This is a genomic window from Microbispora sp. H10830 (assembly GCF_014161375.1).
GTDB lineage: Bacteria > Actinomycetota > Actinomycetes > Streptosporangiales > Streptosporangiaceae > Microbispora > Microbispora catharanthi.
In genome coordinates, this window is record NZ_JABBWX010000012.1 from 281,944 (window position 1) to 338,512 (window position 56,569).

The following is a 56,569-nucleotide window of genomic DNA, read 5'->3' on the forward strand; positions in this document are numbered from 1 at the left end:
ACGGTGCGGATGGTGCCGCCGACCCCGTAGGCGTTCATGATGAGGTAGCGGAGCTTCATGCCTGGACCGGCCTGGAGATCAGCGACAGGTTCTGCATCACCGTGTAGTACGGCTTGACGCTGACGGCGCCCGTCCGGGCCTCGCCCGTCTGCGCCGGGAAGGTCATGACCGTCTTCTTGTCGGGGATGTCGTCCAGGTGGCGCCCCAGCCGAAGCGGCTCCGGATCGCCGGGCAGCCGGAGATGGAGGTCCCAGACCTGACGGCCGTCGATCCGGCGGGATGCCACGGTCGAGACGACCAGTTCGACAGCGAAGGCCGCCTGGAACAGACCGCCGTCCACCGTCGCCGGGCAGCTCAGCACGAGATCGGGGCGGTCCCGGTTGGTGAGGGTGAGGATCGCGGTCGTCCGCGCCGGCGGAGTGGGAGCCGTGCCGACGATGCGGCCGATCACCAGGACTCTTCCGTCTCGCGGCCAGACCTGCTCCACCTCGGCGTGCCTTGATGTCATCGGCCCTGCTTCCTGTGCGTTCCGCTTTCGCGGGGTAGCCTCGACCTACTAGCTTGATAGTAACTACTACCGCGATAGTAATTCGTGGTCAGGGAGGTCGGGTTGACCGACACGGGACATGGCGACAGACGTCCGGCGGGCATGCTGGAAGACGAGGTGCTCGCGGTGTTGTGGTCGAAGACGGCGCCCGTGAGCCCGGCGGAGGTGCAGGCCGAGCTCGGCGGCTCCCTGGCGTACACCACGATCATGACCACGCTCGCGCGCCTGGAGCGCAAGGGCCTGGCCACCCGGCAGCGCTCGGGTCGAGGGTTCGTCTACGCCCCCGCGGTGGACGAGGCGTCGCACACCGCGGAGGCGATGAACGAGCTGCTCGCCCGCAGAAGCGACAGAGCGGCGGTGCTCGCCCAGTTCGTGTCACGGCTCAGCGCGGACGACGAGCAGATCCTGCAGCGGTTGCTCCGGGAGATGGACGACTGACATGCGGATCATCGTCTACCTGCCGTTCGTCGTGTCGGCGCTGCTGGGTTTCGCGATTCCGCGATTCGGGCGCCGGCTGGCGCCGGCCACCGCCACCCGGCTCCTGGCCGCGGCCGGCGCGGCGTGCGCGGCCAGCTCGGTCCTCGCACTCGTCTTCCTGGCCAGCACCTACCTGGGTCAGGTGCCGCTGGTCGCGTCCTTCGGCGACTGGTCCGTGGGGCTGTTCGAGGCGCTCGACCCGGTGCCGCGGCCGGCCGCGCAGCTCGCGCTGCTGGCGCTCGCGGTCGTGGGGGCTCTGGCGGTCAGAACCGCGGCGCGGCAGGCTCTCGCGTTGCGGCGCGCGTCGCGGACCTGCCGCCGCGCGTCCGCCGCGTCCGGCGGCCTGGTGGTCGTCGACGATCCGGTTCCGCACGCGTACGCGGTGCCGGGAGGCTTCGGCGATCCCGGCCGTGTCGTGGTGACGACCGGGATTCTGCGTGCCCTCGGTGCGGAGGAGCGAAGGGTCCTGCTCGCCCACGAGCGCGCTCATCTCCGCCACCGCCATCACCTCTACCGGACGGTGGCCGCGGTGGCAGCCGCGCTGAATCCGCTGCTGGCGTCCCTGCCGAGGGCGGTGGAGTACACCACCGAGCGCTGGGCCGACGAGCGGGCGGCCGAGGAAGTGGGCGATCGGAGGGTCGCGGCCCGCGCCATCGTCAAGGCGGCGCTGGCCGGCGGGGAGCGTCAGCGGCGGGCGGGCCTCGACGCCCTCGCCTTCGGCCACGGCGACGTGCTCCCCCGGGTCAACCACCTGCTGACCGCGCCGCCGCGCCGCCGTCCCTTGACGGCGGCCGTGCTGATCGTGGCCGTGGCCGCCTGCCTCGTCGCGACCAACGAGTCCCGCGCCGACACGGAGTCCCTGTTCGAAGAGGCGGAGACTTCTCCGCCGGTCGTGCACGTGGTCGCCGGCAGGAGCCATGCGGGTGCGGTGGAGGCGCCGGCCCTGCGTGGCGGGCACCTCGGCCGTCATCGCTCGTTTCCCCATCCTGTCCGGACGTGGTGAGGCCGGTTCGCAGACGCACCCGGCACAGCCCTTCCCTGTCTTCCGCGGGCCGCGGAGTTCGGCCGAGTCGTCAATGAAAGTTTCATTGCCGGACGGTCTCCTGATCCGACCGGACTTCCTCACAAAATCCTTCTCCGATGAGTGGGCGCGGCGAAATTCCGGCCGACGCCGGACTACGCGCGGATGACGGATGAGGCACCACCCGGTGAGAAACTTGGGCGGTGGAGACTTCGGTGCCAGGACGAGCCGAAACACGGCTCCAGGCCAAAATACTTACGCGATTGCGTGACGCCGGTCCGCAATCTCGCATTCAGCTGTCGGAACACTTCGAAGTGTCACGTACGACGATCGGGGCGGAACTCGGCCGGCTTACGGCGCTTCAACTCGTCGAGGAAATCGGGCCGGCCGCGTCTCGTGGAGGGCGCCGGTCGACCGTCATCGACCTCGCCCGCCGGGTCCGGTTCGTCGGCGTCGCGATCGGCGCGACCTCGGTGTCCGCCGCGGTCACCGACGGCAGGCTGCGCGTCCTCGCATTCGAACGCACCGAATGCGACGTACGCCAGGGTCCCGAGCCCGTGCTCGAACTCGCCATGGAACAGAGCCGCCGGCTGCTCCTGAAATCGGGAGTGGACCGGCCGATGGGAGCCGGCGTCGGCATGCCCGGCCCGGTGGACTTCTCACGCGGTATCCCGATCTCGCCGCCGATCATGCCGGGGTGGGACGGTTATCCGGTCCGCGATGTCTTCGGCAGGCAGTTCGATTGTCCGGTCGTACTGGACAACGATGTCAATGTAATGGCCCTGGGCGAACAACACGCCGGTGCGGCCGGCACCGCCGAGAACTTCCTGTTCGTCAAGGTCGGCACGGGCATCGGCTGCGGAATCGTGGCCAGAGGTGAGCTCTATCGCGGCATGGACGGGTGCGCGGGAGATATCGGGCACATACCGGTCGCCGATTCCGGCGAGATCTGCGCCTGCGGCAACACGGGATGCCTGGAGGCGTCCTTCGGCGGCGACGCGCTGGCTCGCGACGCGCTCGCCGCGGCCCGGTCCGGGCGCTCGCCCCTGCTCGGGGAACTCCTCGCACGCGACGGCACGCTGACCGCCGCGCAGGTGGGCGAGGCGGTCGCCGCGGGTGACGCGACGTCCGTCCAGATGGTGCGCGACGGCGGACGGCGCGTGGGCGAGGTGCTCGCGGGCCTGGTGTCGTTCTTCAACCCGAGCCTCATCGTGCTGGGCGGTGGGCTGACGCTGCTGGGTCACGTCCTGCTCGCCGAGATCCGCGGCGCGATCTACCGCCGCTCACTGCCCCTCGCCACCAGGAATCTGCCGATCACGATGAGCGACCTCGGCTCGCGGGCCGGCGTCATCGGCGCGGCCAGGCTCGTGAGCGAGGAGGTCTACGGCTTCCCCCGGTGATCGGCGCTCGCGCCCGGACGGTTCGCCGATGACGACATTCGTGCCGCACGGGATTGCATGATCATGCATTCCGGTGTATATATTCTACTCGTGTCCAAGGTGCTCACTTCTCTGCCTGTCGGCGAGCGTGTCGGGATCGCCTTCTCCGGTGGCCTCGACACTTCGGTAGCGGTCGCGTGGATGCGGGAGAAGGGTGCAGTGCCGTGCACCTACACCGCCGAAATCGGCCAGTACGACGAACCTGACATCGCCTCGGTGCCGGGGCGAGCCACCGCGTACGGCGCGGAGATCTCCCGGCTGGTCGACTGCCGGGCGGCCCTGGTCGAGGAGGGGCTCGCGGCCCTCGCCTGCGGGGCGTTCCATATCAGGTCCGGCGGCCGCACATACTTCAACACCACCCCGCTCGGGCGAGCCGTCACCGGCACCCTGCTGGTGCGCGCGATGCTCGAGGACGGCGTGCAGATCTGGGGAGACGGCTCCACCTTCAAGGGCAACGACATCGAGCGGTTCTACCGCTACGGTCTGCTCGCCAACCCCTCCCTGCGGATCTACAAGCCGTGGCTGGACGCCGACTTCGTCAACGAGCTCGGCGGGCGCAAGGAGATGTCCGAGTGGCTGCTCGCCCACGGCCTGCCCTACCGGGACAGCGTGGAGAAGGCCTACTCCACCGACGCGAACATCTGGGGCGCGACGCACGAGGCCAAGTCTCTTGAGCACCTCGACACGGGCATCGAGATCGTCGATCCCATCATGGGCGCGCGTTTCTGGGACCCCGCCGTCGAGATCGCCACCGAGGACGTCACGATCGGCTTCGAGCAAGGACGTCCGGTGACGATCAACGGCAAGGAGTTCCCCTCCGCCGTCGATCTGGTGCTGGAGGCCAACGCCATCGGCGGCCGGCACGGCCTGGGCATGTCCGACCAGATCGAGAACCGGATCATCGAGGCCAAGAGCCGGGGCATCTACGAGGCGCCGGGCATGGCGCTGCTGCACGCGGCCTACGAGCGGCTGGTCAACGCGATCCACAACGAGGACACCCTCGCCAGCTACCACATCGAAGGGCGGCGGCTGGGCCGGCTGCTCTACGAGGGCCGCTGGCTGGACCCGCAGGCGCTGATGCTGCGCGAGTCGCTGCAGCGCTGGGTCGGCATGGCGGTGACCGGGCAGGTGACCCTGCGGTTGCGGCGCGGTGAGGACTACTCCGTGCTGGACACGTCCGGACCGGCTTTCAGCTACCACCCGGACAAGCTCTCCATGGAGCGCACCGAGGACTCCGCCTTCGGCCCGGTGGACCGCATCGGGCAGCTGACGATGCGCAACCTCGACATCGCCGACTCTCGCGCCAAGCTGGAGCAGTACGCCAGGCTCGGCATGGTCGGCAGCCAGCAGCCGGCGCTTATCGGAGCCGCCCAGGCGGCCTCGACCGGGCTGATCGGCGCGATGCCCGAGGGTGGGGCCGAGGCGATCGCCTCTCGCGGCGAGGCCTCCACCGAGGAGGAGCTCCTCGACCAGGCCGCCATGGAGCTCGGCACCGACTGACGACCACGACTGGAGCGCCCGCTGTGCCGGGCGCCCCGGCACAGCGCAGCAGACGCACCTCCCGACCACGGCGGCAGAGCGGCGACTTTCCGAGTGCCGATCGCAGTCGGGAGGGCGCGCGTGGGCCGGGGACTCCGCCTTCCGCGTCATGCTCAGGGCGTGACGGCGTGACGGCCGGGTCCCGTGACGGCAGGAAGCCGGGTCAGGCGACTGCTCGCGCGTCGGCCTGACGCGGGCCGAGCAGGTTCCGCGCCCAGCCTGACCGGCGGCGATCTCGCCAGGTCAGACGTGGGCGCGGGGAGTGAGGAGCTCGGTGATCCGGATGAACCCGTCGGCGCCGTGGCCTTGTGCGATGACGCGGCGGGCCCAGCCCTCGGCCGCGCGCATCACACCGGCGTCGATGCCGTGGGCCTCGGAGGTGTGGACGATGTGGGCCATGGACGAGGCGGCCGAGGTGATCGGGTTGCCCTCGCCCGAGAATCCGCCGCTGTCCACTTCCGCCGCCGCCTCCTCGAAGATGGGCGGCAGGATCGCGCCGATGCCCTTGGCGAACGGCGCCAGCTCCCGCGCGGTCACCCCCTCGGCCCGCGCCACCGCCAGCGCGTGCGCGTAGCCCGCCATCGCGGTCCAGAAGACGTCGAGCAACGCGATGTCGTAGGCCGCCGCCCGGCCGATCTCCTCGCCGAGGTGGGTGTGCGTGCCGCCGAGGGCGTCCAGCACCGGCCGGTGCCGCCGGTAGAGCTCCTCCGGGCCGCTGTGCAGGAACACCGCGGCCGGGGTGCCGATGGTGGTGGTCGGTGTCATGATCGCGCCGTCGAGATAGCCGATGCCGTGCTCGGCCGCCCAGGCCGCGGTGCTCCGGGCACGGTCGGGCGTGTCGGCGGTCAGGTTCACGAGCGTGCGTCCCCGGAGCGCGCCGGCGACCGCGTCGCGCCGCACGACGGCGTCCGCCGCGTCGTAGTTCACCACGCAGATCACGGTCAGCTCGCTCGCGGCGACCGCCGCTTCCGGCGTGGGGGCGCCGTACGCGCCCCGCTCGGCCAACTCTCGATCTCTGCCCGGTGTCCGGTTCCAGACCGTGGTCCGGACGCCGGCGTCCAGGAAGGCACCGGCCAGGGCCTGGCCCATCGGGCCCAGGCCGAGCACCGTGACGGCAGACTGTTGGGTGTGCCGGCTCATGTCTCAACTCCTTCGTGCATGACAGCGATGGCGCTGAACGGGATGGAAAAATGACGCGTAGCCGTGCCAGGGACCTGAACGTCTGCGGGGTCACCGCCGCGATCGCCGTGATCGACGGCAAGTGGAAGACGATCCTGCTCTGGCTCCTGGAAACCGCTCCGCGTCGTCCCGGCGAGCTGGTCCGGCGGCTGCCGGGCCTCACCGAGAAGGTGCTGACTCAGACGCTCCGGGAGATGGAGGCCGACGGGCTGGTGCACCGTGAGGTGCACGACGCCCGTCCGTTGAAGACCGTGTACTCACTGACCGATTTCGGCCGTGAGCTGTCCGAGGCGCTGGCGCCGCTGTCCGACTGGGGACATCGCCGCCTGGAGAAGCTGGCCCAGGAGACGCCGGCCCGGGAGACGCCGGCCCGGGAGACGCCGGCCCGGGAGACGCCGGCCCGGGAGACGCCGGCCCGGGAGACGCCGGTCGGGGATGCGCAGGCCGGGGAGACGCCGGTCGGAGATGCGCAGGCAGGGCCCCTTTCGGTCTCCTGACACACCGCCGTCACCCCCGTTCCCGCCTGGAATCCGGCGGCCTTCCGGCCGCCCGGAACCAAGCTTCACGCCGCTCAGGCCCGGCCGACAAGTACCCACAAAAAGGTGGGTAGGCCGCGGAGCCCGGACGGCGGTTCTTTGCACTGTGCGTACGTTCCCTTTGCTCGGGTAGCGCGGTCCTTGTTCGCGAGATCGACCACCGGAGGGGGAGGCGCGGTGGCATTGCGGATCGAGGACTACGGGCTGCTCGGCGACCTGCACACGGCGGCGTTGGTGGGGCGCGACGGGTCGATCGACTGGTTGTGCCTGCCCCGGTTCGACGCCCCCGCGTGTTTCGCCGCCCTGCTGGGCGACGAGCGGGCGGGGTTCTGGCGCCTCGCCCCCGCGGCCGGTGGGCTCTGCACGCGCCGCCGCTACCGGGGCGACTCCCTCGTCCTGGAGACGGAGTGGGACACCCCCGAGGGATCCGTACGCGTGATCGACGCGATGCCGCCACGCGGTGAGGCGGCCGACGTGGTGCGCGTCGTGGAAGGCGTCAGCGGACGGGTGCCGATGCGGTCGGCGCTGCGGCTGCGGTTCGACTACGGGCACATCGTGCCCTGGGTGCGGCACCAGGACGGACGGCTCGCGGCGGTCGCCGGACCGGACGCCGCCTGGCTGAACACACCGGTGCCGCTCCGCGGCGAGGACATGACCACCTACGCTGAATTCGAGGTGGTTGCCGGGCAGCGGGTGCCGTTCGTGCTGACCTATCGGCCCTCGCACGAGCGCATGCCGCGTCCGGTGGACGCGGAGAAGGCCCTCGCCGACACGGAGGCGGTCTGGACGTCGTGGATGCGCGGCTTCCGATACGAGGGCCGATGGGAGGATGCCGTGCGCCGATCGCTGGTCGTGCTGAAGGCGCTGACCTACGCGCCGACCGGCGGCATCGTGGCCGCGGTCACCACCTCGCTGCCGGAACAGCCGGGCGGGCCGCGCAACTGGGACTACCGGTTCTGCTGGCTGCGCGACGCGACGTTCACGCTGCAGGCGCTGCTGGGCACCGGCTTCGTCGCCGAGGCCAGGGCCTGGCGGGAGTGGCTGCTGCGGGCCGCGGCGGGAGACCCGGCCGACCTGCAGATCATGTACGGCATCGACGGCACCCGCCGCCTGCCGGAATACAGGCTCGACTGGCTGGGCGGCTACGAGGGCTCGGCTCCGGTGCGGGTGGGCAACGCGGCGTCCGGGCAGTTCCAGCTCGACGTGTGGGGCGAGGTCCTCGACGGGCTGCACCTGGCCAGGACCGCCGGCATCCACGCCGACGAGCAGGCGTGGGACCTGCAACGGGCGTTGCTGGACTTCCTGGAAGGCCACTGGGACGACCCGGACAACGGGCTGTGGGAGGTGCGCGGTGACCGCCGCCACTTCGTGCATTCCAAGGTCATGGCGTGGGCGGGCCTGGACCGCGCGGTGCAGGCCGTCGAACGCTTCGGCCTGGACGGGCCGGTGGACCGGTGGCGCGCCACCCGCGACAAGATCCACGCCGAGGTCTGCGACCGCGGCTACGACTCCGAGCGGGGCACGTTCACCCAGTTCTACGGCTCCAAGGGGATGGACGCCGCCCTGCTGCTGATCCCCCGGGTGGGGTTCCTGCCCTGGGACGACCCGCGGGTGGCCGGCACCGTCGAGGCGGTGCGACGCGAGCTGTGCTCCGACGGGTTCCTGCTGCGTTACCAGCCGCAGGCCGACGGCAACGTGGACGGCCTTCCCGGCACCGAGGGGGCGTTCGTCACCTGCACGTTCTGGCTCACCGACGCCTTGTACGGCATCGGCCGCCACCGGGAGGCGTACGAGCTGTTCGAACGGCTGCTGAGCCTCCGTAACGACCTCGGCCTGCTGAGCGAGGAGTACGACCCCGTCACCGGGCGGCAGCTCGGCAACACCCCCCAGGCGTTCAGCCACGTCGGGCTCGTGAACGCCGCTCGTCACCTGTCCGGCACCCGGCCGGCGGAGCACGTCGCGCACGGCCGCGAACACGTTGGAGGTGAGCGCTGATGCGCGCTCTCACCGTCATTCCGCTGCAGAAGGACTCCCTGGCCGTCACCGAGGTCCCCGATCCCGAGCCGGGCGAGGGGGACCTGCTCGTCGAGGGTCTCGCCGTCGGCGTGTGCGGCACCGACAAGGAGATCGCCGCCGGGGAGTACGGCTGGGCCCCGCCCGGCCGCGACCGCCTGGTCATCGGTCACGAATCGCTGGGCAGGGTGCGGCAGGCGCCTTCCGGATGCGGCTTCGCCCCGGGGGACCTGGTGGTCGGAGTGGTCCGGCGGCCCGACCCGGTGCCGTGCGGCGCCTGCGCGCACGGGCAGTTCGACATGTGCCGCAACGGCCGCTACACCGAGCGCGGCATCAAGGAGCTGGACGGATACGCGAGCCAGAGCTGGGTGGTCGAGCCCGGCTACGCCGTCAGGCTCGACCCCGGACTGGCCGACGTCGGAATGATCCTCGAACCCACCAGCGTCGTCGCCAAGGCCTGGGACGAGGTGGAGAAGGTCGGCGCCCGGGCCTGGTTCGCGCCGAAGACCGCGCTGGTCACCGGCGCCGGGCCGATCGGCCTGCTCGCGGCGTTGCTCGGCGTGCAGCGCGGGCTGGAGGTGCACGTCCTCGACCGGGTCACGGAGGGCCCCAAACCGGCCCTCGTGCGGGACCTCGGCGCGGTCTACCACTGCGAAGACGCCGGAGAGGTCGCCGCGAGAGTGCGCCCCGACGTGGTCATCGAGGCGACCGGCGCGGGACCGGTCATCTTCGCCGTGGCCGCGAACACCGCGCCGTACGGCATCGTCTGCCTCACCGGCGTCTCCTCGGCCGGGCGCCGGATCACGCTCGACGCGGGCAGCCTCAACCGCGACATCGTGCTGGAGAACGACGTGCTCATCGGCTCGGTCAACGCCAACCTCGCCCACTACGCCGCAGCGGCCGACGCCCTGGCCAAGGCCGATCTCGCCTGGCTGAACCGGCTGATCACCCGCAGGGTGCCGCTGGAGTCGTTCCGCGACGCCTTCACCGCCGGGCCGGAGGATGTCAAGGTCGTCATCGAGTTGTGACGGCTCTCCGGTTCACGACCAGAGGAGCAGCACGGCGGTGAGACCGAGGCTCAGCGCCACGAAGCCGGCCGTCCTGGGCTGCCGGGCGGCCTCCCGGCGAGAGGAGATCACCAGCACGGCGCCCACGGCGAGCGCGGCCAGGAGGTGCAGGCCGTACCAGACGGGGATCGGCACCCTGGCCAGGAAGGTCGCGGACAGCAGGTCGTCGGCTGACCCGTAGCCGCCGACCGCGGCGACCCCGGCCAGGCCCAGCACCAGGAGCGCGTACCGGTACCGGCCGAGCAGGGCCCAGACGACGGTCCCGAGGGCGAGCAGGATCTGGAGGCGGTGGTGCAATTGCCGTGCGAGCAGGCCGCCGCGTACGTCGAAGCTGATGTCGAGAATCGAGTGGTAGGCGGCGGACATCCGGACGCCCCGCAGCGGCTCGTAGATGCCGGTGTAGGCGACCGTCTCGCCGCTCGGCACGTAGGAGAACGCCAAATAGCCGCCGGTGAGCAGGACGAGCACGTAACAGTAGATCAGCATCTCGCCCATCAACTGTCTCGCCCGATCCATCGGCATATTTCAGCACATGCGCCCCGCTTCAGGAGGGCGGAAACAGGGGGACCGCCTTGGCGGGTGTCTCGCGGGTCGTGAACGGAACCGGGCTGAGCGCGTCGAGGCGCTCGGCGAACTCGGCCGCGAGACCGGTCAGGACGAGCATCCCCGCCGCCGTCTCCGACACGCGCTGCTGCGCCACGATCAGGGCGGTGATGCCGGTGCTGTCCCAGTAGGTCACCGCGGAAAGGTCGATCACCAGCCCCGGCGCCGGTGTGCCGGAGACGAGCTCCCCGACCGCCGCGGTGATCTCGGGGGCCGCCTGCTCGTCGAGGGCGCCGTCCAGCTCCAGGACGGTGTGCGACTCGAGACGGCGCAGCCGTGGAGTGGCGGACCGGCGCGACGCGGGCCCGGGGAGGGCGAAGTCGGCCGTGGCGAGTGTGCCGTCCGGGCCGGAGTCGATCGTGAACCGGTCCGACAGGTAGCGGGCGAGCCACAGCCCGTGCCCGTGCCTGACCGGCCATCCGGCGGCGTCGTGCCCGGACGAGCCGGGGTCGCCGACCTCGCAGCGCAGCACGCCGTCGAGCTGCCAGATCCTCGCCTGTCCGGTTCCCGAGCCGTGGAAGACCGCGTTGGTGGCGAGCTCGTGGACAGTGAGGACCAGGTCCACGGACCGTCCGTGAGGAAGCCCGGCGTGGACGGCGTGTGCCTGCAGCGTCTCCCGCAGGGGGTAGAGCGACCCGCGGTCGAACGAGTGGTCGAGGATCAGCACCGGCGTTCCGGCGTTCCGCTTCCCACCGCCGGAGCCCGAGGCGACGTGAGCGGCGTGGTTGGTTGCGTCATCGCTCATGCGCGGTCACCAGGCTGATCCCGGGAATGCCCTGAGCGCCGAGCAGCACGAACCGCGGCACGATGGCGGGATTGCATCGCAGGACGACCGTACGGGCCGGGGCCAGGCTCCGTGCCACGTCGATGATCGTCCGGGTGCAGGAGAGGTCGATGAAGGACAGTTCGGCCATGTTGATCGTGACGGGGCCGTCCGTCCTGATCGCCTCGCTCAGCGCCATGGCCAGGGCGTCCTCGGCCGCCCGGTCGATCTGTCCCGCCATCCGGATGCCGGGTGGCGCGTACTGGCGGCAGATCCGCAGCAACGGGTCGTCGTGGTAGGTGGCCGCGGCGACCGCCCGCGTGTGAAACGGGGAGACCGAGGCGAGGGTGACCGGGTCGAAGCGTTCCCGGTCGTACTGGCACAACACCGACACGCTGCCGTCCGACAGGATCGTCGCGATCTTCTCCTCGAAGGCGGGCAGCTGCTCCACACCGTGGACCGGCCGCAGCGCCCAGCCCATGTCGAGGGCCACCCGCAGCCCCGAGTAGCCCTCGTGTGAGGTCAGCTCCATCTGGGAACTCAGCCACCCCATCGCGTGATCCACGCTGAAGACCTGCCCGGACAGCAGGCCCTCCTGAGAGGCGACGACGTCCATCCGGCCGCTCGCGGTGGCGGACTGCACGGCGATCCCGCGGCGGTTCAGCTCGGCCAGCGCTCCCTGCGGCTCCTCGCACAACCAGACGACGCGCAACCCTCCCGCCAGCCCGTCCCGTACGAACGCCGCGGTGAGGTCGAGCAGTTCTTCCGGCTCGCCGAAGGTCAGGCAGGCGTGATCATTGATCGCCAAATCCGTGATCTGCACCTCAGCACTGACGGTCACCGCGCCACCATCCCCGGGCGGTCCCGGCCGCCCACCGTCTCATCGGGGTACCCATCCTAGTGACCGGCATTCGTCAAGAATCGGTCTCGGATGGCGAGAGGGCTACAGGTACGTCGGCGTACGGCCGGCCCGGTCGCGGAACATCCACCAGTTCCAGATCTGGGAAAGGAGCATCAGCGGCACCATGACCGCGGCGAAGCCCGCCAGCAGCCGCAGGGTGCCCGCCTCCGCCATCGCCTCCGCCAGCCGCAGGCCGGTGCCGGGGGTGCTGGAGGAGACCAGTACGAAGGGGTGCAGGCCCGCGCCGAGGGCGACGACGGGCAGGGCGGCCGCGCACGAGGTCGCGGCGAAAGCACGGCCCGTGCGGCCCGAGCGCAGCAGAGCCGCCCCCGCGAGGAGCATGATCACCAAGGCCGCGCCGGCCGCGAGGGCGGGCCACGGGTTGACGAGGGCGTGCCGTGCCGAGGAGAGGACGCCGGTGACGAGGACGCCGGCCGCCGCCACGGCCGCCACGAGCAGGGCGCGACGGCCGGCCCCCGCCGCCCGCGCGCTCGGCTCGCCGTCGGTCCGCCACGCCAGGAAGGATGCCCCGTGCGCGAGGAACACCGCGGTGGTCGTGGCGCCGCACAGCAGCACGAAGGGGTGGAGGAGGTCGGCCGGTCCGAGCGAGAAGGTGTTGCGGGCGTCCAGCGGCACCCCGGCCAGGAGGCGGCCGGCCACGAGCCCCCACCCCACGGCGGGCACCAGCCCGCCCAGGAAGATCAATCCATCCCAGAGGCGGCGTGCCGAGGCGCCCCGGTGACGGCTGCGCAACTGTACGGCGGTGTTGCCGACGACGACCCCGGCCAGGATCGCCGCGAACAGGAAGTACATCCCGGACAGCAGCCGCCCTTCCAGGAAGGGGAAGGCGCCGAACAGCACACCGGCCGCGGCCACCAGCCAGACCTCGTTGCCGAGGAAGAACGGGCCGAAGGCGTTGAGCAGCGCCCGCCGCTCGCGGTCGTCACGGCCGAGCCGGGGGGTGAGCATCTGCACGCCGTAGTCGAAACCGGCCAGGACGAAGTAGCCGGCGAGCAGCAGCCCGAGCAGGGCCGGCCACACGAGTTCGAGAGTCACGAGGGCTCCTCTTTCACAGGGCGAGCGACGCGGTGGCCCGCTCCGCCTGCCCGTCGCCGGGTGATCCGCCGAGGTCGGTGCCGGCAGGGCCGCGGCGGGCGTACCTGGCGATCAGCGCCACGTCGGCGACCGCCAGCGCGAGGAACACCCCGCAGAACAGGACCAGGGACGCCGTCATCGAGCCGACGGGCGACCGTGCGGCGGCCGTGGTGAGCTCGCCGTACACCGCCCACGGCTGGCGTCCCACCTCGCGCAGCAGCCATCCGCCGAACGCGGCGACGAAGGGCAGGGGAACCGCGACCAGCATCAGGTACGCCGCCGGGCGGAACCGGAGATACCAGTCCCGGTAGAGCAGGACGAGGGCCACGACGACCAGCAGGAAGATCAGATAACCGACACCCTGCATCACGTCGAAGGCGGTGGCGATCCAGGTGGGCGGCCGGTAGTCCCCCGCGCCGAACCGCTGCGCCAGTTGCGCCTGCACGTCCTCGACCCGCAGGGAGCCGACGTCGTCGACGTGGCCCCGCAGGGTCGCCGCCTTCATCGGCTGGGTGTCCACGAGCGTCGGGATCTGCACGAACCCGTAGTAGAGCGCCACGAACGCCGCGGGCGTGGCCACGAACAGGCCGAGCCGCAGTGACGTGCGGAAGAACTCCCGCTCCGCCGTGCGCTTGAGGAAGTGGTAGGAGCTGACCCCCGCCACGAACACCCCACCGGTCATCAGCGCGGCGGTGGCGGCGTGCACCAGCGCGTTGATCGCGTTGGGGTTGGTGAGCATGGCGCCGAAGTCGGTGAGGTAGGCGACGCCGCCGCGCACCTCGTGCCCCACCGGGTGCTGCAGGAAGCCGTTGGCCACCATGATCCAGTACGCCGAGGCGTACGCGGTGAGGGTGACCAGCCAGATCAGCGTGACGTGCACCGCCTTGGGCAGCTTCCCCCAGCCGAAGATCCACATGCCCAGGAAGGTGGACTCGGCGAAGAAGGCGACGATCGTCTCGAGTGCGAGCGGGGCGCCGAAGACGTTGCCGGCGTACTCGGCCAGCCCGCTCCAGGCGAGCCCGAACTGGAACTCCATGACCAGGCCGGTGGCGATGCCCAGCACGTAGTTCACGACGTAGATCTGGCCCCAGAACCGGGTCATGCGCCTCATGAGCGGTGCACCGCCGAGGGCGTGCCGGGTGTGCATCACCGCGATCAGCGGGGCGAGGCCGAGGGTGAGCATCACGAACAGCCAGTGGAAGCCGGCCGTCGTCGCGAACTGCAGGCGCGCCAGCGTCTCGTCCGTCATCGACGTACGCCCGTCACCCTGCGAGGAGAGGCCGGGGGCGTGTGGTGGAGCGACAAATCAGCCCTTTCCTCGCAAAGTCCGCAAGAGTGGACGGATCATATCCTCACACGTCTCGCGGCAGGTGATCGAGGGCGCCGGCCCGATCAGGAGGACGAGCGGGCCGTTCCAGTGGAGCCGAACAGGATGCCGCCGAGCGTCATGGTGAGGTAGCGGGTCAGCTCGTCGGCCGGCATGGCCGCGATCGGACCGTCGGCCAGGACGTACCGGCTGAACGTGACCCCGATGAGGTGCGCGCCGAGCAGGTCGACCCGCAGCGCGACGTCCGGGCCGGTGAGCACGGTGCGGTAGGCGGAGATGCTCTCCTCGCGCATGGCTCGCAGCAGTGCCTTGGCGGCTTCCTGGTCACCGGCGGCGCTGCGTACGAGGGCGATGAAGGGATCGGCGCTGTCGGCCGACTCCATGCGGGCGACGTAGGCGTGCGCGACTCGCCCGGCCAATCCCTCGGCGTCTCCCCGGACGCTGTCGGCGAGGTCCCGCGTCCCCGGCACGGCGGCGAGGAAGAGCTGCTCCTTGGACGAGAAGTGCAGCACCACGAGCCCGTGGGTCACCCCGGCCCGCTGTGCGATCTCCCTGATGGTCGCCTTGGCGTACCCGCGCTCGGCGAAGACCGAGCGTGCCGCGGCGAGGATGGCGGCTCGTCGTGCCTCGGGGTCGCGCACCCGCTTCCTCGCGGGCGTGGGCTCCGCGGCTTTGGACTGTGACGCGTCAGACACCATGCCGCTTACTGTACACGTGGACAGTATCGGTGATGCGGGCGTACATTACTGACCACATGGTCATTAGAGACCTCGCACACCAGGAGTGATCGCGATGAACCTCGCCCCGCTTTCTCCCGACGACACCACCGTGGTCCTGGTCGACTACGCCGTCGGTTTCGCCACCTTGCTGCGCTCGCACGACCTGCGCGAGCACCTCGCCAACGTCGTCGGCCTCGCCAAGACCGCCACGTCGTACGGCAGCGGCCTCGTGGTGACCAACGGCGAGGCGTCCAAGCCCTCGGGCCCGCTCTATCCGGAACTGCTGGAGGTCATCGGGGACCGGCCGGTGATCGAGCGCACGACGGCGTTCAACTCCTTCCTCGACCCGGCCTTCGCCGAGGCGGTGCGCGCCACCGGCCGCCGCAGGCTGGTCATCGGCGGCATCGCCACCGACGGCTGCGTGCTGCAGACCGCACTGGGCGCGTTGCGCGAGGGCTACGAGGCGTACGTCGTGGTGGACGCCACGGCGAGCCTCAGCAGGGAGGCGCATGACGCGGCGGTGCGGCGGATGGCGATGTCCGGCGTCGTGCCGGTCACCTGGTGGTCGCTGGCCGCCGAGTTCCAGCTGGATCCGCGCTTCGCCGACGCGCCGTACCGCACCCGGTTGATGAGCGAGTTCCAGCCGGCCATGACGATGGCGGGCCGCACGTTCTTCGCCGGAGTGCACCAGGGCCGGCTCGCGTCCACGACGGCCTGACGCGGGGCCTGGAACGAGAGGGCTGGGGCGCGGCGGGTCACTCGGGCTCGATGAGGAAGGTCTGCCCGGCCGCGGAGGCGCAGGGCCGTTCGACGGCCTCCGCTCCCGGCCGGCCGTCGTCCCCGTTGACGGCGAGACACCGGCCGCTCGACGCCGGTCGGATGCGGTAGCCCTGCCCGCCGGTCGGTTCGAGCCGGAAGCGCTGGTTGGGCCGGGCGCCGGTGCAGTCGCTCCAGGGCTCCAGCATGCCCGCCGCGGGGCCCGCCGGGATCACCGTCAGGCAGCCGACGCCCTTCGCCGGGTCGGGGTGATCCCATTGCAGGCGGAACAGTCCGTCACCCACGGCGGTGAGGAAGGTCCGCGGCGGAACCGCCGCGGCGCAGGGACGCAGGACCGCGACCTCGGGAACGTACGAGACGTCCCTGGCCCGCCCCGCCGTCAGGCACAGGGAGGGGTCGGCGGCCGGCCGCACGCGGACCCACCTGCGGGCCGGCGCCGGTCCGCCCGCCCCGGCGGCCAGGCCCGACGGTGCCGGGGTGGCCGAGATCGGCGAGGAGGGCGGGGAGGCCGCCTCTCCGGTGGACAAGCGGTCGAACTGCCAGGCTCCGACCAGGCAGAGCAGCACCGCGGCCGCGGCGCCCGCCACCAGTCTCCGGGCCGGAGCCTTCCGCCCGGAAGCCGGCGAGGCGTACGCGGGTGGCGGCGCCGCCGGCATCTCGCCGGAGGCCACAACACGCGTCTCGCCCCCGGGCGCGGCAGGCGCGTCGCCGGGCGGCGGGGTGGTCTTCTCGCGGGCGACGGCCAGGCGGCGGCGGGTGTCCACCCACTCGGCGACGGTGTCGCCGTCCGCCCCGCAGGCCCGTACGAACGCGGCGAGGAGGTCTTCGCGCGGCAGATCCCGGCGATTGAGCGCGTCGGCCAGAGTGGCACGCGGCAGGACGTCGCCCACGGCTTCGGCGCGGCGTTCGAGCTGCCGGTAACTGCACCCGCTCCACGCCCGGAGGCGCCTCATCAGGGCGACGAACTCCGCGGGCGTGGTGGCGGTCCGCGGCTGCGGCCGGATGTCGGTCACGTGTCTCCGTCCCGTAGATCCCTGCGCTTCCACGGCAGCCTATGCACGCTCCGGGGTGTCCGAGATCGTCCGGAAGTGTCCGGGACGCCGCCCACGTGTGGACGGGAGCCCGCGTGCCGGGCCACGGTGGCCTTGCACAACGGCCCGTCGGCGCCGGAGCACCCAGGTGCTCGGGGCGGCGTCGCGGGGGCGGGCCGTGGCGGCGGACGTGACCGCCCTTCTCCGCAGCGGGTGGCGGCGCACGCATTCTCCGCGGGCGACTGGCGCACGTCCGCCGCCGCATCTCACTCGACATGAGGGATACGAACCATGGGACGCATAGTTCTGTCTGTTTTCACCACCCTTGACGGCGTCATCGAGAACCCGCACGAGTGGGCTTTCGGATTCGTCGGCGAGGACTCGATGCAGGCCGGCCTCGACCAGATCCGCGCGGCGCGGGCACTGCTCCTCGGACGGGTCACCTACGAGGGCTTCGCGGCATCGTGGCCGTCGATGACCGACGAGGTGGGCTACGCCGACGCGATGAACAACCTGCCGAAGTACGTCGTGTCGACCACGCTGACCGAGGCCACCTGGAACAACAGCACGATCATCGGCGCGGACGCCGCGGCCCGGATCGAGGCCCTGAAGAAGGAGGTGGACGGCGACATCCTCGTCTTCGGCAGCGCGGCGCTGGTGCGGTGGCTGCTGAGGGAGAACCTCCTCGACGAGATGCGCCTGGCCGTCTACCCCGTACTCGCCGGTCGCGGCGCCCGCCTGTTCGACGACGACTCCGCGGACCCCGCCACGCTGCGGCTCGCCGGCACGCAGGCGTTCTCCTCCGGCGTGGTCCTGCTCACCTACGAGCCGACCGGCGAGGGCCTCGCCGATCCGGCCGCCGCACGCCGGGCGGCCGAGGCGAACGCCGGGGGGTGATCGAGCGCGGGGGTGATCGAGTGCCGTCGTGACGGGCGCCGCCGATCGGGCTCAGAGGCGGAGCCGGGCCACGGCGGCGTACAGGGCCAGGGAGAGGGCCGCCCAGGTCAGGGTGGCGATCGCGAGGGACAGCCACAGCGGCCAGTCGGTCACCGTGAGCGCCACGACGACGGCGAAGCCGATCAGGCCGACGGTGCCGAAGGTCGCCCCCGCCACGTCCTGCCCGGCCTGGCGTACGCCCTCCTCCTTGGCGACGAGGGTGACGCTCGCCAGCAGGATCGCCGGGAACGCGAGGAAGAGCCCGCCCGCGCGCGGGCCGGCCAGCACGGACACCATCCCGGCGAGCGCCGACACTCCGGCGCCGAACGCGAACCGGACCGCCCAGTCGCGCATGGGCGGTCGCCTCAGCTCACTGAGCCGCAGCCGCACCTTCCGGCCGTCGTCAGGAACCCGGCCGTCGTCACTACGGGCGCTCACGACGGGCGCGCCGGTGGCGGAGGGAGTTCCAGGGCCGCCGGCTGGGGAAGCGGAGCGGGAACCGCAGGGGTCCGGACGCCGAGCAGGCCCTGCGGCGCCAGTGTGTACCCGGCGGCCGCGACGACGCCCCAGACGGCGAGCGCGGCCAGCGCCCCCCGCCAGGCGCCCCACCTGCGCAACAGGGGAACGGCGATCAGGCAGTAGAGGGTGAAACCGACCGCGCCGATCTGCATGCCCCGGGCCGAGGCGAGGACGTCGGGAACGCCGGCGATGCCCGCGGTGACGATGAGGCTGGCCAGGGCCACAGAAGGGCCGGCGCAGAACACCCCGGCGAGTCGTTTCGGCGTCAGCATCTCGGCCAGCGCGGCGAAGGCCAGTACGAAGACGCCCCCGGCCAGCGCCTTCAGGACGACCTCCACGATCTGGTCGGTCACCTCGCCCACGCCGCGTCCCCTCCCCGAAGCCGACACGGATGTTCGGGGGGCGCCGCTCGCCGGTTGAACCGCGTTGATTTCCGGCACGGGTACGCCCGAAACCCTCGGCGTGGGCCGCGTACAGACCCCGTCAATACTCGGTTCGAACCCGTATGGAAGCCGTCAAGAGCGGCCAAATGCCACCGATCTCGGACTTTGCTTGTGCTGAGACCGCCGTAGTCCGGCGGACGCAATCACAACCGAGGAGTGGGGATGGCGGACGTCATCTTCGTCGCTCTGACGATCGCGGTGTTCACGATTTTCGGGCTCGTCGTGAGGGCGGTGGAGCGCCTGTGAGCGTGATCAACGCCGTCGGTCTCGGCGTGGCCGCGGCGCTGCTGGTCTTCATGGTCGCGGCCCTGTTGTTCCCGGAGCGCTTCTGATGGGCGCGGCAGCGGCAGGAGCCGTGCTCGTGCTGTCCGTCGTCGCGGTGCTCGCCGTCGTGTACCTGCTGCTGGGCGACTACCTGTACCGGGTCTACACCGGCACCCGCCACAGCGCGGCCGAGCGCCTCGTCTACCGTCTCGTCGGCGTGCGGCCGGACGCCGAGCAGCCCTGGGCGGTCTACGCACGCGCCCTGCTGGCCTTCTCCGCGGTCTCCGTGCTGGTCGTGTACGGCATGCAGCGTCTGCAGGACAGGCTGGTCCTCGGCCTCGGGCGGCCCCCGGTCCCCGCCCACGTCGCCTGGAACACGGCCGTCAGCTTCGTGACGAACACCAATTGGCAGTCATACCCGGGCGAGACCGTCATGGGTCACCTGGTGCAGATGACCGCCCTGGCGGTGCAGAACTTCGTGTCGGCGGCGGTCGGCATGGCCGTGGCGGTCGCGCTCGTGCGGGGCTTCGCCCGCAGGCAGGCCGACACCATCGGCAACTTCTGGGTGGACCTCGTGCGCGGCACGTTCCGGGTCCTGCTGCCGATCGCGTTCGTCGCCGCGCTGGTTCTGGTCGCCGGGGGCGTGGTGCAGAACCTCGCGTCGCCGCACGAGGTGACGACGCTGACCGGCGGCACCCAGGCGATCACCGGGGGTCCGGTGGCGAGCCAGGAGGCCGTCAAGGAGCTCGGCACCAACGGCGGCGGCTTCTACAACGCCAACTCCGCCCACCCCTTCGAGAATCCGTCGGGGTGGACGAACTGGCTGCAGATCGTCCTGCTCCTGGCGATCCCGGTCGCGCTGCCGCGCACCTTCGGCCGCATGGTCGGCCAGGTGCGGCAGGGACACGCGATCATCGCCGTCATGGCGGTGATCGCCCTGGCGAGCGTGCTGCTGACGAACGTCTTCGAGGTCTCCGGCGGCGCGACGGTTCCCCGGGCCGCCGGGGCGGCCCTGGAGGGCAAGGAGATCCGCTTCGGCGTGCCCGGCTCCGCGACGTTCGCCACCGTCACCACGCTGACCTCGACCGGCGCCGTCGACTCCGCCCACGACTCCTTCACGCCCCTGGGCGGCATGATGACGATGCTGAACATGATGCTCGGCGAGGTCGCGCCGGGCGGTGCCGGCTCCGGCCTGTACGGCATCCTCGTGCTGGCCGTGATCACCGTCTTCGTCGCCGGTCTTATGGTGGGCCGTACGCCGGAGTATCTGGGCAAGAAGATCGGCTCACGCGAGATCAAGCTGGCCTCGCTCTACTTCCTGGTCACCCCGGCCCTCGTGCTCGCCGGCACGGCCGCGGCGATGGGCAACAGGGCGGGTCTCGCGGCCATGCTGAACGGCGGCCCGCACGGGCTCTCGGAGATCCTCTACGCGTTCACCAGCGCGTCCAACAACAACGGTTCGGCGTTCGCCGGGATCTCGGCGGGCACGCCCTGGTGGTGCGTGGCGCTCGGCCTGTGCATGGCCTTCGGGCGGTTCCTGCCGATCGTCTTCATCCTCGCCCTGGCCGGATCGCTGGCCCGGCAGGCGCCCGTGCCGGCCTCCGCCGGGACGCTGCCCACCCACCGCCCCCAGTTCGTCGGAATGGTGGCCGGCGTCACGGTCGTCCTCGTCGCCCTCACGTTCCTGCCGGCCCTCGCGCTCGCGCCGCTCGCGGAAGGACTCTCCTAGCCATGTCGTCGACGGCATCACCCCGCACAGGCGGCAGGATCGGCGGCGGCCTGCTCGATCCCCGGCAACTCGTGAGGTCGCTGCCCGACGCCGTACGCAAGCTGAACCCGGCGACGCTGTGGCGCAACCCGGTCATGTTCGTCGTCGAGATCGGCGCGTTCCTCACCACGGGCCTGGCGGTCGCGACCCCTTCGGCGTTCGCCTGGGCGATCGCGGTCTGGCTGTGGCTGACCGCGCTGTTCGCCACCCTGGCCGAGGCCGTGGCCGAGGGCCGCGGCAAGGCCCAGGCCGCCACGCTGCGGGCGGCCAAGCGCGACACCATGGCCCGGCGGCTGGCGGACCCGCGCGACCCGGCCCTGTGGGAGGTCGTCGGCGCCCAGGAGCTGCGACAGGGCGACCACGTCGTCGTCGAGGCCGGGGAGGTCATCCCGGGCGACGGCGACGTGGTCGAGGGCATCGCCAGCGTGGACGAGTCGGCGATCACGGGGGAGTCCGCGCCGGTGATCCGCGAGTCGGGCGGGGACCGATCGGCGGTCACGGGCGGCACGAAGGTGCTGTCGGACCGGATCGTGGTGCGGATCACACAGAAGCCGGGGGAGAGCTTCATCGACCGGATGATCGCCCTGGTCGAGGGCGCCGACCGGCAGAAGACGCCCAACGAGATCGCCCTCAACATCCTGCTGGCCGCGCTCACGGTGATCTTCCTGATCGCCACCGTCACCATGCAGCCGCTGGCCATCTACTCCAAGGCCCAAAATCCCGGCGTACCGGACACGCCCGCGCTCGGCGCCGACGGAGTGAGCGGGGTGGTGCTGGTGTCGTTGCTGGTCTGCCTGATCCCGACCACGATCGGGGCGCTGCTGTCGGCCATCGGGATCGCGGGCATGGACCGCCTGGTGCAGCGCAACGTGCTGGCGATGAGCGGGCGGGCGGTCGAGGCCGCGGGCGACGTCACGACCCTGCTCCTCGACAAGACCGGAACGATCACCCTGGGCAACCGGCAGGCGTCGCAGTTCGTGCCGGCCGAGGGCGTCTCCGAGCTCGACCTGGCCGAGGCGGCGCAGCTGGCGAGCCTCGCCGACGAGACCCCCGAGGGACGTTCGGTCGTCGTTCACGCCAAACACGCCTACGACCTGCGCGAACGCCGGCCGGGCGAGCTGGCCCACGCGGAGTGGATCGCCTTCACCGCCCAGACCCGCATGTCCGGGGTGAACGTGGACGGGCGGCAGGTCCGCAAGGGCGCCGCGACGTCGGTCATGAAGTGGGTGCGCGACAACGGCGGCCATCCGACCGGGCACGTCGGGCACCTGGTGGACGGGATCTCCGCCTCCGGCGGCACGCCCCTCGTCGTCGGCGAGGTGAGCGCCGGCACGGCCCGGGTGCTCGGGGTGATCCACCTCAAGGACGTGGTCAAGCAGGGCATGCGGGAGCGGTTCGACGAGATGCGCCGCATGGGCATCCGCACCGTGATGATCACCGGGGACAACCCGATGACCGCCAGGGCCATCGCCAGGGAGGCCGGGGTGGACGACTTCCTGGCCGAGGCGACTCCGGAGGACAAGCTCGCGCTGATCCGCAAGGAGCAGGAGGGCGGGCGGCTGGTCGCGATGACCGGGGACGGCACCAACGACGCCCCGGCGCTGGCCCAGGCCGACGTGGGGGTGGCGATGAACACCGGCACCTCGGCGGCCAAGGAGGCCGGGAACATGGTCGATCTCGACTCCAACCCGACCAAGCTCGTCGAGATCGTCGAGATCGGCAAGCAGTTGCTGATCACGCGGGGGGCGCTGACGACGTTCTCGATCGCCAACGACATCGCGAAGTATTTCGCGATCATCCCGGCCATGTTCGCGGCCGTCTATCCGGGTCTGGACGCGCTGAACGTGATGCGGTTGCACAGCCCGCAGTCGGCCATCCTGTCCGCGGTGATCTTCAACGCCCTGGTGATCGTGGCGTTGATCCCCCTGGCCCTGCGCGGGGTGCGTTACCGGCCCTCCAGCGCGTCGAAGCTGCTCGGCCGCAACCTCTGCCTGTACGGCCTGGGCGGCGTCGTCACGCCCTTCATCGGCATCAAGCTCATCGACCTGTTCGTTCAATTCCTTCCTGGGATGTCCTGATGGCTGGGAACGTCATGGAACGCCTGCCGAACACGCTCCGCCGGCACCTCGCGGCGGTCCGGGCCGTCGCCGTGCTCACGGTGATCCTGGGCGGGCTGTATCCCCTGCTGGTGACCGGCATCGCCCAGGTCCTCCTCCCCCACCGGGCCGGCGGCTCGATCCTGCGCGAGGACGGCAGGGACGTGGGCAGCGCCCTCATCGGGCAGAGCTTCACCGACCGGAACGGCCGCCCGGTGCGCGGGTACTTCCAGAGCCGCCCCTCCGCGGGCGGCTACGACCCGCTGGCCTCGGGCGCGAGCAACCTCGGCCCGCAGGACGTCGTCGACCGGCTGCCCGACCCCCGGGGAGCCGGCCAGGCCGCGAGGAAGGGCAGGGTCTCCCTGCTCACCCAGGTGTGTGCGCGCTCCAAGGCGGTCGGCGAGCTGGAGGGCGTCAGCGGGGCCAGGCCCTACTGCACGGCGGACGGGGTGGGCGCGGTGCTCAAGGTCTTCCCCGTCGTCGGCAGGCCCACGAGGGTCGTCAGCGTCAACCAGGCGTACCCGGCCGCGCCGTTCGTCACCACCTACCAGGGCGTGAAGGTCGAGTGCGGCAGACCCGGCGAGGACTATTCGTCAGGGCATACGGTGCCGGTGCGGGGAAACGCCCACGCGGTCGTCCCGCCGGACGCCGTGACGGCGAGCGGCAGCGGACTCGACCCGCACGTCTCCGTCGCGTACGCCGAACTGCAGGCACCCCGGGTGGCCAGGGAGCGGGGACTGGACGTGCGCAGGGTGCGGGCCCTGATCAGGGAGCACACGGCCGGCCGCGCCCTCGGCTTCCTGGGGGAGCCCGGCGTGAACGTGCTGGAGCTCAATCTGGCCCTCGACAGGGAGAGGTGAGCGGCCATGCCACGCGGGCGGCTGCGGATCTACCTCGGCGCGGCACCCGGGGTCGGCAAGACCTACGCCATGCTCTGCGAGGGGCACCGCCGCAGGGAACGCGGCACGGACGTCGTGGTCGGCCTGGTGGAGACCCACGGCCGCGTACGCACCGCGCAACTGCTGGAGGGGCTGGAGATCGTTCCCCGCAGGACCCTGACGTACCGGGGGGCGGCCTTCACCGAGCTGGACGTCGACGCGGTCGTCGCCCGGCGCCCGCGGGTCGCCCTGGTCGACGAGCTGGCGCACACCAACGTGCCCGGCTCGCGCAACGCCAAGCGCTGGCAGGACATCGACGAGCTCCTCGACGCCGGGATCGACGTGATCTCCACGGTGAACATCCAGCACCTGGAGTCGGTCAACGACGTCGTCCAGCACATCACCGGCGTCCCGCAGCGCGAGACCGTGCCCGACGAGGTCGTACGGCGGGCCGACCAGGTCGAGCTGGTCGACATGACCCCGGAGGCGCTGCGGCGGCGGCTCGCGCACGGCAACGTGTACATGCCGGAGAAGGTGGACGCCGCCCTGGCCAACTACTTCCGCGTCGGCAACCTCACCGCGCTGCGCGAGCTGGCCCTGCTGTGGCTCGCCGACGAGGTGGACGAGGAGCTCGACCGCTACCGCGCCGAGCACGGCATCGCCGACACGTGGGAGGCGCGCGAGCGGGTGGTCGTCGCGCTGACCGGGGGCCCGGAGGGCGACACCCTCATCAGGCGGGCGGCCCGCATCGCCGCCCGCACCAAGGGCGCCGACCTGCTCGCCGTCCACGTCACCCGGGCGGACGGGCTCGCCGGAGGCGACCCGGCGCTGCTGGCACGCCAGCGCGCCCTCGTGGAGAGCATGGGCGGCACCTACCACCAGGTGGTGGGCGACGACGTGCCGCGGGCGCTGCTGGAGTTCGCCCGGGGCGTCAACGCCACCCAGCTCGTGCTCGGCGCCTCCCGGCGCGGCCGGGTCGCCCAGATCTTCAGCAGAGGGGTGGGCGTAGAGACGACCGCCAGGTCCGGCTCGATCGACGTCCACATGATCAATCACGAGCAGGTCAAGAAGGGGCGGGAGCGCCCGCAGCGGTCGCGGGCGGCGCTCACCCGGCGGCGCAGGCTTGCGGGGTGGGCCGTCGCGCTCACCGGCCTGCCGCTGCTCACCGCCGTCCTGCTCCCCTTCCGGGGGACGCTGGCGCTGCCGAGCTTCATCCTGCTGTTCCTGACCACGGTCGTGGGCGTGGCGCTGATCGGCGGCATGTGGCCGGCGATCACGGCGGCGGTCGCCGGGTCGCTGCTGCTCAACTTCTTCTTCACCCCTCCCCTGCACACCCTGACGATCGCCAACCCGGAGAACCTCTTCGCCCTGGTCGTCTTCGTGTTCGTCGCGGCGGCGGTCAGCATGATCGTGGACGTGGCGGCCCGCCGTACGAGGGAGGCGGCCCGCGCCGGGGCGGACGCGGAGATCCTGTCCGCGCTGGCCGGGCACGTGCTGCGCGGCGAGGCCGCCGTGCCCTCCCTGCTCGCACGTACGCGTGAGACGTTCGGCCTGGTCTCGGTCACCCTGCTGGAACGGCGGCCCGAGGCGGGGCAGGGACCGGACGACCGGTCCGACCCCGCCTCCTGGCGGATCGTCGCCACCTCGGGGGGAGAGCCGTGCACCTGCCCGGACGCCGCCGGCACCGACGTGGACATCGACGGCGACCTCGTGCTCGCCGCGCGCGGGCGGCTGCTCGACGCCTCCGAGCGGCGCGTGATCGAGGCGTTCGCCGCGCAGATGGCCGTCGCCCTGCGGCAGGAACGGCTGGAGGAGGAGGCCGGGCAGGCCAGGCCGCTCGCGGAGGCCGACAGGATGCGCACCGCGCTGCTCGCGGCGGTCAGCCACGACCTGCGCACGCCGCTGGCCGCCGCGAAGGCCGCGGTGGAGAGCCTGCGCGCCACCGACGTCGAGTGGTCCGCGGAGGACCGCGCCGAGCTGCTGGAGACCGCGGACGAGTCGCTGGCCAGGCTCGACCGTCTGGTGGCGAACCTGCTCGACATGAGCCGCCTGCAGGCGGGGGTGCTCGGCGTGGCCGCCCAGCCGGTCGCCGTCGAGGAGATCGTGCCCCGGGCGGTCGACGACCTCGGGCCGCTCGCCGCCGAGGTGAAGATCGACATACCGCCCGACCTGCCCGAGGTCGTCGCGGATCCGGCGCTGCTGGAGCGGGTGCTCGCCAACGTCGTCGCCAACGCCGTCCGATACACCCCCGCCCGGGAGAGCGTGCTCGTCACCGCCAGCAGGTACGGCGACCGGGCCGAGATCCGGATAATCGACCGTGGGCCCGGTGTGCCGCGCGACGCCTACGACCGGATCTTCCTGCCCTTCCAGCGGTTGGGGGACCGGGACAACCACAGCGGGGTCGGGCTGGGCCTGGCCCTGGCGCGCGGACTGACCGAGGCGATGGGAGGAGAGTTGACGCCCGACGAGACGCCCGGGGGAGGGCTCACCATGATCCTGGCCCTGCCCGTCGCCGTGCACACCCACGACCTGATCGAAGGCCCGGCGGAGCTCGGCGGTTCTCCGGATCTCGGTGGTTCTCTGGATATGGGCGGTGCGGCGCCGTGAGCAGGATCCTCGTCGTCGACGACGAGCCGCAGATCCTGCGCGCGCTGCGGATCAACCTGGCCGCGCGCGGATACGAGGTCGCCGTCGCGGCGGACGGCGGCTCCGCGTTGCGCGAGGCCGCGGACCGGCGTCCCGACCTGATCGTGCTGGACCTCGGGCTGCCCGACATGGACGGAGTCGAGGTCATCCACGGCGTACGCGGCTGGAGCAGCGTTCCGATCATCGTGTTGTCGGGGCGCACCGGCAACCAGGACAAGATCGACGCGCTGGACGCCGGGGCGGACGACTATGTGACCAAGCCCTTCGGGGTGGACGAGCTGCTGGCCCGCGTGCGTGCGGTGACCCGGCGCACCGGCCCCCGGGAGAGCGAGCCCGCCCGCGTACGGATCGGGGAGCACGCGATCGACCTCGCCGACAAGACCGTCTCCGGCGACGTACGGCTGACCCCGACCGAGTGGCACATCCTCGAACTCCTCGTCCGCAATCCCGGCAAGCTGATCAGCCAGCGGCAGCTGCTGAGCGAGGTGTGGGGCGCGCAGTACGTCAAGGAGACGCACTACCTGCGGCAGTACATGGCCCAGCTCCGGCGAAAGCTGGAGAAGGAGCCGGCCCACCCCGTGCACCTGATCACCGAACCGGGCATGGGCTACCGTTTCACCCCCTGACGGCCGCCCTCTGGCAGCGGGCTCATCGAGCGCCCCGGTACGCAGTCGGCGGCGCCCGAGGCCGGGCATCGCGGATGCGGAACTGTCGGTCGGGTGCGGAAGAATCGCCTTCATCATGACCACCATCACCGCGCCGGCCATCACCGCGCCGACAGACGTGCCCACACGTCCCCTGCCGGTCGAGCTCGTCGACGGCCCGGGAGGCAGGCTCTACCTGCTCCCCTTCGCGCCGCTCACCCCGGACGACTGCGAGGCCCTGTCCGCGCTGCTCGCCGCCCGGGCCGCCGCCGTACGGCGGCGAGACGAATCCCTGTGATCATCTGGCTGAACGGGACGTTCGGCGTGGGGAAGACCACCACGTCGGCGGAACTCGTGCGACTGATCCCGGGGGCGCACTTCTTCGACCCCGAGCAGGTGGGCGTCATGCTCACCCATGCCACGGGCCTGCCGAAGGTCGGGGACTTCCAGGACTGGGCGCTCTGGCGGACGCTCGTCGTGGAGACCGTCACACGACTGGCCGGCCAGGTCGGCGGCGCCCTTGTCCTGGCCCAGACCGTCCTGGTCGAGGACTACTGGCAGGAGATCCGCGCGGGCCTGGAGACGGCGGGCATCCCGCTGCACCACTTCGTGCTCCACGCCGACCGGGCCACACCCCATCCGGCCTGACCCGCCCCTCCCTCACCAAGGCGCTGTGGCGTGGATCACATCGGGCGCATGTCACGTCCGGGTGGCCCGCTTCCATCTGCTGGTCGTCAACGGTCAAGCGAGGAGGCGGAGCGATGAGCGCACAGCACGAAGCCGGCGTGGCGACCACCACCCACCGAGTGGTGATCCTGGGAGCGGGGTACGCGGGCCTGTCCGCGGCGATCCAGCTCGCGTCAAGGGTCGGCAAGCGGAGCGAGAATGTGCGGGTGACCCTGGTGAACGCGCAGGAGCGGTTCACCGAGCGGCTGCGGCTGCACATGACGGCGACCGGGCAGCGGCTCGCCGAGCTGAGCATCCCCGAGCTGCTCGAGGGCACGGGCGCGCATTTCGAGCGCGGGTGGGTGACGGCGGTGGACGCGGACGCGAAGACCGTGCGGATCGACGACGAACGCGTCCTCTCCTACGACACGCTGGTGTACGCGTTGGGGGGCATGGCCGACACGGCGGCGGTCCCGGGCGTCGAGGACCACGCGTACACCCTGAACAGCGCCCAGGACGCCGAGGTGCTGGCCGACCGGCTGTCGCGGCTCGGCAGCGGCACGGTGGCGGTCGTCGGCAGTGGGCTGACCGGCGTCGAGTCGGCCGCGGAGATCGCCGAGCGGCACCCGGAGCTGACCGTCGTGCTGCTGGGCCGCGGTGAACCCGGCGCGGCCATGAACCCGAAGGCCAGGGCGTATCTGCGGTCCGCGCTCGAGCGCCTGGGCGTGCGGGTCCGCAGCGGGGTCGAGGTGGTGAAGGTGCTGCCCGGCGCGGTCGAGCTGGCCGGCGGGGAGAGTGTGGCGGCCGACGCGGTCCTGTGGACGAGCGGAACGCGGGTGTCGCCGCTGGCGGCCGCCGCCGGGCTCACCGTCGACGAACGCGGCCGCGTCGTGACCGACGCCACGCTGCGGTCGGTGTCCCACCCCGAGGTGTACGCCGTGGGCGACGCGGCCGCCATCCGCCAGGGCTACGGCGTCATGCACGGCACCTGCCAGGGCGGCATGCCGACCGGTGTGCACGCCGCGGTCTCGATCGTCCGGGAGCTGCGGGGCAAGCGGCCCAAGCCGTTCCGCTTCGGCTACTACCACACGCCGGTCAGCCTGGGCAGGAACGATGCGGTCGTGCAGTTCACCCACCCCGACGACAGCCCCCGGCGGCTGCACCTGACCGGCCGCATTGCGGTCCGATACAAGGAGACGGTGACCGCTTCGCCCTGGCCCACATGGGGCCGCATGAAGAAGATGCCCGCCTCGGGCGCGTTCTGGCCCCGCGGGGGCCGCTTCACCCGGGTGCGGGAGGCGTGATGATTCAGCCTCCCGACCTCGACCAGCAGGTGTTCGTGCGGCATCGGAACCTGCTGTTCTCGGTGGCCTACCGCATCCTCGGCACGGCGGCCGATGCCGAGGACGCGGTCCAGGACGCCTGGATCAACTGGTCGGCGGCCGACCGCTCGCAGGTGGCCGATCCGAAGGCGTACCTGACGCGGATCGTGTCGAACGTGGCGCTGGAACGGCTGCGCTCCACTCAGCGCAAGCGTGAGGCCTATGTGGGGCCGTGGCTTCCTGAGCCCATTCTGACCAGCGCAGACACCGCCGAGGCCGTCGCGGACGCCGAGTCGGTGTCGATGGCGATGCTCGTGGTGCTGGAGACGCTGAGCCCGCTCGAGCGTGCGGTGTTCGTGCTCAAGGAGGTCTTCGGCTTCAGCCACGCCGAGATCGCGGAGGCGGTCGAGCGTTCCGAAGCCGCGGTGCGGCAGGCCGCGCACCGCGCTCGCGAGCATGTGCGCGCCCGGCGTCCGCGCTTCCGTACGGACCGGTCGCGGCAGCGTGAGGTCACCGAGCGGTTCTTCAGCGCCGCGACCGGCGGTGACGTGAACGCCCTGATGGAGCTGCTGTCCCCGGACGTCACCCTGTGGACCGACGGCGGCGGAAAGGTCCGCCAGGCCCTGCGCCCGGTCGTGGGCGCGGCGACCGTGGCCGCCTGGTTCGCGGCCCTCGGCACCGTCAGCTACCAGGGCATCGAGCCCGCCGACATGGACGCCGAGCTCGTCGAGATCAACGGCGGTCCCGGCATCGTCTTCAGCGGGACGGGGCGTGTGATCGCCACCGTCACCTTCGATTTCGACACCGACGGCCGGATCACCACCATCCACAACGTCGCCAACCCGGACAAACTCCAGGCGGTCGCCGATGGCACCACCCGCAGCCTCGGGACGCGGTGAGCACCGGTCCCCGGCGGGCGCGGCGGTGACGGCCGCCGCGCCCGTTCCTTTCGGAGCTAGAGGCGGGCGCCCACGTCGGCGCCGTCGCGGGGCCGCAGGAAGTCCGAGGGCGGGATGGAGCCGTCGGCTCGCCGGGGCCCGGTCAGCGTCGAGGGATCGGTGCTGACCAGGGCGGCGTCGTTCCAGGTGCCGCCGATGTCCCAGGAGTTGCCGCTGCCGGTGGCCGCGGAGCCGAGGACGGCGGCGGTGCCGTCGCCGACGGACAGGTTGTGTGTGAGGGTGGCCGCGGCGTCCGAGGCGTCGAAACCCGTCTTGACGTTGTGCCAGGCCGTGCTGTGGTCGATCACGAGGGCGCCGGGGTTGGCGTTGTCGATGAAGCCGCCCGCGGAGTTCCCGAAGGCGATGCTGCCCCGCACCACGTGCGCCGCGGGCGGATCGGTATCGCCGCCCCCGCCCAGTTTGAAGCCGTTGCCGTCGCCCGTGTAGTCGGGCAGGTTCCAGCGGTTGTACCCGTTGCCGTACGCGACGCTGTCCTCGATCATGATCGGGGACAGGAACTCCCAGGCGTCGAAGCCGTCGTCGGAGTTGTTCCACAGGCGGGCGCCGCGCACGACGTTCCCGGTGCCGCTGCCCTCCTTGATGCCGAGGCCGTCGGCGCTCTCGCCGTTCTTGCGCGGGTCGCGGTTGCCGTAGCTGTCCAGGTCGAGAACGAGGTTGCCGCTCGACGCGCCCTGGATCTGCACACCGGTCTCGTAGTTGTCGTGAGTGGACAGCCGCTCGAAGACGTTGTCGGCGCAACCGTCGCAGTAGAGCGCGTACGGGCCGTTGACGATTTCCAGGTTGACCAGGCGCCAGTGCGATGCCTCCATGTGGATCGCACCGCGCTGGGCCCTGGGGATGCTGCCGCCGACCGGGGCGGGCGTGTTCGGCAGCGGCTCGCCGTCGATGACCACGTGCTCGTTCCCGTACGCGGTCATCGTGATCGGCCTGTCCGCGGTGCCGCTCTTGAGGATCTGGATGTTCGTGGTCAGCGGGTAGGCGCCGCCGCGGATCGCGATGACGGTGCCCGGTTGCGCGAGGTCGACGGCCTTCTGGATCGTAGCCAAAGGCCGGTCGAACGTGCCCGGGTTGGTGTCGGCGCCGTTCACCGCCACGACGAGCGTCCCGGTCCCCGGGGTGGCACTGGGGGAGGCGGACGGGGACGGCGAGGGCGACGGGGACGGGGACGGGGAGGCCGCGTCTCCGGCTTCGACGTCGTCGAAGGACGCGGTGGCGCCGAACGTCTGCAGGCCGATGCGGCCCTTGCCCGACTGGCTCGCCCCCGAGCCGATTGCGGCGCCGTTCACGTAGCCGCGTACGGTGCCGCCGGACTCCTCGATCCTGAGCGTGTACCAGCTTCCGGGCGCCACGGCGAAGGGAACCGAGGCGAGCACGCCGACCGCGCCACTGCGCACGGCTTGCAGTTCGGCGCGGCCGTCGCCGGTCAGGACCAGGCGGTCGAACGTCGTGGACGAGGTCGAGCGAGCGGCCAGGCCGGCGAAGGCGGTGGCTCCGCTCAGCGTGATCGGCCGCACCCGGGCCTGTACGGCGTAGTCGGTCCAGCCCGTCGAGCCGGCGAAGACCCGGGCCAGGTCACTGGGCAGCTTGCTCTGGCGTAACGCGGCCGATCCGTCGGACACCACCGACCAGGTGCCGCCCGACTTAGACCAGCCGCTCGCGTCGCCGTCCTCGAAATCGTCCCCGAACGAGGTGGCGGCCCGCGCTCCCGGGGCGGTGGCGAGGGCCGTCAGCGTGGCGACCACCGCGGCGACCACCGTGGCGGTGATCCAGGGCACGCGTGTTCGCCGTCTTGCCGTTGTCGATCGCATCGTGTCTCTCCCATGCGGCGGAACTCGAGAGAGCCGGGCGTACGCCCGGCCCTCAGGCAGTCGCCATGCACGTCAGGAACCTGACCGATTGACCTTCCAGCGCGCATGGAAAAGCGTGAAACCCACGGCTGGGCCACGCACTCGGAACGCTGACACAGCGGCGGTGAGACTGTCAAGATCTAATGTGTGGCTCAGCGTACGCAGCAGGTGGAGCAGGGGTCGGCGTCCGGCAGCGTGACCCACAGGCAGCACGTGCGGCGGCGGTATCCGTCACCGTCGGGCACGAGCAGCCCGGCCACCGGCGGCCCAATTTCGTCCAGCAGCCGGGCCGCCTCGGCGTACGACCCGAGTGTGAGCAGCGGGTGGGCGAACGCCTCCGCGGTGGAGCCCCACAGGGTGCGCTCGCCCACCTTGGTCAGCGTGCTGAGCGCCCTGACGAACGGATACTGGCTCTCCAGGAGCGCCTGCCCGATGGCCGCCGCGAGGTCGGGGACGACGACGGTGCCCTCGGCCTCGGCCAGCGGGTCGCCGGGGAGCACGGCCACCGTCACCCGCGACGCCGCCACCGTCACCCCGGCCGCGGACGGCCTGACCAGCGTGTCCTCCAGGCGCATCAGCGGCACCCGGCGGCCGAGACCCCAGCCCAGGGCCATCGGCATCGTGTGCCAGTAGCCGTAGGTCTTCCACAGCAGCGCCGCCGCCACGTGACGCGGCGCGCCCCAGCGTCCGGCCGTCTCGTCCACCAGCGCGAGCAGACCCTCGTACGGCTCCCGCACGAGGGCGGCGGCGGGGATCCAGCCGGGGGAGTCGTCGGCGACCAGCCTGGGCAGGACCCCCAGCACGCCGCCCCGCTCCGCCGCGAGGCCTTCCAGATGGTCGGAAAGGGCGTCGAGCAGCACTCCGCACTCCTTGTGTCAGCGGTGGTCTCTGGTGAGGAAGAGCAGCCGGGCCCGCTTGTCCGGCAGGTCGATCTCGGGCCCGAGGGTGAAGCCGGTCCGCAGCATCCGGTCGATCACCTTGTCGTTGCGGGCGTCCGGCTCGGCCACGATCCGGGTGTGGCGCGGGTCGGCGAACACGTACGCGAGGAGCACGGACAGCAGGGCGGAGGTGAAGCCGCGCTCGCCCTCCCCCGTCGCCGGCCCGAGAAGCAGGTGGACGCCGAAGTCGCCCGGCTGGACGTCGTAGCACTCCCCGACCGGGTCGGCCTCGGGCTCGTACGTCTGGAAGAGCGCCACCGGGCGGTCGTCGCGGTGGACGAGATAGGCGTGGTGGGTGGCGAGACCGTCCAGGTAGTCGTAGATCTCCAGAACCCGCATCCGGCTCGCGTCGAGCATGCCCCAGAACCGGGCACGCTCCTCGGTGACCCAGGAGTGGATCAGGCCGGCGTCGGCCGGCGGGTCCACCGGCACGACGCGGAAGGCGCCGAATCCATCGACCACCTGCTCCCATAGGGCCTCGCGCCGGGCGGGGGCCGTGGTCCGCGCGTCAGGGATCATGCCGCTCCTCCGTCAATCGGTTCCAGTCCGTGATCACCGGCACGAGTTCGCCACGTAGCCACAGCGGGTGCTGGTCACGCCAATGACGATCGCCGGGCACGCCGCTCGCGCCGAACGGGACGATCCACAGGCTCCCGTCGCGCCGGGCGAGGTCCCACACGTAGCGCGCCGCCGGGCCCCGGGCGCAGTGATGGGTGACGCCCGGCACGCTCGACGTGGACAGCACACAGTCGTGGTCGCCCGGCAGGCCCGCCTCCGCCGGCGCCGCGCCGTCCCCAGAGCCTGAGTTGTCCACAGAACCCGGGTTGTCCACAGGGGTTGAGATCGCAGGGGACGGCAGTGCCCGCCAGGGGACGAGCCGGTGCAGGTCGCCCCACGAGACGCCGGTCGTTTCGCCGCGCGCCGCCACTTCCTCCAGCGCCGCCCGGGCCAGTTCCGTCAGGGCTGCCCGGTCGAGCCCGGGCAGCAGGCCGGTCGTCAGCAGGCTCTCCAGGGCGTACGCGACACGGGGAGCCGGCGCGAGCCACGGCCGGAAGACCTCGGGAACCCCCGCGTCCAGTCCGGCCAGGGATGCCAGGGCGGGATGGGCCGCCAGGCGACGCACCACCTCGGCCCGGACCGCCGCGTACGCCGCCGCGTCGGTGCTGCCGGCGTCCATGCGCCGGTCCCAGGCCGACAGCCGGTCCCGCAGGCGTACGGCCTCGGGGCCGAGCCCGTCCGTCCCGGCCAGCAGGCCGAGGAGAGGGCCGGCGCTGGGCAGCAGGGTGTCGGTGTGGACGGTCGCCATGTCTCCGGCCGACCAGCGCGGCGACCCGTCGAGCAGGCGCCTGATCCGGTCGGCGCGGTATGGCGGAGCGAACTCGACGCCGAGCGGCGCGGCGATCCCCCGCTCGTTGGCCATGACCGTGATGCCGCGGATCTCGCGGTGTGGCATCGGCGCGTGCCGGTCGCCCCACTCGTGGCCGGGCTCCCAGGCGGGCACGACCCGCAACGCGTTGACCGGGTGGCGGACGGGCACCGTCCCGGCGACCCGGTGCAGCAGCCCGCCGTCGGTGTCCGCGGCGAGCACGACGTTGACGGGCTCGGCCCAGCGGTCGAGCGCCCGGTCCACGTCGGCCACGGTCTTCGCCCGCAGCAGCGCCGGCAGCGCCGCGAACCCCAGGTCACGGCGCACCCGAGGCGGGTATCGCAGGCTCACCGCCTCCCACACGCGTCCGTGGCCGATCTCCCCCAGGGCGCGGGCGTCCGCCATGACGACCGGGCCGCGCGCGGTCTCGACGACCTCGACCTCGACCGGGGCCTCCCCCGCCACCTCGACGACCTCGACGTGGGCGGTGCAGGGACGCCAGCCGTCCGGTCCCAGCGCCTCGACGCGGCCGCCCGCGCACCGGAGCCGCTCGCGGTAGAGGTCCTGGTAGTCGGCCATGGCGTTGGTGATCGCCCAGGCGACCGAGCCCGCGTGCCCGAAGTGGGCGATGCCGGGAACGCCCGGCACGGCCAGTCCCACCACGTCGAACTCGGGACAGGCCAGGCGGATCTGCTGATAGAAGCCGGGGTCCTCGATGAACCGGTGGGGATCGCCCGCGATCAGGGCCGCGCCGGTGGCGGTGCGATCCGCGGGGACCAGCCAGCCGTTGCTCCCGCCGGTGCCCGGCCCGTCGGCCGCGAACAGCGCGACCGCCTCGGGGCCCAGCCGCTCGGCCACGGCCTCGCGCCACAGCTTGGCCGGGAAGTGCGCGAAGAGGATGTGGTGGGACAGCCAGATCGCCATCGGCGTCCACGGCTCCCACCGGCCCGGCGCGATCCCCGCCGCATCGAGCCCGGCCGCATCGAGCCCTGCCACGTCGTGCCGTGCCACGTCGTGCCGTGTCGCTTCGGGGCGTACCGCCTCGGGTCGTGTCGCTTCCGTCGCGGTGAACTCCGGAGCCCGGCGCGCCCCTTCGGGGAGCCCAGCGTTGACCCCGTCCACGTAAGCGCTCACCCAGCGTGCCGTGTCGTCTTCCAGGGCGTGCAGGCAGCGCTCGGCGGTGTCCGCGAGCCGGGCCTGCCGGGCGAAGCGGTCCCACGGGACGGCGTCAGGCCCGAGGATCGCCGCCGACGTGCCGGTCGCCCGGCGCCGCTCGACCTCCATCTGCCAGGCCCGGTCAAGGGCCGTGACACGCCCCTGGGCGAAGGCCAGTTCGTACGGATCGCCCGCGCGCAGGTGGGGGATGCCCCAGGCGTCCCGATACACCCTGTTCACGACGCCGTCTCCGACACCGGGATGCTCACGACGCCGTCCCCGGCGGGATTCTCATCACCGCGTAGCCGATTCGGTACGGCGGCGGGCGGCGGGAACGACCAGCGGAGTGCCGGTCTCGGGGTCGTCGATCACCCGGCAGGGCAGCCGGAAGACCTCCTCCACCAGGTCGGCGGTCATGACCTCTCCGGGCGCCCCGGCGGCCACGACCCGGCCGTCGCGCATCGCGATCAGATGGGTGGCGTAGCGGGCGGCGTGGTTCAGGTCGTGGAGCACCGCCACGAGCGTGCGTCCGCGCTCCTCGTGCAGCCGGGCGCACAGGTCGAGGACCTCGATCTGGTGGGCGATGTCCAGGTAGGTCGTCGGCTCGTCCAGGAGCAGCAGCGGCGTCTCCTGCGCCAGCGCCATCGCGATCCACACGCGCTGGCGCTGCCCCCCGGACAGCTCGTCGACCAGGCGCCCGGCCAGGTCGGCGACCCCGGTGGCCTCCATCGACTCGCGCACCACCCGCTCGTCGTCGGCCGACCACTGGCGCAGCAGCCGCTGGTGGGGATAGCGCCCGCGGCCGACCAGTTCGGCGACCGTGATGCCGTCGGGCGCGACGGACGTCTGGGGCAGCAGGCCGAGGGTCATGGCGACCTTCCTGGCGGGCAGGGAGGTGATGTCCCGCCCGTCGAGCAGCACGGTCCCGGCGGCCGGCCGGAGCGTGCGCGCCAGCGCCCGCAGCAGCGTGGACTTGCCACAGGCGTTGGGCCCGATGATCACGGTGAAGGACCGGTCGGGGATGACGACGTCGAGGCCCTCGGCGACGACCCTCCTGTCGTAGGAGAGGGTCAGCGCGTTGCCGCTCAGGCGCGGCCCGTCGTCGTGCATGCCCGCCACTCCGTTCCCGTGCCCGCTGGTTCCGTGCTCGATCGTCTGGGTCAAATCCGTCCCGCCTTCCGCTGGGCGGCGAGCAGCCAGACGAGGTAGCCGCCGCCGAGCACCCCCGTCACCACCCCGACGGGCAGCTGGTGGCCCGCGAACAGCCGCTGCGCGGCCAGGTCGGCGCCCGTCAGCAGCGCCGCGCCCGTGCACGTCGCGGCGAGCAGGTTCGGCCCGGGCGCCCCGGTCATCCGCCTGGCCAGGTGCGGGGCGGTGAGCGCGACGAACGACACGGGCCCGGCGGCCGCCGCCGCGAGGGAGGTGAGCAGCACGGCCGCCGTCAGCAGGACCAGCCGCAGGCCCTGGACCCGTACGCCGAGGCCGCGCGCCAGGTCGTCGCCCATCTCACTGATCGCCAGCGGGCGCGCGCAGCCGAGCAGCACCACCGGCGCCAGCACCGCCATCGCGACGAGCAGCGGGAGGACGTCCTCCCAGCCGCGCCCGTCCAGGCTGCCGGTGAGCCACAGCATGGCCCGCGCCGCCTCCATCAGCCGTCCCCGGGTCAGCAGGTAGCCGTTGACGCCGGTAAGGATCGCGGTGGCGCCGATGCCCACCAGCACGAGGCGGTGGCCCTGCAGGCCGCCGCGCCAGGCCAGCGCGTAGATGACCGCTCCGGTGACGACCCCGCCGAGCACCGCGCCGCCCGCGAGCGCCGCACTGCCGCCTCCCGTGACGACCACGAGGAGCGCCCCGGCCGCCGAGCCCTGGGTGAACCCGAGCAGGTCGGGGCTGCCCAGCGGGTTGCGTACGAGCGACTGGAAGACCGCGCCGGCCAGCGCGAGGGCGGCGCCCACGAGCAGCGCGGTGACCACGCGGGGCAGCCGGAGCTCGTGCACGATGAAGTCCTCAGCCGGGCTGCCGCCGCCCAGGACGGTGCGGACGACGTCGGAGGGGCTCATCGGGTAGTCGCCGCCGCCGACCGCGAGCACGCCGAAGACGAGTGCGAGCAGCAGGCAGCCGGCTCCGACGGCGACGGCCCTGAACCGCAGGGGCATACCGCCGGCGATCCTTCGGACGGGCATGGGCCTGACAGCACTCATGCCACCTCCTCGCCTGGCGGCTCGGAGTCGCATGAGCGAATCACGCTGTGCCTAGTGATTCGCTCGCTTCGCTCGCTCATACGCGGACCTTCCTTCGCAGGAAGTACAGGAACAGCGGGCCGCCGAGCACCGCTGTGACGATGCCCGCCTGCAGCTCGCCCGGCCTGGCCACCAGCCGCCCGAGCACGTCGGCGCCGAGCAGCAGCACGGGCGCGAGCAGCGCGCAGCAGGGGAGCATCCAGCGCTGGTCGGGGCCGGTCAGCGCCCGGACGAGGTGCGGCACCATGAGCCCGACGAAGACGATGGGCCCGCATGCCGCCGTCGCGGCCCCGCACAGCAGCGTCACCGCCACGATGGCGCCCGCGCGGACCCGGGCGGGATGCGCGCCGAGCGAGCGCGCCGAGTCGTCGCCGAGCGCGAGCGCGTTGAGCGGCCTGGCCAGGGCCAGAGCCAGCAGCAGGCCCGCCGCGACGAACGGCGCCATCATGGCCGCGGTCTCGCCCTGCGCGCTCGCCAGCGAGCCGACCGTCCAGAAGCGCATGGTCTCCAGCGAGGCCGCGTCGAGCAGCATCGTCCCGTTCACGTACGAGTAGAGCGCGGCGTTGACGGCGGCTCCCGCGAGCGCCAGCCGCGCCGGGGTGGCCGCGCGCCCGCCGCCCACCGCGTACACCAGCACGGACACGGCCGCCGCGCCGGCCAGGGCGAACCAGACGTAGCCCTGGAACGTCGCCACCCCGAAAAGCCCGGCGGCCGTGGCCACCGCCGCCGAGGCGCCCGCGTTGATCCCCAGCAGGCCGGGGTCGGCCAGCGGGTTGCGGGTCAGCGCCTGCATGACGCCGCCGGCGACCCCCAGCGCGACCCCGGCGAGCAGCCCGAGGAGGGTGCGCGGCAGCCGCATCTGGTGGACGACCGTGTAGGCGGCCGAGTCGGCGTCGACGAGCCCGTGCCAGACCTCGGCCGGGGAGAGCTGCCGGGCGCCGAGCCCGAGGCTGAGCACGAGGAGGGCGGCCAGGGCGATCGCCGAGCCCAGCAGCGCCGCGGCGCGCCGGCCGTTTTCCGCGCGTTTTCGCGGCGGCCCCGCAGGCCCGCTGATCTGCGAGGACTCCATGACGACCACGACCGGCTCCGGTGGGGGGCGGGGGGCGATTTCCACCGCCCCTCTGGACAAGAACTTAGGTAAGGGTAACCTAACTAGCGATCAACCCCAAGGCCGGTGCCGGCAGAACCTGCCCCGTGAGAGAAAGACGAACCGTGCGAAACCTGAACTCCCCCATGTCCCGTCGCGGCCTTTTCGCGGCGGGCGGAGCCGCCGTACTCACCCTGGCGCTGGCCGCCTGCGGGTCGAGCGATCCGGCGCCCTCCACCGCAGGTCAGAGCGCGAAATCGTGGTCCTTCACCGACGACAGGAAGGAGACGGTCACGGCCGGGGCCGTCCCCTCGCGGGTCGTGGCGTTCACCGGGACGGCGGCGGTGCTCGCCGACTACGGCCTCCAGCAAAAAGTCGTCGGCGTCTTCGGCGAGACGAAGCGCGCCGACGGCTCGCCCGAGCCGCAGGCCGGCGACCTGGACGTGAACAAGGTCACGATCCTCGGCAACGTCTGGGGCGAGTTCAACATCGAGAAGTACGCCGCGCTGCGTCCCGAGCTTCTCGTGACGCACATGTACGACCCCGGGGCCCTGTGGTACGTCCCGGACGAGAGCAAGGACACGATCGTCAAGCTCGCTCCCACCGTTGCCGTCAGCGCGGCCCGCGTTCCGATGACCGAGCCGATCGAGCGTTACGCCGCCCTCGCCGAGTCGCTGGGCGCGGACCTCAAGGCCCCGAAGGTCGCCGAGGCCAAGGCCAGGTTCGAGGCCGCCGCCGAGAGCGTGCGCAAGGCGGTCGCCGAGAACCCCGGCATCAGGGTGCTGGCCGCCTCGGGCAGCCCCGACGTGCTGTACGTGTCCAATCCGGAGGTCAACACCGACCTCATGTACTTCGCCCAGCTCGGGGTCGACGTCGTCAAGCCGGAAAAGCCCGGCGACGGCGGCTACTACGAGAACCTGAGCTGGGAGAACGCCGACAAGTACGACGCCGATCTGATCCTGCTTGACGACCGCGGCACCGCGCTGCAGCCCAAGGACCTGACGTCCAAGCCGTCCTGGGCCAAGCTGCCCGCCGTCAAGGCCGACCAGGTCGTGGGCTGGGACCCCGTGCCGCGCTTCTCGTACGCCGGAGCCGCGCCGATCCTGGAGGGCCTTGCCTCGGCGATCAGGAACGCCAAGAAGCTCGGCTGACCACGCTTCGGATAAATCAACCGGGGACACGTGTCGACTCCCAAAAGTTAGGTTCGCCTAACCTAACTTCCAACGGTAAGGATGGCAATGACCTCTCCCCATGCCGGGGCCGCGCGGCCGTACCTGTTCAACGACCGCACAGTGGAGGGATACCGGCGGGCGATGGCCGCGGCGACCGAGCGGGTGGCGGACCGGATCCGGCGCGCCGACCGGCCGTTCAGCGGCGTGTCCCCGGAACGGCTCGCGCCGGAGATCGCCGCGATCGACCTCGAACGGCCGCTGCACGACCACGCCGCCGCCCTCGACGAGCTCGAACGGGTCTACCTGCGGGACGCCGTCTACTTCCACCACCCCCGCTACCTGGCGCACCTCAACTGCCCGGTGGTGATCCCCGCGCTGCTGGGAGAGGCGGTGTTGTCGGCGGTGAACTCCTCCCTCGACACGTGGGACCAGAGCGCGGGCGGCACGCTCATCGAGCGCCGCCTGGTCGAATGGACGGCCGGCCGGATCGGCTTCGGCCCCGCCGCCGACGGCGTCTTCACCAGCGGCGGCACGCAGTCGAACCTGCACGCCCTGCTGCTCGCCCGCGAGGAGGTTCGTACGAACGCCGGTGCCGTTCCCTCGCGGCTACGCGTGATCACGTCCGAGGCCGGGCACTTCAGCGTGCGCAAGGCGGCGAACCTGCTCGGCCTCGGGCCGGACGCCGTCGTCACCGTGGAGACCGACGACGAACGGCGGATGCGGCCGGCCGCGCTCGCCCGCGAACTCGATCGCTGCCGCCGCGCCGGACTGGTGGTCATGGCCGTGGTGGCCACCGCGGGCACCACCGACTTCGGCTCGATCGACCCCCTGCCGGAGATCGCCGCCCTGTGCAGATCGGCCGGGGTGTGGCTGCACGTGGACGCGGCGTACGGCTGCGGGCTGCTGGTCTCCCGCAGACGGCGGCACCTGCTCGCCGGGATCGAGCGGGCCGACTCGGTCACCGTCGACTTCCACAAGTCCTTCTTCCAGCCGGTCAGCTCGAGCGCCCTGCTGGTGCGCGACGGCGCGGTGCTGCGGCACGCGGCCCACCACGCCGACTACCTCAACCCCCGTCGGATGGCCGAGCGGGGGATCCCGAACCAGGTGGACAAGAGCCTGCAGACCACCCGCCGCTTCGACGCGCTCAAGCTCTGGCTGACGCTGCGCGTGATGGGCCCGGACGCGGTCGGGGAGCTGTTCGACGAGGTCGTGGACCGCGCGGCCGCGTCGCACGCCCTGGTCGCGGCGGACCCGCGCTTCGAGGTCGTCACGCGGTCGCCGCTGAGCACCCTTGTCTTCCGCTACCTGCCGCAAAAAGGCCCGGGCCGCAAGCTCGCCGACGACGCGAACCTGTACGCCCGCGAGGCGCTGGCCGCCTCCGGCGAGGCCGTCGTCGCGGGGACCACGGTCGACGGCCGCCACTACCTGAAGTTCACCCTGCTCAACCCGGAGACCACGCTGGACGACGTCGCGCACGTCCTCGACCTCCTCGCCGGACACGCCCAGCGGTATGTGGACGACCTCGCCCCGGTCGCCGACCACTCGGAGGTGACGCATGTCCACTCATGACTTCGTCGCGATCGGGCTGGGGCCGTTCAACCTGGGCCTGGCCTGCCTCGCCGAGCCCATCGCCGAGCTCGACGGCGTGTTCCTGGAGGCGAGGCCCGGTTTCGCCTGGCACCCGGGGATGATGCTCGACTCCGTGACGCTGCAGACGCCGTTCATCGCCGACCTCGTCACGCTGGCCGATCCGACCTCGCCCTACTCCTTCCTCAACTACCTGAAGGAGACCGGCAGGCTGTATCCCTTCTACATCCGCGAGAGCTTCTACCAGCTGCGCGCCGAATACGACGCGTACTGCCGGTGGGCCGCCGCGCGGCTGCGGAGCGTCCGCTTCGGCCACCGGGTGACCTCGGTGACGTACGACGAGGCCGACGGCCACTACGTCGTACGCGCGGTCACCGGCGGCGGAGAGGAGACCGAGCACCGTGAGACCGAGCACAGAGCCCCGCACCTCGTGCTCGGCACCGGGACCCCGCCGTACGTGCCGGAGGCCTGCCGGGGCCTCGGCGGCGACCTCGTCCACAACGCCGGCTATCTCGACGCCAAGGCCGAGCTGCAGGCGAAGGAGAGCATCACGATCGTCGGCAGCGGGCAGAGCGCCGCCGAGATCTACCGCGACCTGCTGGCCGACGTCGGCACACGCGGCTACCGGCTGAACTGGGTGACCAGGTCCCCGCGGTTCTTCCCGCTGGAATACACCAAGCTGACCCTGGAGATGACCTCCCCCGAGTATGCGGACTACTTCCACGCGCTTCCCGAGGACACCCGCTACCGCCTCGAAGCCGAGCAGAAGGGCCTCTACAAGGGCATCGACGCGGCGCTGATCAACGACATCTTCGACCTGCTGTACGCCAAGACCGTCGGCGGCCCGATCCCCACCCGGCTGCTGACCTGCACCGAGCTGCGCGAGGCGGCCTACGACGCCGGCGCGGGCGAGTACACGCTCGGCCTGCGCCACGTGGAGCAGGAGCGCGACTTCACGCTCGTCACCCAGGGGCTCGTGCTGGCCACCGGCTACCGCTACGAGCCTCCCGCCTTCCTCGACCCCGTACGCGACCGGATCCGGTGGGACCGGCACGGCCGGTTCGACGTGGCCAGGAACTACAGCGTCGACGTCACCGGCCGGGGGATCTTCGTGCAGAACGGCGCCACCCACGCCCACAGCGTCACCTCCCCCGACCTCGGTATGGGTCCCTACCGCAACTCGTGGATCATCGGCCAGATCCTGGGCCGGGAGCACTACCCCGTCGAGAAGGCCATCGCCTTCCAGGAGTTCGGGGCGCCCGAGGGCGTGGTCGCGTGAGAGACCTCCTCTTCCGCCGTACGGACGCCCGGGTCGGCGAGCTCGCCGTACGCCGGCTCGACCCGCGGGCCGACGCCCCGGCCGTGCACGCCTGGGTCACCCACCCCAAGGCCGTGTTCTGGATGATGCGGGACGCCGACGTCACCCGTGTGGAGAGGGAGTACCGCGAGATCGTCGGACACCCGCACCGCGACGCGTTCCTCGGGCTGGTGAACGGCCGCCCGGCCTTCCTGGCCGAGCGCTACGACCCGGCCCGGGTCGAGCTGGCGGGCCTCTACGACGCCGAGGAGGGCGACGTCGGCATGCACTTCCTGTGCGCGCCCGCCGAGACCCCGGTCCACGGCTTCACCCTGGCCGTGATCACCACGGTCATGGAGCTGCTGTTCGCCGATCCCGCGACCCGGCGGGTGGTGGTCGAGCCCGACGTGCGCAACACGGCGGTGCACGCGCTCAACGCGGCCGTCGGTTTCGAGGTCGTGGGCACCGTCGCCAAGCCGGAGAAGGACGCCCTGCTGAGCGTCTGCACCCGCGAGCGGTTCCTCGCGGCGACCCGGGAGGCGACGGCGTGAACCCCATCCAGGCGGTCTCCCATCTCACCCCCGCCACCTGGGAGAAGGCCAACCGGCGGCTGGTGCGCAAGGCGCTCGCCGAGTTCGCCCACGAGCGGCTGCTCACCCCGCGCCCGCTCGGCGACGGCCGGTGGGCCGTGCGCGGCGATCACGTGGAGTATCGCTTCACCGCCACGGTGATGTCCCTCGACCACTGGCGCATCGGCGAGGTCACCCGCCACCGGCTCTCCGGCGAGACCCTGCCGCTCGACGCGCTGGAGTTCGTCACCGAGATGCGCGGCCCGCTCGGGCTGAGCGACGAGGTCCTCCCGGTCTACCTGGAGGAGATCACCTCCACGCTGGCGAGCCTCGCGTACAAGCTGAGCCGGCGGCCGGTCGGCGCGGCCGAGCTGGCGAAGGCCGGCTTCCAGGAGATCGAGGCCGCCATGACCGAGGGCCACCCGTGCTTCGTGGCCAACAGCGGCCGGATCGGCTACGGAATCGACGACCACCACATGTACGCCCCCGAGGCCGCCGCGCCCGTACGGCTGATCTGGCTGGCCGCCCACCGCGACCACACCACGTTCACCTGCTCGCGCGACATCGACTACGAACGGCTGATGCGCGGCGAACTGGGCGAGGAGGTCCTGACCCGCTTCGCGGGCACGCTGGCCGGCCTGGGGCTCGACCCGGCCGACTACCTGCTCGTGCCGGTGCACCCCTGGCAGTGGTGGAACCGGATCTCGGTGACGTTCGCGGCGGAGGTCGCCGAGCGGCGGCTGGTCTGCCTGGGCCCCGGTGACGACGAGCATCTCGCCCAGCAGTCGGTCCGCACGTTCTTCAACGCGAGCGAGCCGTCGAGGCACTACGTCAAGACGGCCCTGTCGGTGCTGAACATGGGCTTCATGCGGGGCCTGTCGGCGGCCTACATGGAGGGCACCCCGGCGATCAACGACTGGCTCGCCGACCTGATCGGGGACGACGAGGTCCTCCGCGCGACCCGCCTGACGATCATCCGCGAGCGGGCGGCCGTCGGCTACCGCAACCGTCTGTACGAGGCGGTCACCGACCGCCACTCGCCCTACCGGAAGATGCTGGCGGCGCTGTGGCGGGAGAGCCCGGTCGCGGGCCTGGAGCCGGGCCGGCGGCCGGCCACGATGGCCTCCCTGCTGCACACCGACGATGAGGGGCGGTCGTTCGCGGCGGCGCTGATCGCGCAGTCGGGCCTCGCCCCCGAGGTGTGGCTGCGGCGCTACCTCGACGCGTACCTCGTCCCGTTGCTGCACGCCTTCTACGCGTACGACCTGGCGTTCATGCCGCACGGCGAGAACGTCATCCTGGTCCTCGACGGCGGCACGGTGGAACGGGTGATCTTCAAGGACATCGCCGAGGAGATCGTGGTGATGGATCCGGGCGCGGACCTGCCGCCCGAGGTCCGGCGGATCCGCGCGGAGGTGCCCGAGGAACACCGGTTGCTGTCGATCTTCACCGACGTCTTCGACTGCTTCCTGCGCTTCCTCAACGCGGTGCTCGCCACGGACGGCGTGCTGGACGAGGACGCCTTCTGGCGGACCGTCGCCGAGTGCGCGGCGGCCTACCAGCGGTCGGTCCCGCACCTCGCGGGCCGGTTCCGGCGCTACGACCTGTTCGCCGGGACGTTCGCGCTGTCGTGCCTCAACCGCCTGCAACTGCGCGACAACCGGCAGATGGTGGACCTGACCGATCCGTCGGCCGCGCTGCAGATGGCCGGCGAGCTGGACAACCCCATCGCCCGCTTCGCCCCGGTCGCTCCTGTGCGGGCGGAGAGCTGAGCGCCGCCTACGCCGGGGCGTACGTGAGGCAGTCGGCCTCGTCCTGCGAGTAGCCGATGTCGATGCCGGGCGCCTGGCACTCCAGCGCCACGTTGTGCCGGCAGTCGGACATCTTGCAGGCGCCCACCCGGCCCACGGTCTCCTGGTCGCCTCCCCGCGTGGACGCGGTGAAGAACGTGTCGCAGTGCGCGTGGGACGCGTCCCCGACCGTGATGGCGGTGGCGTGGCACATGCCGTCGCGGTTGTACGCGCACGAGGTGGCCTCGCACCGGTTGACTACGGGCATCTCCATGAGCGGCTGTTCCCCTCTGACGATCGTGGCTTTCGTCCTGGCTCATACCGCCTTCGACCAGGTCGGCAATCTCCGCCGCGGTCCCAGACTCGGCCAAGCCACGCCAGAGGATTCAGTGCAACAGCTCCTCGGCCACGGCGAGGAGCTTCAGGGCGGTCGGGTCGGCGGGCCCGCCGTCGCGCGGCACCCGGTCGGAGATCCGCTGCAGCAGCACGTGGACGTCGTCGCCGCCGGGCGCGGCTGGTAGCGCCGTCTCGGCCCGCCGCAGCCGCAGCAGAAGCTCCAGCCCGTGAGCGGCCTGGGCGGCGAGCATCGCGAGGAGGTCCACGTCGGCGAGGTCCCCCCGCCAGGTGGCGGACCTGTCGAGCACCTCCAGCACACCGATGCAGCTCTCCTGCCTGATCACCGGCGCCGCCATGATGCTGCGGGGGACATACCCGGTGGACTCGGCGGCGTCGTGGGCGAACTGCGGCACCGCGGCCACCTCGTCGGCGATCATCGGCTGGCCGCTCGCCGCGACCCAGCCCGCGATGCCCGTGCCGGCCGGGAAGCGCGTCCCGACCAGGTGCTGCTCCCCCTCGCCCGACACGGCCTCGAAGACCAGCTCGCCGGTCTCCTGGTCCACCAGGAAGACCGACGCCGCGGCCGAGGCGAAGACGTGCCGGGCGACCTCGACGGTGGACTGCAGCAGCCTGCGCTCGATGATTTCGCTGTCGGAGCGCCGTTCATGCACGGACATGCGCGCCTCCCTTGGATGCGACGACGTTGCTGGCGGCCAGATAGAGCACGGACTTGAGCTGGAAGGGAGTCATCCACCGGTGCCTGCTCAGGATGAGCGCGCAGATCCCGGTGATGTGCGGCGCGGCGAAGCTGTTGCCGGTGCTGCGGATCTCCCTGCCGCGGCGCCAGGCCACCGGGACCCGGACGCCCCGGGCGAGGAACTCGGCCGGGGGCGCGGGGTTGTAGTAGTAGGTCATGGGGTCGGGTTCGTCGTGGCTGGCCACCGAGATGACCGAGGAGAAGGTCCAGGGGAAGCTGACGACCGGCATGTTGTGGGCCGAGGCCACCAGCAGGCAGCGCCGGAAGTACGCGCGGTCGGCCAGCTCGTGCAGCGCGGGCAGATACTGGCTCCTGGTGGTGGACAGGCTGAGGTTGACGAGGTCGAACCCCTCCTCGACGGCCCAGCGCAGCCCGGCCAGAAGGGCGGCCCCGCTGCCGGAGCGCCCGTCGGTCAGCACCCGCACCGAGGTCAGCGAGACGGCCGGGGCGATCGAGCGGATCACCCCGGCGCACGCGGTCCCGTGCCCCACGGGGTCCACCGGGTCGCAGTCGACGACCGTCAGGTCCTCGCCGTCGGCGACCACCAGCGAACGCTCCAGGCCGCCGACCCGCGGATGACCGGCGTCCACCCCGGTGTCGAGCACGCAGACGCGCACGCCCGCTCCGTCGGCGCGGCCCACGCCGCCGTCACCCACGCCGTCACCTGCGCCGTCACCTGCGCCGTCACCCGTGCCGTCACCTGCGCCGTCACCTGCGCCGTCACCCGCGCCGTCACCACCCCAGGCCCACTCCCTGGTGACGTCCTCCAGGCGGCTCACGCCGAACTCCTCCGGGGCCAGCCGCGAGGTCGCCAGGCTCCAGGCCGGCACGCCGGGGAACTGCTCACGCCGCTCCCGGCGCCATGGGGGCTGCGTCACGGTCGCCTCTCCTCCTCGATCCACCGGCGTACGCGCCGGGCGGGCAGCTCCGCTCCCTTGGCCGCGTAGTCGCGCAGCGCGCGGGCCGCGGCCAGGGCCGCCGGGCCGGCGCGCCCGGCCGCTCGGTGCGCCACCGCCAGGTCGGCCAGCACGTCCCCGCGCAGGCAGGGGTCGTCGGTGCGGGCGAGCAGCTCCTCCGCCCGCGCGGCGAGGGCGCCCGCCGCGCCGTGGCCGCCGTCGAGGGCCGCGACCCTGGCGCTCAGCGCGAGAAGGGTCAGCTCGCCGCGGGCCTGCAGCCGTCCGCCCGCGGCCCGCAACCGGTCCAGCTCCCGCGCGGCCTCGGGGTGCCGCCCCTGCCGGAGCAGCTCGCGGGCGGCGTAGAGCTCCAGCGTCCTGGCCGGCTCCGACTGGCCCGCCCGGTGCAGGTCCGCCGCCGCCCTGCGGAACAGCGCCTCCGCCTCGGCGTGCCGGTCGACGAGCGACTCCACCAGCCCGCGCACCTGGAGGACCGCGGTCGCCGCGAGGTCGAGGTGAAGGTCGCGGGCGTACTGGTCGGCCTTGTCGAGGACGGCCCTGGCGGCGGTGACGTAGCCGGCGAGCGCGAGCAGCCGCGCCTCGGTGACCAGGACGGGCAGGAGCATCGCCCGGTCGGCGCGGAACCTGCCCGACACCCCGACACACAGGCTCAGCCCCTCGGCCAGCGGCGTGGGGGACCACTGCGCCAGCTCGCAAAGCCCGCTGAGCAGGCGGTTCTCCTCATATCTGTCGCCGAGGGAGCGGGCCCGGGCCAGGGCGTCGCGCAGCGCCGCCTCGGCCGCCCCGAACCGGCCCTCGCCGATGCGCACCAGCGCCTGGAGATGGTGGAAACGGCACCAGCCGAGGTCGTCGCCGGGGTCGGCGGCCAGCAGGTCGCGGAACGGCTCGCCCGACGCGGGCCGGGTGCCGAAGCGCACCGCCAGCGTCTCGCGCTGGATGGCGCAGATCAGCCGGTTGCGCCGGTCGTCCGGCAGCATCCGCTCGGCCACGTCCAGCGCGTCGTACGGCCGGTCGGCCTCGCCATGGGCCAGCCCGGCGTCGCAGATGCGCACCGCCAGCACCCGGTGCTCGGCGTGGCCGGGCGGCAGCAGGTCGCGTCCCCGCTCCAGCAGGGCGATGGCGGCGGGCAGGTCCTTGCGGTGCAGCGCCTGGGTGCCCTCGCCCACCAGGGCGCGGGCGGCCCGCTCGGTGAGCGCCGGCAGCATCGGGTCGTCCGGTCGCACCTCGCGTTTGAGCAGGCAGGCGGTCTCCAGGTGGTGGGTCAGGTCGCCGTGCGAGCTCTCCTCCGCGGCACGGGACGAGAGGGCGGCGCGGGACGCCGCGGCGGCGCCGGCCTGGCCGGCGATGCGGTCGGCGAGGGCCAGATGCCAGGTGGCCCGCAGGTCCTTGCGGGTCATGGCGTAGACCGTGTCCCGGGTCAGCGTCTGCGTGAATCGGAACGACCCCGGCGCCTCCCCGCGCCCGACCATGCGCGTGCGGATCAGGCGCCCGAGCAGCTCGTCGACGTCGAGCCGGGACTGCGGCTCGGCCGCGCAGAGGACGCCGAGCTGGTCGCGGGTGAAGACGTGGCCGATCGTCGCGGCGCGTTCGAGCACATCGCGCTCCCCCTCGTCGAGCCGGTCGAGGCGCGCGCCGAGGAGCGCCTGGATGGTGGGCGGCAGCGGGGCGTCCTCCCCCTCCTCGGCAAGGGTCTCCAGCAGCAGCTCGGCGAACAGCGGGTTGCCGTCGGAGCTCCGCGCGACCCGCAGGCACAGGGCCGGGCCGGCGGCCATGTCGTGGGCGACCACCTCGGCGTCCGGCAGCCGGTGTGCGGCCAGCTCGGCGACCAGCCGTTCCATCTGGGCGGCGTCGAGCGCCCCCAGCTCGAACGCGGCGGCACGCTCCGCGTCGTCCCCCCAGACGGGCCGCGCCTCCAGCAGCTCGGGCCTGGCCACCCGTACGACCAGGACGGGCACGTCGGCGAGCCACGCCGCGAGGTCGTCGATCAGGTCGAGCAGGGTCGGCTCGGCCCAGTGCAGGTCCTCCCAGACCGCCACCAGCGGGCCGCGCCGGGCCAGCGCCTCGAACAGCGCGCGCACCGCCCGCGAGATCTCCTCGACGCCCGCGTCCTCCCCGGTGCGCGGCGCGCGCGAGGCGTCGGCGGTCGCCAGGCCGCGCAGGGTGGAGCCACTCGACGCCTCCAGCGCCGGCTGGATGTCCCGCCAGTCGTCGCCGAGGGATTCGACCATCTCCACAATGGGGCGATAGGTGATCCCCACGCCGTACGAGCGGCACCGGCCGGCGATCACGGTGACCCCGGCGGGCAGCTCGTGGACGAAGTCGCGCACGAGCCGGGACTTGCCGATGCCCGGCACGCCGAGCACGGTCACCACCCGGCACCGGCGGTCCCGCACCGCCTCGCGGTACGCCGCGCGCAGGCGCCCGATCTCGGAGTCGCGGCCGATGAGCGGGATCTGGTCGTCGTCGTGGCCGGCCTCGGGCTCCAGGGAGGTCACCCGCCAGGCTCGTACGGGGTTGCTCTTGCCCTTCAGCGTGAGCGGCGGCACGGGCTCGAGACGCGCCTGGGCGCGGACCATGCGCGCGACCTCGTCCCCGACGAGGATCTCGCCGACGCCCGCGGCCGACTGCAGGCGGGCGGCCGTGTTGACGGTGTCGCCGATGACGCGAAGGTCCGCTCCCGGAGTGGCGATGACCACCGCCTCCCCGGCGCTCACGCCGCAGTGCACGTCGAGCCGGATGCCGTGCGTGGGGGCCAGGTCCTCGCTCAGCTCGCGCACCCGCTGCAGCGCGGCGTGCGCGGCGCGTACCGCCCGGAGCGCGTCGTCCTCGCGGCCGGCGGGGATGCCGAAGGCGGCCATGATCGCGTCCCCGATGTACTTCTCCACCACGCCGCCGTGCTCCTCGATGCCGGAGGTGCACGCCCGGTAGTAGCGGTCGAGGACGTCCCGGAGCAGCTCGGGATCGAGCCGTTCCGCGAGCTCCGTCGAGCCGACCAGGTCGATGAAGACGACGACGACGTTCCGGCGCGCAGGGCGGGCCGCCCCGGCGCTCATACGAGTTTGAGCTCTTGTCCCTCGACCTCGCCCGCTGCCGCGTCCAGGCGGGTCTTGATCGAGTTGAGCAGCTCGACCTCCGGCCTGCTCAGCTCGGCGAACACCTGCCGCTGCCGCTCGTTGAGCAGGTCCACCGGGTGACCCGCCTCGCGCAGGGCCGTCAACGGGTCGAACGGCGCCGGCCCGCTGTGAACCTCGCGGCTGTTCATCGGCCACCTCCTGGTCGTGCGGGGACTGGTCGTGCGGGACCTGTCGGCCACAGGGGTACGCCGCCAACGGTAAGTACGGAGGGTTCAGGGCCAGTATGGCGACGCCATGCCGTCGCCATACTGGCCCCGATCACGCCTGGTCCGGCCGCGCATACCGGCCCCATACCGCGTCCCTACTGGGCGCCAACCGCCCGTTGGGACGCTCCAAGCATGAGTGAGCGGAGCGAGCGAATCGGTAAGCACAGTGGGCTGCCGCCGCTGCGCCGTAACTCCCGGTTCCAGATGCTCTGGATGGGGGCGGCGGCATCGGAGCTGGGGACCACGCTCACCTGGGTGGCCTTCCCGCTGCTGATCCTGGCCGTCAGCGGCTCCGCCGCGCTGGCCGGGCTGGTCGGCGCCTGCCGGATCACGGCCGATCTCCTGTTCTCCCTGCCCGCCGGGGCGTGGGTGGACCGGTGGGACCGGCGCCGCATCCTGATCGCCGCCGAGGTCGTCCGGTGTCTCGCCCTGGCCGCGCTCGCCGCCGCCGTCCTGACCGGCCGGGTGGCGCTGTGGCAGATCGTGGCGGTCGCGGTGGTGACCGGCGCGGCCGACTCCTTCTTCGGCCCCGCCAGGGCCGCCGCGATCCGCGGGGTCGTGGCTTCCGGGCAGCTTCCCGAGGCGTACGCCCAGGAGGAGGCGCGCGGGCACGCGGCCGCCCTCGCCGGGCCGCCACTCGGCGGCTTCCTGTTCGGCCTGGGCCGGGCCCTCCCGTTCGCCGTGGACGCGCTCAGCTACCTGGTCTCGCTGGTGTGCGTGGTGCGCGCGCGGGTGCCGCGCAGGCCGGCGGAGGCGGCGGAGCGGCGCGAGACCGGGATGCGGGCCGACGTCATGGAGGCGGCGGGCTGGCTGTGGCGCCATCGCGGCCTGCGCGCCGGGCTGGCGTTCGCCCTGGTCGCCAACCTCGTTGCGAACGCGCTGCTGCTGCCCGTCATCGTCATGGTGGAGGCGCGCGGCGGTGATGCGGCCGCGACCGGCGTCGTGCTGGCCGGGCTGGGCCTGGGTGGTCTGCTCGGCGCGACCCTGTCGGCCAGGATCGGGCGCCTGCTGCCGCCGGGCAGGCTCATGCCGGCCGTGGTCGGGTTCTTCGCACTGGCCGTCTGCGCGACCGCCCTGCCGTTCGGGCCCTACTGGCCGGTGGTCCCGCTCTTCCTCGCGATGGTCGCGGCGCCGGCGCTCAACGTGGTCCTGCGTGTCCTGCTCGCCAGGCTCGTCCCGGACGCGATGACGGGCCGGGTGGTCTCCGTGTTCACCATGGCCACCATGGGCCTGACCCCGGTCGGGCCGCTGCTCGGCGGCCTGCTGGCGCAGTACATCGGCGGCGCCGGCGCGCTGGTGGCGGTGGGCGGCCTGCTCGCGGCGTGCAGCGTGGTGGCCTCGATCAGCCCCGCGCTGCGCGGCCTCCACGTGCCGACTGCCGCCGCCACCGGTTCCGCGCCCTCAGCGGTTCCGGTCCTCGCCGAGCTCGGCCGCGAACCGGTGGGCGAGCGGTGACATCGCGTACGACAAGGAGTGGGCGACCACCTCGGCGTCGGTCTCGACCTGCGGGATCGTCAGGACACCGGCCTCCAACAGGGACTCGATGACCCGCTCGCCCGGCCCTTCTGTGCCGTCCAGTGCCGCGACGAGCTCCTCGTGTCCGAAGACCGGGCCGTCGAGCGCGCCCAGGGCGAGGAACGCGGCGCGGTGCGGCCACGACGGGTGGGCGTAGGACTCCTCGAACCGCCGGCGCAGTGACACGTCCCCCGCGACGAACTCGTCCAGCACGTCCTCGGTCCGTTCCAGCCGCTCCGCCAGCAGGCCGAGCGGCAGGTGCCGCAGCCCGGCGAGCCGGCCCCCGAGCAGGCGCAGGACCAGGGGCGACAGCCCGCACCTACGGAAGATCCGCAGGACGGCGGGCAGATCCCCGGCCACCCGGTCGCGGCCGATCAACCGGCTCAGGAACTCGACGCCCTCACTCGTGGACAGGTCCTCGATATCGATCCTGGCCACCGACTCCAGCCCGCTGAGCCTGTTCCGGCTCGTCACCAGGACCCTGCTCGACGTGGTGCCGGGGAGCAGCACGCGGACGCTCGACTCGTCCGGCGAGTCGTCGAGGACCAGCAGGACCTTCCGGTCGGCGAGCCACGACCGCCAGACAGAGGCCAGCACGTCGTCCCCGCGCAGGCCGGCGACCTCCAGTCCGACGCCCTCCAGGATCTCCCGCTGGACGTCCGCGGCCGGCCTGGGGACTCCGTGGCACCGCAGCGGGATCACCACGGCGCCGTCCGGATAGCGGGGGGCCAGCAGGTGCGCGACGTGCACGGCGAGGGCGGTCTTGCCGGCGCCGAGCCCGCCCGTGATCACCGTGACGGGCGCGGGCTCGTCCAGGACGCGCCGCACCTCCGCCTCCCGGCCCACGAAGTCGTCGATGGCGCGGGGCAGCCGGTTCGCCAGGGCGCGTACGGGCCGGGGACGGACGGCGCCGGCCAGGCCGGGGAGACGCGCGGGCGGGGGCCCGTCACCGCGGAGGATGGCCTGGTAGAGCTGCCTGATCAACGGGCTGGGATCGATGCCCATCTCGGCGGCGAGGTGCCGGCGCAGGCCCTCGAAGTGGGCCAGGGCCTCGGCGGCCCGCCCGCACCGCGACAGCGCGGTCATCCTGGCCGCGGCGACGCGCTCGCGGGCGGGGAACCGTGCGGCGACGACGTCGAGGGAGCCCAGGGCGTCGACGTGGCGGCCCAGCTCGATCTCCAGCTCGACCCAGTCCTCGTAGATCGACAGGAAGAGCTCGGTGAAGCGGCTTACCTCGGCGGCCACGAGCGGGACATGGCAGAACTCCTCAAGCGGCCGTTCCCGCCACATGCGGACGGCGTCGCCCAGCAGCGCGGCGGCGGTGGCGAGGTCTCCGCTCCGGACGGCGGCGCGCCCCGACCTGCCCAGTTCCAGGAAGCGCAGCAGGTCGAGCTCCTCGCGATCGGCGCTGATGCGGTAGCCCCATCCCTGGAAGCTGATCCGGTCGCCCACGATCTTGCGGAGCGCGGACATGTAGACCTGCAGGTTCTTGCGGGCCGTACGCGGCGGGGTCTCGCCCCACAACGAGTCGATCAGCTGGTCCGACGGGATGACCGCGTTCGCGTGGCACAGCAGGATCGCCAGGAGAAGCCGCTGTTTCGGAGCGCCGATGACGGCCCTGCGGCCCGCGACGCGGACCTCCAGCGAACCGAGTACAGAACAGTGCAGTCGCGGCGAGCTCACGTCACCCATGGCGCTTTCCTTGGTCCGGGTCTGCGCGGCGACCCGGTCACCGGCGGGAGCCGCGTGTCCGAGTGCCTAACAGGAGGAAGTCGACGAGTTCGAGCGGCGATGGGGGTCCGGTGTTCCCCAGGGCCGCCAGGTGGAGCGTCCTGATCGCGAGCGCCACGGCGGTGGAGACCTCACGCCCTCCGGCCTTCGCCTCGAACCAGCGCCAGTCGCCGTCGGTGTTGACCTCGAGGAACACCACCTCGCCCGCGCTGAGCAGCAGGTCGAAGGCGCCGTAGGCCAACCCCCACAGGCTCGCGAGCCTGCGTACGGCGGCGGCGACCGCGGGCGGGGCGGCGACCGGCGTGACCGTCACCTCGGCCTCCTCCCGCCAGGGCGAGTCGGGGGCGCGCTTGCCGACGGCGTAGGCGTGCACGGCGCCGGCGACGTGGTAGACCCGCAGCTCGGCGTCGTGCTCGACGTGTTCCTGCACGATCACCGGATAGTCGAGCGCGGGCCGGCGCAGGACCTCCGCGCGTGCCGCGATCTCGGGGAGCGCCCCGGTCAGGAGGCCGGGCGAGGCCTCGACGAAGTGCTCCCCGACGACCTTGACCACGACCCTGCGGCCCGGCATCGCGGTGGCGGCCTCCGCCGGGGCGGTGGTGACGACCGTCCGGGGGACGCGGATGCCGGCGGCCGCGGCCCCGGCGAGCTGCTCCAGACGACCGGGACGGTTGCCGGGCAGGCTGGCCGGCGCGAGCGAGCAGAGCTGGCGGACGAACGCGTGCCAGGACTCGGCCCGCAGGAGGGTCTGTGCGGCGTCCGCCGTCGCGGGCATGGCCCGGGGGGAGAAGTGACGCGCCCAGACGACGGTCGGAGCGATCCGGCGGCCGTCAAGGTCGAGCACGCACCGGGTGCGGTCGTGCCCGGCCCCGCCGGTCACCGCGGCGGACAGCCGCAGCGCGGCCACGCTCTCGGCGTCGACGCGTACGCTCGGCACGCCGAGGTGGTGCAGCGTGTCCTGGAGGACGGCGAACTCGGCGCAGCCCGCACGGTCGGCCAGCACGACGCAGGGTGCGGCGTCCGCGACCGGCCCGGTCTCCGCGACCGGCCCGGTCTCCGGGAGCCGCCACGACACCGAGCCCGGCGATCCGCGCAGATCGACGGTGAGGTGAGGGTCGCACGACCGGCCGGGCCGGGCCTGGCCCGGGATGCCGGTGGCGCTCAACAAGGCGTGACCGCAGCCGTGCGCGCTCCGAATCCGTCACCTCGCACCGGTGACGCTTCTATCGGCATCATTTTCGTGATCACGCCCATATCCCACCAGTCAACGGCGGCCCCGGTTTGCTGTCAATAGAACCCAATGTGGTTAATCGATATGTTTATTGTGATATGTAGGAGTTGTATTCGAGCAGGTCACTATAGGTCTATGTCCGGAAAGCGGTGACTGCCGGAAGCTCTGTCTGCTGTTCTGTCCCGACCCTTAATTTGCGGTCGTCAGCAATTCCTTAATAGGGGCATACCGCTGCTGATCGCGAATCGCCCGGCCCGCGACGACCACGGCGGCCCGGATGGCCGTTCCGGTGCGGCACCTAAACTGGGATGCACTCGTGCGGAATCCGCTCCCCTTCGCGACCGTCGTGGCAACCGTCGCGCGGACCTGCGGACAGGCCGGGCGACGAGGCGAACGGCGGACCGGGTGGCGAGGTGAGGAGGACGGTGTGAGCCGGCGCGTACGCGGCGATCGGGAAGAGGCGGATCTGCCGATCGACCCCGACGTGGACCTCCGTCACGAGCGGGACATGTTCCGCGGGCCGGCGGCCCCGGCCCCGGCCGGCCGCCGGACTTGGGACGTCCTCGGGGTGATCGCACTCGGCGGCGGAGCCGGCGCCGTGGCCAGGTATCTGCTCGGCCGGGCCTTCCCCGCGCCGCCCACCGGATTCCCCTGGGGGACGTTCCTCGCCAACGTCACCGGCTGCTTCGCGCTCGGGGCCCTGATGGTCTTCGTCCTGGACGTCTGGCCGCCGCGCCGCTACGTCCGTCCGTTCCTCGGGGTCGGCTTCCTCGGCGGCTTCACGACGTTCTCCACCTTCACCGTGGAGATCGTGGACAGGTCGTCGCACGGCGCGTGGCCGATGGCCGGTGCGTACGCCGCCGCCAGCATGGTCGCCGGGCTGATCGCGGTCTGGTGCGGCATCGTCCTCGCCCGCACCCTGGCGGGCCTCCCCGTACGGCGGCGCGGGAGGAGGGGCGAATGAGACTGCACGGCCCCGCCCAACGGTTGACGATCCTGATAGGCGAGAGCGACCAGTACCGGCACCGGCCGCTGTACACCGAGATCGTGCATCGGGCGCGCAGGATGGGCCTGGCGGGGGCGAGCGTGTTCCGGGGCATCGAGGGCTTCGGCGCCTCCTCACGCATCCACACCAGCCGCCTGCTGTCGCTCAGCGAGGACCTGCCCATCGCCGTCGTCATCGTGGACGTTCCGGAGAGGATCAGCGCGTTCGTGGCGGAACTGGACGAACTGGTGACCGAGGGCCTGGTGATCGTCGATCCCGTGGAGGTCTACCGCTACGTGGGGCGTGAGCCGGGGCGGGCGGAGCCGTGACCCTGCTGCTCGTCTTCCTCGGCGGCATCGTCGGCGCTCCCGCCCGTTATCTGACCGACCGCCTGGTGCAGCGCCTGCACGACAGCGTGTTCCCCTGGGGCACGCTGGCGGTCAACCTGTCCGGGTCGCTCGTGCTCGGGCTGCTGCTCGGCGCCCGGGACGACCTCGGGCTGCCCGCCGCGATGGTCACCCTGCTCGGCACCGGCTT

At 72.3% G+C, this 56,569-nt stretch carries 54 protein-coding genes (2 of these 54 running past the window's edge); 28 read left to right on the forward strand and 26 right to left on the reverse strand.

Features of this window, described 5'->3' with window-relative positions:
• Window positions 1-59, reverse strand: the 5' end (the start) of a protein-coding gene (locus HHX35_RS28935; protein ID WP_182901833.1) for a glycosyltransferase family 4 protein. 1,129 nt of this gene lie to the left of the window's left edge; the window shows 59 of its 1,188 coding nt (coding positions 1-59); it begins with the start codon at window positions 57-59; the stop codon falls past the left edge of the window.
• Complete coding sequence (locus HHX35_RS28940; protein ID WP_182901834.1) at window positions 56-508, reverse strand: hypothetical protein; 453 nt, start codon at window positions 506-508, stop codon at window positions 56-58. Before HHX35_RS28940 ends, HHX35_RS28935 begins: the two co-directional genes overlap by 4 nt.
• Before the next feature lie 102 nt (window positions 509-610).
• Here HHX35_RS28940 and HHX35_RS28945 point away from each other — a divergent pair, with 102 nt between their 5' ends.
• The 4 genes from HHX35_RS28945 (at window position 611) to argG (ending at window position 4,984) form a co-directional block, all read left to right on the forward strand.
• Complete coding sequence (locus tag HHX35_RS28945) at window positions 611-985, forward strand: BlaI/MecI/CopY family transcriptional regulator (RefSeq protein WP_259405477.1); 375 nt, start codon at window positions 611-613, stop codon at window positions 983-985.
• A 1-nt stretch (window position 986) separates the two neighbouring features.
• Window positions 987-2,027 carry a M56 family metallopeptidase gene (locus HHX35_RS28950; RefSeq protein ID WP_182901835.1) on the forward strand — a complete coding sequence of 347 codons (1,041 nt, stop codon included), beginning with the start codon at window positions 987-989 and terminating at the stop codon, window positions 2,025-2,027.
• A gap of 332 nt (window positions 2,028-2,359) precedes the next feature.
• Window positions 2,360-3,445, forward strand: coding sequence for an ROK family protein (locus HHX35_RS28955; RefSeq protein WP_310739364.1), 1,086 nt, complete (start codon window positions 2,360-2,362; stop codon window positions 3,443-3,445).
• 90 nt (window positions 3,446-3,535) lie between these two features.
• Entirely contained in the window at window positions 3,536-4,984 is a 1,449-nt protein-coding gene (gene argG / locus HHX35_RS28960) for an argininosuccinate synthase (RefSeq protein ID WP_182901837.1), read from the forward strand.
• Between the two features lie 282 nt (window positions 4,985-5,266).
• Here the strand turns inward: argG and HHX35_RS28965 are convergent, their stop codons facing one another.
• On the reverse strand, window positions 5,267-6,163 hold the full coding sequence (locus HHX35_RS28965; protein ID WP_182901838.1) for an NAD(P)-dependent oxidoreductase: 897 nt from the start codon (window positions 6,161-6,163) through the stop codon (window positions 5,267-5,269).
• 50 nt (window positions 6,164-6,213) lie between these two features.
• Here HHX35_RS28965 and HHX35_RS28970 point away from each other — a divergent pair, with 50 nt between their 5' ends.
• The 3 genes from HHX35_RS28970 (at window position 6,214) to HHX35_RS28980 (ending at window position 9,779) form a co-directional block, all read left to right on the forward strand.
• Window positions 6,214-6,699, forward strand: coding sequence for a helix-turn-helix domain-containing protein (locus tag HHX35_RS28970; protein WP_310739365.1), 486 nt, complete (start codon window positions 6,214-6,216; stop codon window positions 6,697-6,699).
• 222 nt (window positions 6,700-6,921) lie between these two features.
• Window positions 6,922-8,733, forward strand: coding sequence for a glycoside hydrolase family 15 protein (locus HHX35_RS28975; protein WP_220506028.1), 1,812 nt, complete (start codon window positions 6,922-6,924; stop codon window positions 8,731-8,733).
• Window positions 8,733-9,779, forward strand: coding sequence for a glucose 1-dehydrogenase (locus HHX35_RS28980; protein WP_182901840.1), 1,047 nt, complete (start codon window positions 8,733-8,735; stop codon window positions 9,777-9,779). The genes HHX35_RS28975 and HHX35_RS28980 overlap by 1 nt, the downstream gene beginning before the upstream one ends.
• Before the next feature lie 12 nt (window positions 9,780-9,791).
• Here HHX35_RS28980 and HHX35_RS28985 read toward each other — a convergent pair whose 3' ends face one another.
• The 6 genes from HHX35_RS28985 to HHX35_RS29010 form a co-directional block, all read right to left on the reverse strand.
• On the reverse strand, window positions 9,792-10,334 hold the full coding sequence (locus tag HHX35_RS28985) for a hypothetical protein (protein WP_182901841.1): 543 nt from the start codon (window positions 10,332-10,334) through the stop codon (window positions 9,792-9,794).
• Between the two features lie 28 nt (window positions 10,335-10,362).
• Window positions 10,363-11,166 (reverse strand): STAS domain-containing protein, encoded by an 804-nt coding sequence (locus HHX35_RS28990; RefSeq protein WP_182901842.1) that lies wholly within the window; start codon window positions 11,164-11,166, stop codon window positions 10,363-10,365.
• Window positions 11,156-12,025, reverse strand: a complete 870-nt coding sequence (locus HHX35_RS28995; RefSeq protein WP_182901843.1) for an MEDS domain-containing protein — start codon at window positions 12,023-12,025, stop codon at window positions 11,156-11,158. The genes HHX35_RS28990 and HHX35_RS28995 overlap by 11 nt, the downstream gene beginning before the upstream one ends.
• Before the next feature lie 102 nt (window positions 12,026-12,127).
• A complete protein-coding gene (gene cydB, locus HHX35_RS29000) occupies window positions 12,128-13,141 on the reverse strand; it encodes a cytochrome d ubiquinol oxidase subunit II (RefSeq protein ID WP_182901844.1) in 1,014 nt (337 codons plus the stop codon).
• Between the two features lie 13 nt (window positions 13,142-13,154).
• On the reverse strand, window positions 13,155-14,429 hold the full coding sequence (locus HHX35_RS29005; RefSeq protein WP_182901845.1) for a cytochrome ubiquinol oxidase subunit I: 1,275 nt from the start codon (window positions 14,427-14,429) through the stop codon (window positions 13,155-13,157).
• 143 nt (window positions 14,430-14,572) lie between these two features.
• Window positions 14,573-15,205, reverse strand: a complete 633-nt coding sequence (locus HHX35_RS29010) for a TetR family transcriptional regulator (RefSeq protein ID WP_182901846.1) — start codon at window positions 15,203-15,205, stop codon at window positions 14,573-14,575.
• 94 nt (window positions 15,206-15,299) lie between these two features.
• On the opposite strand from HHX35_RS29010, the gene HHX35_RS29015 reads away from it, so the two are divergent.
• Window positions 15,300-15,944: an isochorismatase family protein gene (locus HHX35_RS29015; protein WP_182901847.1), complete on the forward strand. Its 645-nt coding sequence runs from the start codon at window positions 15,300-15,302 to the stop codon at window positions 15,942-15,944.
• Between the two features lie 37 nt (window positions 15,945-15,981).
• Here the strand turns inward: HHX35_RS29015 and HHX35_RS29020 are convergent, their stop codons facing one another.
• Window positions 15,982-17,016 (reverse strand): RICIN domain-containing protein, encoded by a 1,035-nt coding sequence (locus HHX35_RS29020; RefSeq protein WP_182901848.1) that lies wholly within the window; start codon window positions 17,014-17,016, stop codon window positions 15,982-15,984.
• 309 nt (window positions 17,017-17,325) lie between these two features.
• Between HHX35_RS29020 and HHX35_RS29025 the strand changes: the two genes are divergently transcribed.
• Entirely contained in the window at window positions 17,326-17,931 is a 606-nt protein-coding gene (locus HHX35_RS29025) for a dihydrofolate reductase family protein (protein WP_182901849.1), read from the forward strand.
• Between the two features lie 51 nt (window positions 17,932-17,982).
• Here the strand turns inward: HHX35_RS29025 and HHX35_RS29030 are convergent, their stop codons facing one another.
• Window positions 17,983-18,324: a DUF3147 family protein gene (locus HHX35_RS29030; RefSeq protein WP_182901850.1), complete on the reverse strand. Its 342-nt coding sequence runs from the start codon at window positions 18,322-18,324 to the stop codon at window positions 17,983-17,985.
• Between the two features lie 80 nt (window positions 18,325-18,404).
• Complete coding sequence (locus HHX35_RS29035; RefSeq protein ID WP_182901851.1) at window positions 18,405-18,851, reverse strand: DUF3147 family protein; 447 nt, start codon at window positions 18,849-18,851, stop codon at window positions 18,405-18,407.
• Between the two features lie 323 nt (window positions 18,852-19,174).
• Here HHX35_RS29035 and HHX35_RS29045 point away from each other — a divergent pair, with 323 nt between their 5' ends.
• The 10 genes from HHX35_RS29045 to HHX35_RS29090 all read left to right on the forward strand — a co-directional run bounded on the left by HHX35_RS29045 (window position 19,175) and on the right by HHX35_RS29090 (window position 30,115).
• The gene (locus tag HHX35_RS29045) at window positions 19,175-19,264 is read left to right on the forward strand and encodes a potassium-transporting ATPase subunit F (protein WP_051762707.1); all 90 of its coding nucleotides are present in this window, start codon (window positions 19,175-19,177) and stop codon (window positions 19,262-19,264) included.
• Window positions 19,264-20,925, forward strand: coding sequence for a potassium-transporting ATPase subunit KdpA (gene kdpA / locus HHX35_RS29050; protein ID WP_182901852.1), 1,662 nt, complete (start codon window positions 19,264-19,266; stop codon window positions 20,923-20,925). Before HHX35_RS29045 ends, kdpA begins: the two co-directional genes overlap by 1 nt.
• 2 nt (window positions 20,926-20,927) lie before the next feature.
• The gene (gene kdpB / locus HHX35_RS29055; RefSeq protein ID WP_182901853.1) at window positions 20,928-23,042 is read left to right on the forward strand and encodes a potassium-transporting ATPase subunit KdpB; all 2,115 of its coding nucleotides are present in this window, start codon (window positions 20,928-20,930) and stop codon (window positions 23,040-23,042) included.
• Window positions 23,043-23,056: 14 nt separating this feature from the next.
• Window positions 23,057-23,920 carry a potassium-transporting ATPase subunit C gene (locus HHX35_RS29060; RefSeq protein ID WP_182901905.1) on the forward strand — a complete coding sequence of 288 codons (864 nt, stop codon included), beginning with the start codon at window positions 23,057-23,059 and terminating at the stop codon, window positions 23,918-23,920.
• A gap of 6 nt (window positions 23,921-23,926) precedes the next feature.
• Window positions 23,927-26,545, forward strand: a complete 2,619-nt coding sequence (locus tag HHX35_RS29065) for a sensor histidine kinase KdpD (protein WP_182901854.1) — start codon at window positions 23,927-23,929, stop codon at window positions 26,543-26,545.
• Window positions 26,542-27,210 carry a response regulator gene (locus HHX35_RS29070; RefSeq protein ID WP_182901855.1) on the forward strand — a complete coding sequence of 223 codons (669 nt, stop codon included), beginning with the start codon at window positions 26,542-26,544 and terminating at the stop codon, window positions 27,208-27,210. The genes HHX35_RS29065 and HHX35_RS29070 overlap by 4 nt, the downstream gene beginning before the upstream one ends.
• A gap of 115 nt (window positions 27,211-27,325) precedes the next feature.
• Window positions 27,326-27,526 (forward strand): hypothetical protein, encoded by a 201-nt coding sequence (locus tag HHX35_RS29075; protein ID WP_182901856.1) that lies wholly within the window; start codon window positions 27,326-27,328, stop codon window positions 27,524-27,526.
• Window positions 27,523-27,876, forward strand: a complete 354-nt coding sequence (locus HHX35_RS29080; protein ID WP_182901857.1) for a hypothetical protein — start codon at window positions 27,523-27,525, stop codon at window positions 27,874-27,876. Before HHX35_RS29075 ends, HHX35_RS29080 begins: the two co-directional genes overlap by 4 nt.
• 113 nt (window positions 27,877-27,989) lie before the next feature.
• Entirely contained in the window at window positions 27,990-29,198 is a 1,209-nt protein-coding gene (locus HHX35_RS29085; protein ID WP_182901858.1) for an NAD(P)/FAD-dependent oxidoreductase, read from the forward strand.
• Entirely contained in the window at window positions 29,198-30,115 is a 918-nt protein-coding gene (locus HHX35_RS29090) for an RNA polymerase sigma-70 factor (RefSeq protein ID WP_182901859.1), read from the forward strand. The genes HHX35_RS29085 and HHX35_RS29090 overlap by 1 nt, the downstream gene beginning before the upstream one ends.
• 56 nt (window positions 30,116-30,171) lie before the next feature.
• Here HHX35_RS29090 and HHX35_RS44810 read toward each other — a convergent pair whose 3' ends face one another.
• From HHX35_RS44810 to HHX35_RS29125, 7 genes are all read right to left on the reverse strand, one after another.
• Window positions 30,172-31,950, reverse strand: a complete 1,779-nt coding sequence (locus tag HHX35_RS44810) for a right-handed parallel beta-helix repeat-containing protein (protein WP_220505994.1) — start codon at window positions 31,948-31,950, stop codon at window positions 30,172-30,174.
• Between the two features lie 224 nt (window positions 31,951-32,174).
• Window positions 32,175-32,882: a (2Fe-2S)-binding protein gene (locus tag HHX35_RS29100; protein WP_182901861.1), complete on the reverse strand. Its 708-nt coding sequence runs from the start codon at window positions 32,880-32,882 to the stop codon at window positions 32,175-32,177.
• 15 nt (window positions 32,883-32,897) lie between these two features.
• Window positions 32,898-33,479 (reverse strand): GNAT family N-acetyltransferase, encoded by a 582-nt coding sequence (locus tag HHX35_RS29105; RefSeq protein WP_182901862.1) that lies wholly within the window; start codon window positions 33,477-33,479, stop codon window positions 32,898-32,900.
• Window positions 33,469-35,721 (reverse strand): penicillin acylase family protein, encoded by a 2,253-nt coding sequence (locus tag HHX35_RS29110; protein ID WP_182901863.1) that lies wholly within the window; start codon window positions 35,719-35,721, stop codon window positions 33,469-33,471. The genes HHX35_RS29105 and HHX35_RS29110 overlap by 11 nt, the downstream gene beginning before the upstream one ends.
• 54 nt (window positions 35,722-35,775) lie before the next feature.
• Window positions 35,776-36,591: an ABC transporter ATP-binding protein gene (locus HHX35_RS29115; protein WP_182901907.1), complete on the reverse strand. Its 816-nt coding sequence runs from the start codon at window positions 36,589-36,591 to the stop codon at window positions 35,776-35,778.
• A 50-nt stretch (window positions 36,592-36,641) separates the two neighbouring features.
• On the reverse strand, window positions 36,642-37,682 hold the full coding sequence (locus HHX35_RS29120) for an iron chelate uptake ABC transporter family permease subunit (protein ID WP_259405479.1): 1,041 nt from the start codon (window positions 37,680-37,682) through the stop codon (window positions 36,642-36,644).
• A 76-nt stretch (window positions 37,683-37,758) separates the two neighbouring features.
• On the reverse strand, window positions 37,759-38,835 hold the full coding sequence (locus HHX35_RS29125; RefSeq protein ID WP_310739367.1) for an iron ABC transporter permease: 1,077 nt from the start codon (window positions 38,833-38,835) through the stop codon (window positions 37,759-37,761).
• 98 nt (window positions 38,836-38,933) lie between these two features.
• Between HHX35_RS29125 and HHX35_RS29130 the strand changes: the two genes are divergently transcribed.
• The 5 genes from HHX35_RS29130 (at window position 38,934) to HHX35_RS29150 (ending at window position 45,205) form a co-directional block, all read left to right on the forward strand.
• Entirely contained in the window at window positions 38,934-39,959 is a 1,026-nt protein-coding gene (locus tag HHX35_RS29130; protein WP_310739368.1) for an ABC transporter substrate-binding protein, read from the forward strand.
• An 87-nt stretch (window positions 39,960-40,046) separates the two neighbouring features.
• Window positions 40,047-41,549: an aspartate aminotransferase family protein gene (locus tag HHX35_RS29135; protein ID WP_182901864.1), complete on the forward strand. Its 1,503-nt coding sequence runs from the start codon at window positions 40,047-40,049 to the stop codon at window positions 41,547-41,549.
• A complete protein-coding gene (locus tag HHX35_RS29140) occupies window positions 41,536-42,846 on the forward strand; it encodes a lysine N(6)-hydroxylase/L-ornithine N(5)-oxygenase family protein (protein ID WP_182901865.1) in 1,311 nt (436 codons plus the stop codon). The genes HHX35_RS29135 and HHX35_RS29140 overlap by 14 nt, the downstream gene beginning before the upstream one ends.
• Window positions 42,843-43,415: a GNAT family N-acetyltransferase gene (locus tag HHX35_RS29145; protein ID WP_182901866.1), complete on the forward strand. Its 573-nt coding sequence runs from the start codon at window positions 42,843-42,845 to the stop codon at window positions 43,413-43,415. The genes HHX35_RS29140 and HHX35_RS29145 overlap by 4 nt, the downstream gene beginning before the upstream one ends.
• A complete protein-coding gene (locus tag HHX35_RS29150; RefSeq protein ID WP_182901867.1) occupies window positions 43,412-45,205 on the forward strand; it encodes an IucA/IucC family siderophore biosynthesis protein in 1,794 nt (597 codons plus the stop codon). The genes HHX35_RS29145 and HHX35_RS29150 overlap by 4 nt, the downstream gene beginning before the upstream one ends.
• 7 nt (window positions 45,206-45,212) lie before the next feature.
• On the opposite strand, the gene HHX35_RS29155 is transcribed toward HHX35_RS29150, so the two are convergent.
• The 5 genes from HHX35_RS29155 to HHX35_RS29175 form a co-directional block, all read right to left on the reverse strand.
• Window positions 45,213-45,497, reverse strand: a complete 285-nt coding sequence (locus tag HHX35_RS29155) for a DUF1540 domain-containing protein (RefSeq protein ID WP_139575386.1) — start codon at window positions 45,495-45,497, stop codon at window positions 45,213-45,215.
• A 112-nt stretch (window positions 45,498-45,609) separates the two neighbouring features.
• On the reverse strand, window positions 45,610-46,236 hold the full coding sequence (locus HHX35_RS29160) for a GAF domain-containing protein (protein WP_220505995.1): 627 nt from the start codon (window positions 46,234-46,236) through the stop codon (window positions 45,610-45,612).
• Window positions 46,223-47,194: a S8 family serine peptidase gene (locus HHX35_RS29165; RefSeq protein WP_182901868.1), complete on the reverse strand. Its 972-nt coding sequence runs from the start codon at window positions 47,192-47,194 to the stop codon at window positions 46,223-46,225. Before HHX35_RS29165 ends, HHX35_RS29160 begins: the two co-directional genes overlap by 14 nt.
• On the reverse strand, window positions 47,191-50,283 hold the full coding sequence (locus tag HHX35_RS29170) for an AAA family ATPase (RefSeq protein WP_182901869.1): 3,093 nt from the start codon (window positions 50,281-50,283) through the stop codon (window positions 47,191-47,193). The genes HHX35_RS29165 and HHX35_RS29170 overlap by 4 nt, the downstream gene beginning before the upstream one ends.
• Complete coding sequence (locus tag HHX35_RS29175) at window positions 50,280-50,492, reverse strand: aroma-sacti cluster domain-containing protein (RefSeq protein WP_139575383.1); 213 nt, start codon at window positions 50,490-50,492, stop codon at window positions 50,280-50,282. The genes HHX35_RS29170 and HHX35_RS29175 overlap by 4 nt, the downstream gene beginning before the upstream one ends.
• 210 nt (window positions 50,493-50,702) lie before the next feature.
• On the opposite strand from HHX35_RS29175, the gene HHX35_RS29180 reads away from it, so the two are divergent.
• The gene (locus HHX35_RS29180; protein WP_182901870.1) at window positions 50,703-52,025 is read left to right on the forward strand and encodes an MFS transporter; all 1,323 of its coding nucleotides are present in this window, start codon (window positions 50,703-50,705) and stop codon (window positions 52,023-52,025) included.
• Here the strand turns inward: HHX35_RS29180 and HHX35_RS29185 are convergent.
• Both HHX35_RS29185 and HHX35_RS29190 read right to left on the reverse strand, forming a co-directional pair.
• Window positions 51,972-53,777 carry a BTAD domain-containing putative transcriptional regulator gene (locus tag HHX35_RS29185; RefSeq protein ID WP_182901871.1) on the reverse strand — a complete coding sequence of 602 codons (1,806 nt, stop codon included), beginning with the start codon at window positions 53,775-53,777 and terminating at the stop codon, window positions 51,972-51,974. The two genes, HHX35_RS29180 and HHX35_RS29185, sit on opposite strands and share 54 nt — an antisense overlap.
• A 37-nt stretch (window positions 53,778-53,814) precedes the next feature.
• Window positions 53,815-54,984, reverse strand: a complete 1,170-nt coding sequence (locus tag HHX35_RS29190; RefSeq protein ID WP_182901872.1) for a hypothetical protein — start codon at window positions 54,982-54,984, stop codon at window positions 53,815-53,817.
• A 490-nt stretch (window positions 54,985-55,474) separates the two neighbouring features.
• Here HHX35_RS29190 and crcB (HHX35_RS29195) point away from each other — a divergent pair, with 490 nt between their 5' ends.
• The 3 genes in view from crcB (HHX35_RS29195) to crcB (HHX35_RS29205) are tightly spaced (each overlapping or abutting the next) and all read left to right on the forward strand, a layout consistent with a single transcriptional unit that may run on beyond the window.
• Window positions 55,475-56,011: a fluoride efflux transporter CrcB gene (crcB, locus tag HHX35_RS29195; protein WP_310739369.1), complete on the forward strand. Its 537-nt coding sequence runs from the start codon at window positions 55,475-55,477 to the stop codon at window positions 56,009-56,011.
• Window positions 56,008-56,361 carry a DUF190 domain-containing protein gene (locus HHX35_RS29200; RefSeq protein WP_182901873.1) on the forward strand — a complete coding sequence of 118 codons (354 nt, stop codon included), beginning with the start codon at window positions 56,008-56,010 and terminating at the stop codon, window positions 56,359-56,361. Before crcB (HHX35_RS29195) ends, HHX35_RS29200 begins: the two co-directional genes overlap by 4 nt.
• Window positions 56,358-56,569, forward strand: the 5' portion of a protein-coding gene (crcB, locus tag HHX35_RS29205) for a fluoride efflux transporter CrcB (protein ID WP_182901874.1). It continues 160 nt past the right edge of the window; 212 of the gene's 372 nt are visible here — the first part of the coding sequence; the start codon lies at window positions 56,358-56,360; its stop codon lies off the right edge, out of view. The genes HHX35_RS29200 and crcB (HHX35_RS29205) overlap by 4 nt, the downstream gene beginning before the upstream one ends.

Coding starts and splice junctions, on each gene's coding strand:
- HHX35_RS28940 (WP_182901834.1), bottom strand. CDS start 508: ATGACATCAAGGCACGCCGAGGTGGAGCAGGTCTGGCCGCGAGACGGA.
- HHX35_RS28950 (WP_182901835.1), top strand. CDS start 987: ATGCGGATCATCGTCTACCTGCCGTTCGTCGTGTCGGCGCTGCTGGGT.
- HHX35_RS28965 (WP_182901838.1), bottom strand. CDS start 6,163: ATGAGCCGGCACACCCAACAGTCTGCCGTCACGGTGCTCGGCCTGGGC.
- HHX35_RS28970 (WP_310739365.1), top strand. CDS start 6,214: ATGACGCGTAGCCGTGCCAGGGACCTGAACGTCTGCGGGGTCACCGCC.
- HHX35_RS28980 (WP_182901840.1), top strand. CDS start 8,733: ATGCGCGCTCTCACCGTCATTCCGCTGCAGAAGGACTCCCTGGCCGTC.
- HHX35_RS28985 (WP_182901841.1), bottom strand. CDS start 10,334: ATGGATCGGGCGAGACAGTTGATGGGCGAGATGCTGATCTACTGTTAC.
- HHX35_RS28990 (WP_182901842.1), bottom strand. CDS start 11,166: ATGAGCGATGACGCAACCAACCACGCCGCTCACGTCGCCTCGGGCTCC.
- HHX35_RS29005 (WP_182901845.1), bottom strand. CDS start 14,429: ATGACGGACGAGACGCTGGCGCGCCTGCAGTTCGCGACGACGGCCGGC.
- HHX35_RS29010 (WP_182901846.1), bottom strand. CDS start 15,205: ATGGTGTCTGACGCGTCACAGTCCAAAGCCGCGGAGCCCACGCCCGCG.
- HHX35_RS29015 (WP_182901847.1), top strand. CDS start 15,300: ATGAACCTCGCCCCGCTTTCTCCCGACGACACCACCGTGGTCCTGGTC.
- HHX35_RS29025 (WP_182901849.1), top strand. CDS start 17,326: ATGGGACGCATAGTTCTGTCTGTTTTCACCACCCTTGACGGCGTCATC.
- HHX35_RS29030 (WP_182901850.1), bottom strand. CDS start 18,324: ATGCGCGACTGGGCGGTCCGGTTCGCGTTCGGCGCCGGAGTGTCGGCG.
- kdpA (WP_182901852.1), top strand. CDS start 19,264: ATGGGCGCGGCAGCGGCAGGAGCCGTGCTCGTGCTGTCCGTCGTCGCG.
- kdpB (WP_182901853.1), top strand. CDS start 20,928: ATGTCGTCGACGGCATCACCCCGCACAGGCGGCAGGATCGGCGGCGGC.
- HHX35_RS29060 (WP_182901905.1), top strand. CDS start 23,057: ATGGAACGCCTGCCGAACACGCTCCGCCGGCACCTCGCGGCGGTCCGG.
- HHX35_RS29065 (WP_182901854.1), top strand. CDS start 23,927: ATGCCACGCGGGCGGCTGCGGATCTACCTCGGCGCGGCACCCGGGGTC.
- HHX35_RS29075 (WP_182901856.1), top strand. CDS start 27,326: ATGACCACCATCACCGCGCCGGCCATCACCGCGCCGACAGACGTGCCC.
- HHX35_RS29085 (WP_182901858.1), top strand. CDS start 27,990: ATGAGCGCACAGCACGAAGCCGGCGTGGCGACCACCACCCACCGAGTG.
- HHX35_RS29090 (WP_182901859.1), top strand. CDS start 29,198: ATGATTCAGCCTCCCGACCTCGACCAGCAGGTGTTCGTGCGGCATCGG.
- HHX35_RS29105 (WP_182901862.1), bottom strand. CDS start 33,479: ATGATCCCTGACGCGCGGACCACGGCCCCCGCCCGGCGCGAGGCCCTA.
- HHX35_RS29115 (WP_182901907.1), bottom strand. CDS start 36,591: ATGCACGACGACGGGCCGCGCCTGAGCGGCAACGCGCTGACCCTCTCC.
- HHX35_RS29120 (WP_259405479.1), bottom strand. CDS start 37,682: ATGAGTGCTGTCAGGCCCATGCCCGTCCGAAGGATCGCCGGCGGTATG.
- HHX35_RS29135 (WP_182901864.1), top strand. CDS start 40,047: ATGACCTCTCCCCATGCCGGGGCCGCGCGGCCGTACCTGTTCAACGAC.
- HHX35_RS29140 (WP_182901865.1), top strand. CDS start 41,536: ATGTCCACTCATGACTTCGTCGCGATCGGGCTGGGGCCGTTCAACCTG.
- HHX35_RS29155 (WP_139575386.1), bottom strand. CDS start 45,497: ATGGAGATGCCCGTAGTCAACCGGTGCGAGGCCACCTCGTGCGCGTAC.
- HHX35_RS29160 (WP_220505995.1), bottom strand. CDS start 46,236: ATGTCCGTGCATGAACGGCGCTCCGACAGCGAAATCATCGAGCGCAGG.
- HHX35_RS29170 (WP_182901869.1), bottom strand. CDS start 50,283: ATGAGCGCCGGGGCGGCCCGCCCTGCGCGCCGGAACGTCGTCGTCGTC.
- HHX35_RS29175 (WP_139575383.1), bottom strand. CDS start 50,492: ATGAACAGCCGCGAGGTTCACAGCGGGCCGGCGCCGTTCGACCCGTTG.
- HHX35_RS29180 (WP_182901870.1), top strand. CDS start 50,703: ATGAGTGAGCGGAGCGAGCGAATCGGTAAGCACAGTGGGCTGCCGCCG.
- HHX35_RS29185 (WP_182901871.1), bottom strand. CDS start 53,777: ATGGGTGACGTGAGCTCGCCGCGACTGCACTGTTCTGTACTCGGTTCG.
- HHX35_RS29200 (WP_182901873.1), top strand. CDS start 56,008: ATGAGACTGCACGGCCCCGCCCAACGGTTGACGATCCTGATAGGCGAG.